Below are 50,981 nucleotides of genomic sequence, written 5' to 3' on the forward strand. Positions count from 1 at the left end.
GCGGTTCTAAGGAGTACGGTTACGCCGCGTCTCGATGATGTTGGGCAACTGCGAAATCCGCCCGAGCAGACGCCCGAGGGCATCCAGACCGGGGATTTCGATGGTCAGCGACATCAAGGCGGTGTTGTCTTCCTTGTTCGAGCGGGTGTTGACCGCCAGCACGTTGATCTTCTCGTTGAGCAGCACCTGCGACACATCACGCAGCAGGCCTGGGCGGTCGTAGGCGCGGATGATGATGTCGACCGGGTAGGTCAGCACCGGCACCGGGCCCCAACTGACCTGGATGATCCGCTCCGGCTCACGCCCGCTCAGTTGCAGCACCGAGGCGCAGTCCTGGCGGTGAATGGTCACGCCGCGGCCCTGGGTGATATAGCCCACGATCGCCTCGCCGGGCAGCGGCTGGCAGCAGCCGGCCATCTGCGTCAACAGGTTGCCGACACCCTGGATCTGGATATCGGCACGCTTGCCGTTACGCACGCCAGACGGCTTGCGCGGGGTCAGCTCGATCTGCTCGATCCGTTCCGGCTCAAGCAACTGCTGGGCTGCGTTGACCAGATGCGCCAGGCGCAAGTCGCCGGCACCCAGGGCAGCAAACAGGTCTTCGGCGGTTTTCACGTTGGCTTTTTCGGCCAACCGATCGAAATCGACCTGAGGCAGGCCAAGCCTGCTCAGTTCGCGCTCGATCAGGGTCTTGCCGGCGGCGACGTTCTGATCGCGCGCCTGCAGCTTGAACCAATGGACAATCTTCGCCCGTGCACGCGAGGTGGTGACGTAGCCAAGGTTCGAGTTCAGCCAGTCGCGGCTTGGGCTGCCGTGCTTGCTGGTGATGATCTCGACCTGCTCACCGGTCTGCAGGCTGTAGTTGAGCGGCACGATGCGGCCGTTGATCTTGGCGCCACGGCAGTTGTGGCCGATCTCGGTGTGCACGCGGTAGGCGAAGTCAAGCGGTGTCGAGCCCTTGGGCAGGTCGATAGCGTGGCCGTCGGGGGTAAAGATATACACCCGGTCAGGCTCGATATCGACACGCAGCTGCTCGGCCAGGCCGCCGATGTCGCCCAGCTCTTCGTGCCACTCCAGCACCTGGCGCAGCCAAGAGATCTTTTCTTCGTAGTGGTTGGAACTGGCCTTGACGTCGGTGCCCTTGTAACGCCAATGCGCGCAGACGCCGAGCTCGGCTTCTTCGTGCATGCCGTGGGTGCGGATCTGCACCTCGAGCACCTTGCCCTCCGGGCCGATCACTGCGGTGTGCAGGGAGCGGTAGCCGTTTTCCTTGGGGTTGGCGATGTAGTCGTCGAATTCCTTGGGAATGTGCCGCCAGAGGGTGTGGACGATGCCCAGGGCGGTGTAGCAGTCGCGGATCTCCGGGACCAGCACGCGCACGGCGCGCACGTCGTAGATCTGGCTGAACTCCAGGCCTTTGCGCTGCATCTTGCGCCAGATCGAATAGATATGTTTCGCCCGGCCACTGATATCGGCGTTGACGCCGGTGGCCAGCAACTCGTTCTGCAGCTGGTTCATCACATCGTTGATGAAGCGCTCGCGGTCCAGCCGGCGTTCGTGCAGGAGCTTGGCGATCTGTTTGTACTGGTCAGGCTCAAGATAGCGGAAGGACAGGTCCTCCAGCTCCCACTTGATATGCCCGATACCCAGCCGGTGCGCCAGTGGCGCATAGATGTCGAACACCTCGCGGGCCACGCGCAGGCGTTTTTCTTCATCGGCGGCTTTCACCGCACGAATCGCGCAGGTGCGCTCGGCCAGTTTGATCAGGGCGACGCGCACGTCGTCGACCATGGCCACGAGCATCTTGCGAAGGTTTTCGACCTGCGCCTGCGAGCCGAGCACCAGCGACTGGCGCGGGCTCAGGCTGGCACTGATGGCGGCCATGCGCAGCACGCCGTCGATCAGCTTCGACACTACCGGGCCAAAGCGTTGACCGACCTCGGCCAAGGTGACCTTACCTTCACGTACTGCGCGGTAGATCACCGCCGCGACCAGCGAATCCTGGTCGAGTTTGAGATCGGCAAGGATCTCGGCGATCTCCAGGCCGGCCTGGAAACTGGACGTCCCGTCCGCCCAAGAATGCTTGGCCGGGTTGCCCTTCTTCTCGACTTCCTGGGCGAACTCGCAGGCTTCTTTCAGGTTCACCCGATCCAGCGCCGAATCGACGCTCACCACATGATCCAGCCACGCTTCGAGATTGATACTGCCGTCGCTGTTGACCGGCTGGTGCACTCTCACCTGTACCATCTTTGCTTTACCTTTCCATACAGCGCAGCCCGCGGCCGCACTGACAATCACCGTGCGCCTACCATTCCCTGGAAGCCGCACCAAGAGGGCCAGCGTTGGCTAGCCCACTTCGAATAACGCCATGGCTTCGACATGCGCCGTCTGAGGAAACATGTCGAGAATCCCGGCCCTTGATAACCGGTACCCTTGGGCGACCAGCACCTGCGCGTCACGCGCCAGCGTCGCCGGGTTACACGAGACATACACCAGCCGCTTGGCCTTGAGGCGGGCGATGCCTTGCACCACCTCGTAAGCACCGTCGCGCGGTGGGTCCAAGAGTACCGCAGAAAAACCCTCGGCGGCCCATTCGGCACCTGCCAGAGGTTGAGATAAATCGGCCTGAAAAAACGCCGCGTTATGCACATTGTTATCACGGGCATTGGCTGCCGCCCGCTCGACCATCACCTGCACGCCTTCCACTGCCACCACTTCGCGGGCCTGCCTGGCCAACGGCAGGGCAAAGTTGCCCAGGCCGCAGAACAGGTCCAGCACACGCTCGTCAGGCTGCGGTGCGAGCCAGGCCAGGGCCTGCTCAATCATGGCCGTATTGACCTGGGCGTTGACCTGAACAAAATCGCCCGGGCGCCACGCTAGCTGCATCTGCCACGGCTGCAAAGTGAAACCGAGGGTCTGCCCGGCCTCGACCGGCGCAGGCTCGCCCTCCCCTTGCAACCATAGCTGGGCGCCCGCCTCTTTGCAGAAGGCCTGCAGCCGTGCCAGGTCGTCCTCTGGCAACGGCGCCACGTGGCGCAGCAGGACGGCCTCGGCGCTGCCGCTGAACAACTCAACATGGCCCAGCGCCTGCGGTTTGTTCAGGCTGCGCAACACCGTCGGCAAATGCCGCAGGATCGTTTGCAAGGGCTGTACCAGCACCGGGCATTCGTCGATGGCGATGATCGCCTGGCTGGCCTCGGCACGGAAACCGACTTCCAGCTGACGGTTCTTGACGTCCCAGCGCACGGCAATCCGCGCGCGTCGGCGGTAGCCGAATTCAGGCCCGGACAACGGCGCTGCCCATTGCTCTGGCTGGATCCCGGCCACCCGCTGCAATTGCTCGGCGAGCATGCGCTGCTTGAGCGCCAGCTGCTCGGCGTGCGGCAGGTGCTGCAGGTTGCAACCGCCACACCGATCATAGTGCCGGCACGGCGCCGGGCGCCGCTCGGGGCTGGCCTGCAGGACCCGCTCAAGGCGCGCATCGACGATCTTGCCACGGGCACCAAGCACCCGCGCTTCCACCGCTTCGCCGGCCAGGGCGCCGCTGACGAACCAGGTTCGCCCTTCATGAAAACTGATGCCGCGGCCATCACCGGCCAGGCGCTCGATGTCCAGGCGCTGCTTCTTGCCTACGGGAACTTGCGCAGCACGATCGCCGCCGGCCGGCTGGAAACGCAGGCCGCCTTTACTTTTCTTGGTCATCAGGTCGCGTCGAACAGGCCAGTGGAAAGATAGCGATCACCGCGGTCGCAGACGATCGCAACCATCACGGCGTTTTCCACCTGCTGCGACAGGCGCAACATGCCGGCCACCGCACCACCAGAGGACACACCGCAGAAAATGCCCTCTTCCCGGGCAAGGCGGCGGGTGACGTGTTCAGCTTCAGCCTGGGACATGTCGATCACCTGATCAACTCGAGTGGCGTCGAATATCTTTGGCAGATATTCCTCAGGCCAGCGCCGGATGCCGGGAATCGACGAGCCGTCCATGGGCTGCAGACCAACGATCTGCACCGCCGGGTTCTGCTCCTTGAGGTACTGCGAGCAGCCCATGATGGTGCCGGTAGTGCCCATCGAACTGATGAAATGGGTGACGCTGCCCTGGGTCTGCTGCCAGATCTCCGGGCCGGTGCTGGTGTAGTGGGCCAACGGGTTGTCGCCGTTGGCGAACTGATCGAGGATCAACCCGCGGCCTTCGGCCTGAAGCTTTTCGGCCAGATCGCGGGCACCCTCCATGCCCTCTTCCTTGCTCACCAGGATCAACTCGGCGCCATAGGCGGTCATCGCTGCCTTGCGTTCGGCAGTGGAGTTGTCGGGCATGATCAGGATCATCTTGTAGCCCTTGATCGCCGCAGCCATGGCCAGGGCGATGCCGGTGTTACCGGAGGTCGCTTCGATCAGGGTGTCGCCGGGCTTGATCTGGTTGCGCAGTTCGGCGCGGGTGATCATCGACAGTGCCGGGCGGTCCTTGACCGAGCCGGCCGGGTTGTTGCCTTCGAGCTTGAGCAACAAGGTATTGCTGGTCGCACCTGCGAGGCGCTGCAGGCGAACCAGAGGCGTATTGCCGACGCAATCGGCGATGGTTGGGTACTGCAGGGTCATGGTGTCTTTCGCAATCAAAACGACAGGGGCGCCTATCATACCGGCATTCCCTTGCCGGCCATATCACGCAATCTGTGGTCGATATAGCTGTCAGCTATATAGCAGCTGTGCCGGCGCCGATTCGCTCGCTTCGACGTGCGCTGGCAGGCGCATGCACAGGCGCAGGCCGCGTTTGCCGTTCTCGGCCCAAAGCGTCCCGCCCTGGCGTTGAATGGCGCCGCGGGCGATGCTCAGGCCGAGGCCAAAGCCGCCGTCGCCGGGGCGCGAACCGTCCAGCCGCGAAAACGGCGCGAAGATACGCTCCAGATCGTCCTCAGCCACACCGCCGCCCTGGTCTTCCAGCCAGATCCGCCAGTAACTACCCTCACGCCGACCGCCGAGGGTGATCACGCCGTCGCCAGGCGAATGACGAATGGCATTACGCAACAGGTTTTCCACGGCCTGGGCCAAATGGTTGAGGTTGCCCTGCACCCAGCAGGTGGCCGGCAATTCACAGCGCAGACGTGCAGGCTGCCAGGCGCTTTCGTAGCAGGCGTCCTCGGCGAGCATGTCCCACAGCGCCTGCAGCTGGATCGGTTCGAGGTTCATCGGCGCCCGTTCGGCGTCCTGCCAGGCCAGTTGCAGGGTGTCTTCGACCAATTGCTGCATGCAATCGACCTCCCGCGTGACGCGCTCGCGCAGGCGCCCAAGGTCAGCCTCGCCATCGCCGGCCACCCGCAGGCGGCTCAGCGGCGTGCGCATTTCGTGGGACAGGTCGCGCAGCAGTTGTTGCTGCAAGGCCACGGTGCCTTGAAGGCGCTCGGCCATCTGGTCGAAGGCACGCGCCAGCTCACCCAGTTCGTCATGCCGGCCCATGGTGGTCGCGTCCAGCCGCGCCGAGAGCTGATCGGCGCGCCAGGCATTGGCCTGCTCGCGCAGCTGGTTCAACGGCACAATCAGCATGCGGTACAGACCCACGCACAGCAGCAAGGTGAACAGGCCGGGAATCACCCCGTTGATCAGGATCCGCCACAGCCACAGGTACTGGCCCGGATTGAGCCGCGTGGGCAATTCGATGACCAGCATGGCCTGCGCGGCGGGGTCGGCGAACGGCAAGCGCAGCCACGGTTGATCGACACTGCGTCGGCTCATCGGCCAGTCGACCTGGCGCAGGCGGGTCAGGCGTTGGGTCTGCTCGGCCGTCAGCGGGGTACTGCTCAAGCTGTGCAGGTGGCTGTTGATGACGCCGACAAAGCCCTGCTCACGCGCCCGCATGCCTTGCAACCATTGATCGATGCCGGCCTGGCCGCCCTCGTGCCAGGCCTGCTCAGCCTCGACCGCGTAGGCCTGCAGCAGTTGCCGGGCGGGCTTGGAGAGAAATGCATTCTGGGTTTCCATGTAGCGACCCCAGCTGTAGCTCAGGCCGATCATCAACAGGCAAAAGCCCACCAGCAAAATCGCCAGGCGCCAGAACAACGAGTGTCGATCGAGCATGGTTCAGCCCTCGCCGGCGCTGAGCACATAACCTTTGCCCCAAACGGTGACGATCTGCCGCTCGTGGTAACCGACCGCCTTGAGCTTGCGGCGGATCTGGCTGACGTGCATGTCCAGGCTGCGATCGTGGCGGGAGTAACCCCGCTGCAACACTTGCTGATACAGCAGGGGCTTGCTCAGCACCTCGTCCGGACTGCGGTAGAGGGTGTCCAGCAGGCGATATTCGCTGGGGGTCAGGCCGGCCCAGTTGGAGCCGAGGCAAACATCGCTGATAGCGTCATCAAAGCGCAGCTCGCCTGGCTCGACAGGTTGCGGTGCCTGGCGCCGGCGCTCCAGCTCAACCCGGCGCAGGATCGCCTCGATGCGCACCTGCAACTCGGCCATGCTGAAGGGCTTGGGCAGATAGTCATCGGCGCCGCGCTGAAAGCCGGTGATACGGTCCGCTTCAGCGCCCAGGGCCGACATCAGGATCACTGGCGTGGCGCTTTTGCGCCGCAGCTGCGCGAGTGCATCGAGGCCGTTCAGCCCCGGCAGGAGGATATCCATCAGGACCACATCGAACACCTGCCGGCCTGCTGTTTCCAGACCGTCAAGGCCGTTGCGGCACCAGGTCACCTGAAACCCACCGCGCTGCAATTCTTCGTGCAGGTAAGCGCCGAGGACCGGGTCGTCTTCGATGGCGAGAATGTTCGAGTGGTGAATGGCTACGGGATTCATTGGCTTCTGGCATTGATTCTCAATTGCGCGATTATTGGCCAGTAACTCAAGGCTAGGCAACTGGATTACGACCAAACCATTAGCGCCTCCGGCTGCAAGCGCAGCCTGCCAGCCCGCCTGGGGCGCTGAAATGATCGCTTTACGCCCGCAGCCGGAGTAACGTTCGGCAACTATTCCGTCCCGCTCGGCGACGGCCATCAGGCACATCACAGGAGGCGAGTGTGCTCGATCGTTTGGGAATCAGAAGCCGGGTCATGCTGCTGGCGCTGCTGCCGGCTACCTTGATGGCACTGGTGCTGGGCATCTATTTCACCTGGCTGCAACAAAACGAGCTGCGTACCCAGTTGCTCCAGCGCGGCAAGATGATTGCCGAACAACTGGCGCCGCTGGCGGCGCCCGCCCTCGCCCGCCATGCCACTGACCAGCTGGAAAGGATTGCCGGCCAGGCGCTGGAGCAAAGCGACGTGCGCGCGGTGGTGTTCCTGACCCCACAGCGCACCCAGCTGGCCCATGCCGGGCCGAGCATGCTCAACCAGCCGCCCAGCGGCGGCAGCGGCACGCAATTGCTGCAACGCACTGGCAATGACGCCACCCGCTACCTGATGCCGGTGTTCGGCCATCACCGCGACCTGGCCGCTGACGCAGTGCCGGCCGAAGCCGAGCGCCTGCTCGGCTGGGTGGAAATCGAGCTGTCGCATGATGGCACCCTGCTGCGCGGTTACCGCAACCTGTTCACCAGCGTGCTGCTGATTCTCGCCTGCCTGAGCGTGACCGCACTGGTCGCCCTGCGCATGAGCCGCACGATCAACGACCCGATCAGGCGGATCAAGGAGGCGGTCACTCAGCTCAAGGACGGCAACCTCGAAGCGCGCCTGCCGGCCATGGGCAGCCATGAGCTGGACGAGCTGGCGGCCGGCATCAACCGCATGGCCGAGACCCTGCACAGCGCCCATGAAGAACTGCAGCACAGCATCGACCAGGCCACCGAAGACGTGCGCCAGAATCTGGAAACCATCGAAATCCAGAACATCGAGCTGGACATGGCACGCAAGGAAGCCCTCGAGGCCAGCCGGATCAAGTCCGAGTTCCTCGCCAACATGAGCCACGAGATCCGCACCCCGCTCAACGGCATACTCGGCTTTACCCATCTGCTGCAGAAGAGCGAACTGGCGCCGCGTCAGCTGGATTATCTCGGCACCATCGAACAGTCTGCCGACAACCTGCTGGGGATCATCAACGAGATCCTCGATTTCTCCAAGATCGAGGCCGGCAAGCTGGTGCTCGACAGCATCCCGTTCAACCTGCGCGACCTGATCCAGGACACCTTGACCATTCTCGCCCCAGCCGCCCACGCCAAACAGCTCGAGCTGCTCAGCCTGGTCTACCGGGATACGCCGCTGTCGCTGGTCGGTGACCCGCTGCGCTTGAAGCAGATCCTCACCAACCTGGTCAGCAACGCGATCAAGTTCACCCGCGAAGGCACGATCGTCGTGCGGGCGATGCTCGAAGACGAACAGGGTGACCATGTGCAGCTGCGCATCAGCGTGCAGGACAGCGGTATCGGCCTTACCCCGCAGGACGTGCGCACGCTGTTCCAGGCTTTCAGCCAGGCCGACAACTCCTTGTCGCGCCAGCCCGGCGGTACCGGCCTTGGGCTAGTCATCTCCAAGCGCCTGATCGAGCAGATGGGCGGCGAAATCGGCGTCGACAGCGCGCCCGGCGAGGGCTCGCAGTTCTGGATCAGTCTAAATCTGCCCAGGGCCCACGACGATGGCTCGGAACTGCCGCTACAAGCGCTGCTGGGTCGCCGTGCGGCCATCGTCGACGGCCATGAGCTGGCCCGCCAGGCGCTGGAGCACCAGCTGCAGGACTGCGGCTTGAGCGTCAGCGTGTTCGCCTCGTTCGAGCAACTGGTGCAAGGCGTGCAAGCCGCCCATCAGGCCGGGCAACTGTTCGAATTTGCTGTATTCGGCGCCAACCTGAACAACCTCTCACCCGATCTGCTCGGCCAGTACAACCAGCAGCTGGAACGCCTGCAGTGCCTGTGCGTGGTGCTCTGCCCGACCACCGAGCAGGGCTTGTATCATCCCAGCTTGCCCAACCCGCACGGCCAGTTGCTGTCCAAGCCCACCTGCACGCGCAAGCTGCGCCGGCTGCTGCTTGAGCTGATCCAGCCGCGCCGGCAACTGAGCGAAGTGCGTATGCCGGGCAGCCAGCGCATGCCGAAGATCCTCTGCGTCGACGACAACCCAGCCAACCTGCTGCTGGTACAGACCCTGCTCGAGGGCCTCGGCGCAGAAGTGCTGGCGGTCGACAACGGCTATGCGGCGGTCGAGGCGGTGCAGGATGAAGCGTTCGATCTGGTGCTGATGGACGTGCAGATGCCGGGCATGGACGGCCGCGCTTGCACCGAGCAGATCCGCCAGTGGGAAAGCGGCCAGACCTGCAACCCGCTGCCCATCGTCGCCCTTACCGCGCATGCCATGGCCAACGAAAAACGTGCCCTGCTGCACAGCGGCATGGATGACTACCTGACCAAGCCGATCAGCGAGCGCCAGCTGGCCCAGGTGGTGATGAAATGGACCGGCCTCAACCTGGCCCCACCGCAGCAGGAGCAGCCGCTGGAGCGGTTGCCGGAAAGCAGCGAGCTGAAGGTGCTCGACCCCGAAGAAGGCTTGCGCCTGGCAGCCGGCAAGGCTGATCTGGCAGCAGACATGCTGCGCATGTTGCTCGATTCGCTGGAGGCAGATCGCGTAGCCATTCAGGTGGCGCGGGTGGCGGGTGATCGCGAGGCGATGATCGAGCGGGTGCACCGCCTCAATGGCGCCTCGCGCTACTGCGGCGTGCCGCAGTTGCGTGCGGCCTGCCAGCGCAGTGAAACCCTGCTCAAGCAGGACAGCCCGCAGGCCATGCAGGCGCTGGATGAACTCGACCAGGCTATCGAACGGTTAGCCGAGCAGGCTCAGCTGAGCGTGTGACCCGCGCCAGCTACGCTGGCCTGGGTCAATACGCCCCACGCCAGGCTGGCTACACTGCCCTGCTCAGCCGCAAAGGACCTCTGCCATGCGCATTCTCTTGTTCAGCAGCCAGCACTACGACCAGGAAAGCTTCAGCCAGGTATGCCGCGACAGCGACCTGGACCTGGACCTGGACCTGCACTATCAGTCTGCCCGGCTGACCGTCGACACCGCGCCGCTGGCCGATGGCTACGAGGTGGTCTGCGCGTTCATCAACGACGAGCTGCACAGCGACGTGCTGGAGCGCCTGGCAGCCGGCGGCACGCGCCTGATCGCGCTGCGTTCGGCCGGCTACAACCATGTCGACCTGGCCGCAGCCGCGCGCCTGGGCCTGGCTGTGGTGCGGGTCCCGGCTTACTCACCGCACGCGGTGGCCGAGCACGCCGTAGCGCTGATCATGGCCCTCAACCGGCGCCTGCACCGGGCCTACAACCGCACCCGCGAAGGCGACTTCACCCTGCATGGCCTGACCGGCTTCGACCTGCACGGCAAGACCGTCGGGGTGATCGGCACCGGCCAGATCGGCCTGGCCTTCGCCCGGATCATGGCCGGCTTCGGCTGCCAGTTGCTGGCGTATGACCCCTACCCCAACCCGGACATGCTCGCCCTTGGCGCGCGTTATCTGGAGTTGCCCGAGCTGCTGGCCCAGGCGCGCATCGTCAGCCTGCACTGCCCGCTGACCGAGCACACCCGGCACCTGATCAATGCCCAGAGCCTGGCGGCGCTGCACCCAGGCGCCATGCTGATCAATACCGGCCGCGGCGCGCTGGTCGACACTCCGGCCCTGATCGATGCGCTCAAGAGTGGCCAGCTGGGTTATCTGGGCCTGGACGTCTACGAAGAAGAAGCCCAGCTGTTTTTCGAGGACCGCTCCGACCAGCCGCTGCAGGATGACGTACTGGCGCGGCTGCTGACCTTCCCCAATGTGATCATCACCGCCCACCAGGCTTTCCTCACCCATGAGGCGCTGCAGGCGATCGCTAGCACCACCCTGGACAACATCATCTGCTGGGCGGCAGGCAAGCCGCAGAATCTGCTCGCAAGTTGATGCTAGGATACGCGGCATTTCTGGAGGACCCATGGTCGAGCACGATTTCCGCTACACCCTATTCAACCCGCAACACACCCTGATCGAATGCCGCGCGCTGGTGCCGGGGCGCTACCAGGTGACCGGTAACGGTGGTTCGATCCAGAAGGACGATGTCCTGCTGGTGACGCTCAAGGGCAGCAAAGACCTGAGCATGCGCCTGACCGTCGAAAGCGTGCGCCACCTGATCAACCCGAGCGGCCAGTGGGTTGCCGTGGCCAGCGGCCCGGCGTTCAAGGAGCTGGCGATTCTCAACTGGCAGATCAAGTGCGACAGCTGTGAAGCCGTGCTCGACTTCGAATTCGCCGTGGACGCCAAGCTCGGCAGCAAAGGCCACAAGCCAGCCGCCAGCGAGCGCGTAGCGGCATTGGGCTGGGCCAGCAAGGGCGACAAGCATGTGTGCCCACGCTGCCAGGAGAGCGGCCAGTGAAAAACCTGCTGAGCGCGCTGTTGATCGCCGGCAGCTTGCTGGGCTGCGCCTCGCAGCCGTCAGCGCTGCGCCAGGACCAAGGCTATGTGCTGGAGTGGATCGGTGAGCGCCCGCTGATGGATTACAGCAACCTGACCCTGACCTTGGGTGAAGACGGCCGCGCCTATGGCAATGCCGGCTGCAACCACTGGTTTGCGCCGTACACCCTCAAGGGTGACGAGCTCAGCTTCGGCAAGGTCGGCAAGACCCGCAAGCTCTGCGCGCCCGCGCTGATGGAACAGGAGCAGCGCTTCCTGCAGGCGCTGGAGACGGTGCAGCGCTGGGATGTGTCGGCAATCGAGCAGATCCGTTTCTGGCCGGCTGAAGGCAAGCCGCTGCGCTTCTGGCCTGAAGAAAGCTGAGTGTGCTGGCTTGGGCGGGACCGCGCTGGCGGTCCCGCCTGATCGTCAGGCGCCGCCTTTGAGTGCCTTGATCTTGGCCTGCAGCCCATCCAGGGTCTGCTCGCCGAGCAGCTGTTCACGCACCTTGCCCTTGTCGTCGATGATGTAGGTCACCGGCAAGGCTTCGCTGCGCGGCAGCTCGTAGCGCTCGGCCGGGTCCTGGGCGAGCACGGTGAAGTCGATGCCCAGGGTTTGCGAGGCTTGCTTGAGATCGTCGCCCTGCAACCCGTCGTAATTGACCCCGATCACTTTGATGCCATCAGCCTGCCACTGCTTGGCGGCGGCATTCAGTTCGGGGATTTCGGTACGGCATGGGCCACACCACTCTGCCCAGTAATTGAGCACCAGCCACTGCCCCTCGATCTGCTCGGCCTTTACCGTATTGCCGTGCTGGTCCACGCCATAATCGGCACCGCAACCGCCGAGCAACAGGCTTGCAGTGATGGCCAGTGCCGCCGCCAAACGCTTTGCCATGGGTCAATCCTTCTCGAAGTATTTCAAACCTGTAATTCAGCCGCAGCGGTTAGAATAGCCGCCACACCCAGCTGGATGCGACCCGTCATGACTGATCTGACTCTCTATCATAACCCGCGCTGCTCGAAATCCCGCGGCGCCCTCGAGCTGCTCGAAGCACGCGGCCTTGCTCCACACATCGTGCGCTACCTGGAGACGCCACCGGATGCCGCTACCCTGACGGCGCTGCTGGGCAAGCTCGGCATCAGCGCGCGGCAACTGCTGCGCAGCGGTGAAGACGAATACAAAGCCCTTGAGCTGGCCAATCCGGCATTGACCGAAGCACAGCTGATCGCGGCAATGGTTGCCCATCCCAAACTGATCGAACGGCCGATTCTTGTGGCCGGTGACAAGGCTGTGATTGGCCGCCCACCGGAAAAAGTGCTGGAGATCCTGCCGTGAGCGAGCCCTATATCCTGGTGCTGTATTACAGCCGGCACGGCTCCACCAGCGAGATGGCCCGGCACATTGCCCGCGGCGTCGAGATGGCTGGCCTGGAAGCGCGCCTGCGGACCGTGCCGGCGATTTCCACCGAGTGCGAAGCAGTCGCCCCCGATATCCCTGCCAGCGGTGCGCTGTACGCCAGCCTGGATGACCTGCGCCACTGCGCCGGAATTGCCCTCGGCAGCCCGACCCGCTTCGGCAACATGGCGGCGCCGCTGAAGTACTTCCTCGACGGCACCAGCAGCCTGTGGCTGGGTGGTGAACTGGTCGGCAAGCCGGCTGGAGTGTTCACTTCCACCGCCAGCCTGCACGGCGGTCAGGAAACTACCCTGCTGTCGATGATGCTGCCGCTGCTGCACCACGGCATGCTCATCACCGGCCTGCCCTACAGTGAGTCGGCGCTGCTGGAAACCCGCGGTGGTGGTACCCCGTACGGCGCCAGTCATCATGCCGGCGCCGACGGCAAGCGCGAGCTGGACAGCCACGAAATAGCCCTGTGCCGAGCACTCGGGCAACGCCTGGCGAGCACGGCCAAGGCTTTGGGTGGCGCGCGTGGCTAAGCGTGCCAAGCCACTGCCAGCGCTGGCCTGGCTGGCACCGCGGCTGCGCCTTACCCGCGCGCTCAGCCTGGCTTGCCTGGTCGGCCTGATCGCCCTGCTTCTGGTCAATAACCTGTGGTTTGCCAACCTGCATGGGGCGCGGGTCGAGGTGATCCTTGCGGTCGAAGTGATCCCGCTGCTGCTGGTGCTGCCAGGCATGCTGATGGGCAGCGCACGGGCCCATGCGTGGACCTGCTTCGTGGTCAATATCTACTTCATCAAAGGCGTGCTAGCGGCGTTCGACCCAGCGCGGGCGCTATTTGGTTGGATGGAGACCCTGGTGAGCCTGGGCCTGTTCGTCAGCGCACTGCTATACGTGCGCTGGAAGTTTCAGCACGAACGGCGCCTTGTCGGCGAATGCTGATCCGTTTTTTGTAGGAGCGGCCTTGCCGGGGCGCCGGACCGGTCGCGAAAGGCGTGCGCAGCGCGCCCGGCGATTTTGCGGTGCTGCACAAATCCCGGGGCCGCTACGCAGCCCTTTCGCGACCGGTCCGGCGCCCCGGCAAGGCCGCTCCTACAGGGACCGTGTAACGACTGGCTCAATGGTTGACGGTGTGCGCCAGCATCACCGAGAGCTGACAAAGTGGCCGGCCGCTTTCGACATGCCACTGATTGAACACCTCCTGCACCAGCGCACGATCACGCTGGCTGGTCGGCGCCTTGTCGATCACGCCTTGGGCGATCAGCGCGGCTGACATGTCGTCGGTGGGGATAAAGGTATCCTTGCCGACCATGCGCAGAAAGCGCGGTGCCGACAGCCCGCCGAGCTGATTGCCATGCTTGGCCAGGTACTTCCACAGGCCGACGATATCGGTCACCGGCCAGTCGGCGATAAAGCTGGCAAAGCTGCCGTGCTGTTTTTCGATGTCGAGGATCATCTGTGCGTTGCGTGGCACGCTTTTGAGCTTGCCCAAGTGGCGGATGATGCGCGTGTCCTGCATCAGCCGCTCAAGGTGCTCGGCGCCCATCAGCACCACCTTTTCCGGCTCGAAGCCAAAGAACACCTGCTCGAAAGCCGGCCACTTGGCATCTACCAGGCTGTGCTTGAGGCCTGCGCGAAATACCCGCAGCGCCAGGGTCGACAGGTAGCGGTCGTCGCTGATGTCACGCAACTGCGCCGGGGTGCGCGGTTGCGGCAGGAACGCTTCGAGGGCCTTGGCCGAGCCGAAGCGATTCAGGCAGAACTCATGCAGCCACTGATAATCGCGCATGGGTCAGATGTTCACCACATCGAGGAAGCGCGGCGCCGCGGTTTCATCGATTTTCAGGCTGGTGAAATCGAACAGGTTGCGGTCGGCCAGTTGTGACGGCGCCACGTTCTGCATCGCGCGGAAGATGCTCTCGGTGCGGCCTGGGTGCTTGCGCTCCCAGTCGATGAGCATTTCCTTGACCACCTGACGTTGCAGGTTTTCCTGCGAGCCACACAGGTTGCACGGGATGATCGGGAATTCGCGCATGTCCGAGTAGGCCTGGATGTCCTTCTCGCTGCAGTAGGCCAGCGGCCGGATCACTACGTTGCGGCCATCATCGGCACGCAACTTGGGCGGCATGCCCTTGAGCGAGCCGTTGAAAAACATGTTCAGGAAGAAGGTTTCGACCATGTCGTCGCGGTGGTGACCAAGAGCCATCTTGGTCGCGCCGATTTCATCGGCAAAGGTGTACAGCGTGCCGCGGCGCAGGCGCGAGCACAGCGAGCAGGTGGTCTTGCCTTCCGGGATCAGTTCCTTGACCACCGAATAGGTGTCTTTCTCGACGATGTGGTACTCGACGCCCAGGGTCTTCAGGTAGGCCGGCAGAACATGCTCGGGGAAGCCTGGCTGCTTCTGGTCCATGTTCACCGCGACGATCTCGAACTGGATCGGCGCCACCTTCTGCAGGTGCAGCAGAACATCGAGCATGGTGTAGCTGTCCTTGCCGCCGGACAGGCAGACCATGACCTTGTCGCCATCTTCGATCATGTTGTAGTCGGTGATGGCTTCGCCGGCGAGACGACGCAGGCGTTTTTGCAGTTTGTTCTGGTTGACCGAGAGGGTGCCCATAGCGCTTGGAATCCGCGAGGTGTGACAAAAGCCGAACATTTTACGCATAAAGCCGGCGCGGGCGAAGGCTTTCGCGACAATTAACCGCGCCAGGCCGACCAAAGACTGCAACGGAATCAACAACTGCGGCGACAGCGCGATTTGCTCTAAAAAGCGCCTATTGCGCAGGGATGTGCTTCCTATACTGCGACTTAAGGCCATATTACCGCTTGCTTCGGTGCCTGGCCGCGGGCCGCATGTGCTCCATCTGGGGTGCGTCAGGCAACGACCATAGGAGTGACCGGTATGATCCATCACGTTCTTGGGCTGTTTACCCATCCCGACCAAGAGTGGCAGGAGATTCGTGGCGAGGAAGAATCGATCAGCCACATGTACTTGACCCATACCCTGATTCTGGCGGCCATCCCCGTCGTTTCAGCGTTTATCGGCACCACCCAGGTCGGCTGGGTAATCGGTGACCGACCGGCGGTCATGCTGACCGTTGAAAGCGCGTTCTGGATGAGCGTGATGTCATACCTGGCGATGCTGATCGGGGTCGCGGTAATGGGCGCTTTCATCCACTGGATGGCGCGTACCTATGACGCCACGCCATCGATGGCACGCTGCATCGCGTTTGCCACCTACACCGCTACACCATTGTTCGTCGCCGGGCTGGCGGCGCTTTACCCACACCTGTGGCTGGGCATGGTGATCGGCACGGCGGCCATCAGTTACACGGTGTTCCTGCTGTATGTGGGCTTGCCGACGTTCATGAACATTCCGGCGGATGAAGGCTTTCTGTTCTCAAGCTCCGTGCTGGCGGTAGGCCTGGTGGTGCTGGTGGCGATCATGGCGGCCACGGTGGTCATCTGGGGCCTGGGCGTGGGGCCTGTGTATACCAACTAGATCCAAACCAACACTGGGGCATCAAGTCACCGGCCGCCGCAAGGCGGCCTTTGACTGTGTGCTGACCGATGGCTCGGCAGCCTCTGGGGGGTTGCGGCATAATGCGCGGCTGAGGAGAACCTAGATCGCCATGCCCGAGTTGCTCGAATCCCGCGTTGAAGCCTGCTATCAGCAAGCCGAAGCGTTCTTCAAACGGAGCTTCATCCGCCCACAGGTGAGCTTCAAGCTGCGCGGCCAGAAGGCCGGCGTTGCCCATCTGCATGAAAACCTGCTGCGCTTCAATCTGCAGTTGTACCGGGAAAACCACGAGGATTTTCTGCGCCAGACTGTGGCCCATGAAGTGGCGCATCTGGTCGCGCATCAGTTGTTCGGCGACAGTATCCAGGCCCATGGCGAAGAGTGGCAGTTGATCATGCGCGGGGTCTACGAGCTGCCGCCCAATCGCTGCCACAACTATGCGGTGCAACGGCGTACGGCGACGCGCTATATCTATCAGTGCCCGTGCCCGGAGAGTGACTTTGCCTTTACGGCGGTGCGGCACAAGCTGGTGCGCCAAGGGCGGCGGTATCTGTGCAAGCGCTGTCGGCAGGTGCTGGCGTATAGCGGGCAGACGCGGGTGGAGTGAAGCCGGAAGGGTTTTGCGGAGATTGGACGAACTTGGGGCCGCTTTGCAGCCCTTTCGCGACACAAGGCCGCTCCTACAGTTGACCACGCAAGCCAGTCATGCGCAGTCGTCTGTAGGAGCGGCCTTGTGTCGCGAAAGGGCCGCAGAGCGGCCCCAGGTTATTGCCTGATGACTTAAGAGCGCGCTGGGCCTTCAGCTACACCGAGGTCGTCGGTTGGACGAGTGTCGGTCAGCGGCGAGCCGCCCGAAGCCAGTTCAGCGTGCAGCTTGTCTTCGTCCAGCTCCTTGACCCACTTGGCAACCACGATGGTCGCTACGCCGTTACCAATCAGGTTGGTCAGGGCGCGGGCTTCGGACATGAAGCGGTCGATACCAAGGATCAGCGCCAGGCCGGCGACCGGCAGGTGGCCGACAGCAGACAAGGTCGCGGCGAGGACGATGAAGCCCGAACCGGTGACGCCAGCAGCACCTTTGGAGGCAACCAGCAGCACCAGCAGCAAGGTGATCTGGTGGCTGATGTCCATCTGCGTGTCAGTCGCCTGGGCGATGAACACGGCAGCCATGGTCAGGTAGATCGAAGTACCGTCAAGGTTGAACGAGTAGCCAGTCGGGATTACCAGACCTACTACCGACTTCTTCGCGCCCAGACGCTCCATCTTGGCCAGCATGCGTGGCAGGGCCGATTCCGACGACGAGGTGCCAAGTACGATCATCAGCTCTTCACGGATGTAGCGGATCAGCTTGAGTACGCTGAAGCCATGCGCGCGGCAGATACCACCGAGGACGATCAGGATGAACGCCAGGCAGGTGATGTAGAAGCAGGCCATCAGGTAGCCCAGCTGCACCAGCGAGCCGACGCCGTACTGGCCGATGGTGAAGGCCATGGCACCGAAGGCACCGATCGGAGCCAGCTTCATGATCATGTTGATGATGTTGAACATGACGTGAGCGAAGCGATCGATCATGTCCAGCAATGGCCGGCCGTAGCTACCCAGACGGTGCAAGGCGAAGCCGAAGATCACCGAGAACATCAGCACCTGGAGGATATCGCCGTTGGCGAAGGCACCGACCACGGTGTTCGGGATGATGTTGAGCAGGAAGCCGATAGTGGTCTGCTGCGCGCCGGCGGCGGCATAGGCAGCGACACTGCTGGCGTTCAAGGTGTTGACGTCAATGTGCATGCCAGCGCCTGGCTTGACCACGTTGACGACAACCAGGCCGATGATCAGCGCGATGGTCGAGACAATTTCAAAGTACAACAGCGCGTAGCCGCCGGTCTTGCCGACCGATTTCATGCTCTGCATGCCAGCGATACCGCTGACGACTGTACAGAAGATGATCGGGGCGATGACCATTTTGATCAGTTTGACGAAGCCGTCACCCAGGGGTTTGAGCGCAACGCCGGTTTCAGGGTAGAAGTGACCGAGCAGAATACCGATGGTGATGGCAACCAACACCTGGATATACAGCGATTTGTACAGCGGCTGACGAGTCGTCATGGCTTATTTCCTCGAGTGTGCCGGTTTCCACCCTTCCCAGGGCGGGGGCACCTAAAGCGCTAACCCTCCTGCACCCGGAGGGATTTGTCGTTGTGTTCGAGCTGCCTTTGCAGGCCTCTGCCAAAGTGAATAGCAAGGGCGATGCCAAAGTGCTCGAATGAGGTGCAAAGCCTGAACTAGACGGGGTGGCATGCCCAAGGACAGGGCAACCAGGTGGGCCTGAGCTGGCGGATTTCCGCCCGTTGGCGGGAAATGAACGGGCGGCTTGGCGGGAATCCGCCCGGGCGCGGGGTCAGCCGCGCGTGAACACAATCCTGAAGGCAGCACCGCCCAGCGGCGAATCGTCCAGGCTCAGCTGGGCGTCGTAGCTGTCGATGATGTCCTTGACCACGGCCAGGCCGATGCCCTGCCCCGGGTGCTGGCGGTCCAGCCGCTCGCCGCGCTGGAGGATGCGCTCGCGCTGATCGGTCGGCACGCCCGGGCCATCGTCTTCGATGCACAGGAGCAGGCTGTCCGGGGTTTCGCTCAAGCTCACCCGCACCTGGCCCAAACATAGCCGGTAGGCGTTCTCCAGCAGGTTGCCCAGTAGCTCCAGCGCGGCGCCCTGCTCCATGGGTATTTCCGCCTGCGCAGGGACGACCAGGGTGATCGCCACGTGCTTGTCGCGGTAGACCTTGGCCAAGGTATTGCACAGGCTGTCGAGCAGCGGCGCGAGCTGGACACGGTCGCGAACCAGTCCGCTCTTGCGCAGGCTGGCGCGCTGCAACTGGTAGTCGATCTGCTGGCTCATGCGCTCGATCTGGCTCTGCAGCACTCGCGCCTGCTCGCGCTCGCCACTGCCGTGGCCCATGCTTTCGCCCACGCCCTGGAGCACCGCCAGCGGCGTTTTCAGGCTGTGCGCTAGATCGTCCAGCGAGTCACGATAGCGCTGACGCTGTTCGCGCTCACTGTGCAGCAGGCGGTTGAGCGAGCCGGTCAGGCGCAACAACTCGCGGGGATGTTCGCCGCTCAAGCCCTGGCGAGCACCGCTCTCGACCTGGTCCAGCTCCACACTCAGCCGACGCAGCGAGCGCAGCCCCCAGGTCAAGCCGGCCCAAAGCAGCACCAGCAAGGCCAGCAAGGCAGCGCCGAAGCCCAGGTAGAGTTTTTCCTGCAGGCCCTCGAGGGTGTCCTGATACTCGCGTACCGGTTGCAGAGCAACGATGCTGTAGGCGGCGCTCTTGCCGCCGAGCAGTTTTACTTCCACGTCGTAGACGAAGAACTCTTCACCGTTGTCCTGGCGAATGCGGGCAAACTCGTTGCCGCGGCCGTCATAACGCGGCTGGTAGTTGATGTCGCGGTCGGCGGTAGCCCGCGAACGCCAGACCAGCTTGCCGTCGCGGTCGAAGATGTAGCCGATCAACCCGGTGTAAGGCAGGTTGTAGCGCTCATCCGGGAGCTGATCAGGCATCTGCAGGCGGCCCTGCTCGATACGCGCGGCGGAGATCAGCGTGGTCGCATCGGACGCCAGACGCTGTTCGATCGACTCCTGCAGGGCCAGGCTGAAAGCCTTCTGCAGGGCCGGTAGCAGCGCCAGCATGAACAACAGCGCCAGCAGCGCCGCCGCCAGCATCAGGCGCACGCGCAGCGAACGGATCATCGGCAGCGCTCGGTGAACAGGTAGCCCAGGCCGCGCACGGTATCGATCGGTTTGAAGCCGTGCTCGCCCTCGAGCTTGCGGCGCAGCCGGCCGACCAGCACTTCGATGACATTAGGGTCGCGCTCTTCATCGCCTGGGTACAGCTGCTCCATCAGGCGGTCTTTCGCCACCACCTGCTGGTGATGACGCATCAGATATTCAAGGATGCGGTATTCATACGCGGTCAGCGCCAGCGGCTGATCGTCGAGGCTGGCTTGCTTGCGATTGAGGTCGAGCACCAGTGGCCCGGCCGCAATGGTCGACTGGGTGAAGCCGCTGGAACGGCGCAGCAAGGCATTCAGGCGCGCTTCAAGCTCCTCGAACTGGAACGGCTTGACCACATAATCGTCGGCGCCGGCCGCCAGGCCCTCGACCTTGTCCTGCCAGTTGCCCCGTGCGGTGAGAATCAGGATCGGGAAGCTCTTGCCCTGGCTGCGCAGCTGGCGGATCAAGTCCAGGCCGCTCATGCCCGGCAGGCCGAGGTCAATGATGGCGAGGTCAAAGGCGAACTCCTCTGCCTGGTACAGGGCTTCTTCGCCGTTGCCGACCGCCTGGACCACATGGCCGGTTTCGCTCAGGCGTGTGTGCAGATGATGGCGCAGCAGCGCCTCGTCCTCGACCACCAGCAGTTTCATGCCTTTCTCCTTATAACCATCACGCCGCTGTCTTGCCTCTCTGGCGCAGGCACGGCGCAAGGCCGCTGGCGAGCCAGCAGCCTTGTGCGTTGCAAACGCCGATACAGAGTACCAGCACGCCTTAGAACTTGTAGTTTGCCGAGAGGTAGGTCTGGGCGCTGCTGGTCAGGCTCATGCTGCCGATTTTCGGCCCGCCGTGTTCGACCAGTTCGGTGCTGGCGTTGGTGCGCAGGTAGCGGTAGCCCAGTTCGACCGAGGCGTTGTCGGTGACTTCCTGGATAACGCCGGCTTGCAGGCCTGCAGCGTAGCCGTAATTGGTGTCGCGGCTGTAACCGGAGGATTCCTGGGTCAGCTTGGTCACGCCCAGGCTGGCGCCGCCAAATAGTTTGGTGGTGTCTCCCACAGGCAGGAACAGGTCGTAGCTACCGAGCAGGTTTTCCTGGCGCAGCTTGAGCCCGCTGTGGTCACCGGAGACGTTGTCGTAGGTCATGTAGTAGCGACCTTCGTTGTTCATCTTGCCCAGACGCACACCCCAGGTGCCGTCCTTGGCGATCACGCCGTCGGTGTTGAGGTTGTCGGTGCTGCGCGAGAGCAGCCCGGACTTGCGTACTTTGTCGCTGGTCTGGCCGTAGGTCAGGCTGGCGAAGGTGTCGTCGGCGTTGGCCTGAACGCTGAAGCCGGCGGCACATACGGCCATTGCTGCAAGCAGGGTATTGACTGTTTTCATGGGTTCTTACTCCAGTTGGATGCGCTGTTTCGGTCTGGAAGCTAGAGTAAGCAAGGCGCCCTGAACCGCGGCTGAACCCTGCCTGAACCGCCGCTGAACAGCCTGCGCTTCCCTCGCCTAAAGGAGTTGCGACCATGCGTTATCTGTTTGCCCTGGCTTTGTTGAGCTGCGCCAGCCTTACTCAAGCGGCGGTACAGACCCGCCAGATCGATTATCAGGATGACGACGGCAAGCGCCTGGTTGGCTATTACGCCTATGACGATGCTATCGACGGCAAACGGCCGGGCGTCGTGGTAGTGCACGAGTGGTGGGGGCTCAATGACTATGCCAAGCGCCGCGCCCGCGACCTGGCGGGGCTGGGTTACAGCGCGCTGGCGATCGACATGTATGGCGATGGCAAGCACACCGAGCATCCGGCCGATGCGATGGCGTTCATGAAGGCGGCGCTGGAGAACCCGGAAGCAGCTGCCAAGCGCTTCGATGCGGGCCTTGAGCTGCTAAAGATTCAACCAAAAACCGATCCCGACAAGCTCGCTGCGATTGGCTACTGCTTTGGCGGCAAGGTCGTGCTCGACGCGGCCCGGCGTGGCGAGGAGCTGGCCGGTGTGGTGAGTTTCCACGGCGCCTTGGTCACGCAGACTCCGGCCAGCCCCGGCAGCGTCAAGGCCAAGGTGCTGGTCGAGCACGGCGCGGCAGACAGCATGGTCACCCCGGAGCAGGTCGCGGCCTTCAAGGAAGAGATGGACAAGGCCAACGCCGACTATCAGTTTGTCAGCATCGCCGGCGCCAAGCATGGTTTCAGCAACCCCGATGCCGACCGTCTCAGTCATGGCGAGCATGGCGGGCCTGATATCGGCTATGACCAAGCGGCCGACAAAAGCTCATGGGCAGACATGCAGGCGTTTCTGGACAAGCTGTTCAAGTGACCGCTGCGCTGGCAATGGCCAGCTCTGGCACAATAGCGCCATGAACCGACTGCCGACCTGCTGCGCCCCCTTGCAACACCACTGGCCACTACCGCGCCCGATCCCTGGCGCGGTGCTGGTCAGTTGTGCGTTCGACCCGTCCAGGCTTGCTGCCGACGACTTCCAGCGCGCGGGCATCGAGCCCAGCGCCAGCCTCCAGCGCTCCGTAGCCAAGCGCCAGGCCGAGTACCTGGCCGGCCGAGTCTGCGCGCGCGCCGCTCTGCAGCAACTGGACGGTCGTGACTATGTGCCCGCGACCCATGCCGACCGCTCACCGATCTGGCCGGCAGGTATCCGCGGCTCGATCACCCACGGCAAAGGCTGGGCCGCCGCCGTGGTGGCCGATGCTGCCAGCTGCCGAGGCATCGGCCTGGATCAGGAAACACTGCTGGATGAAGCCCGCGCCGAACGCCTCGCCGGAGAGATCCTCACCCCGGCCGAGCTGCAACGGCTCGACCGCAGCCAGCTGGCACTTAGCGTGACGCTGACCTTTTCGCTCAAGGAAAGCCTGTTCAAGACGCTCTATCCACTGACCCTGCAGCGCTTTTACTTCGAGCATGCAGAGCTGCTGGGGTGGTCTGCAGACGGCCTGGCGCGGCTGCGCTTGCTGACTGACCTGTCGTCTGAATGGCGCCACGGCGCCGAGCTGAATGGCCAATTCTGCGTCAACCAAGGGCAGCTGTTGAGCCTGGTCAGCGTCTAGTCTTCAGCTTCCTGCTGGCGCGGCCAGCTCAGGCTGAAGCACGCCCCACCCAAGCCTTCACTGCGCGCAACCACCGCCCGCCCGCCGTGCCAATAGATGATTCGACGCACGATCGACAAGCCCAGGCCGTGCCCACCCGAGGCCCGGGTGCGGCTGTCGTCCAGCCGGGTGAATGGGGTAAAGATGCGCTCCCAGACGCTTTCCGGCACGCCCGGGCCGTCATCCTCGACATCGATGCGGCAGCGCTGCTGACCAAGGTGATAGCTAACGCGCACTTCGCCCTCGGCGTGGCGCATGGCGTTGGCGACCAGGTTCTGCAGCGCACGGTGCAGATAGCGCGGCTCGGCTTCGACCCAGGCGCCGTCCTCATCGGCGCCCTGGCACAGGCCACGCAGCACATTTATCTGCGGGCGCAGCGGCGCCAGCTCGGTGATGACCCGCGCCAGCAAGGCATCCAGGTCGACGGCCTGAAACTGCAAGGCCGGCGCGCCTTGCTCGAGACGCGCGTAGGTGAGCATTTCGTCGACCAGCTTGTCGAGGTCCTGGATATCGCCGTCCATCCCCGCCAGGTGCTTGGCCCGCGCCTGATCGGTGCTGGCGGTTTCGAGCATCTCCAGGCCAAAGCGCAGCCGTGCCACTGGCGTGCGCAGCTCGTGCGACACCGCCCGGACCAGCTCGCGCTGCATGTTCAGCGAGCGCTGCAGGTGCTCGGCCATACCATTGAATGCCGCCGCCAGACGCCCCACCGAATCAGCGCCGCCGGCCGGCACGCGGGTATCGAGGCTGCCCTGGGCAATCTGCGTGGCGGCCGCTTCCAGGCCGGACACGCGCCGCTCCAGCTGACGTACCAGCAGGTACACCACCAGGCCGATCAGGCACAAACCGAGAAACGCGATCAGAATCAGCAATTGCGGCGGGTAGGGATTGAGCTGGTACAGCGGGCCGATTTCCAGTACCCAGGGTGAGCCGGGCACGCCGGAGAACACCCGCACCGAATCACCGTCCTTGCCCAGCGCCATCACCGTATCGCCCTCCTCGACCCGGTGGCGCTGGTCGTCATCCAGTGCCGCCCGCTCCAACCGTTGCAGGCCGATATCGAAACCGAAGCCTTTGCTCTGGCGCAGTTGCGCCAGGCGCTGCGGTTGTTCGCTGACCGGATAACGCACCAGCTCATCAGCCAGCAGGTACACCGTGGCCCGCGCCAGCTGTTCGCTGATCTGCTTGACCTCGGCCACCAGCAGCTGGTCTTCGCGGCCGATCCGGCGCAATACCCGTGCGGCATGCGGGCCGGTCTTGTCGACCACCACCAGGTCGCGGTACAGCCGCGCGCGCTGGCCGCCGTCGAGGGTCAGCGCGGCCATTGGCCGGACATCCAGCGGCACGCCGAGCAGGCGCTCCCACATCAACAGCGAGCGCTGGCGCTCGACCGGGTTCTGCGGCGCGAGGTTGTCGGCCATCAGGCTGAACGTGCCTTGCGCCAGGCGCTCGCGGTGCTGCTCGGCGCGCACCAGGTTGACCAGGTGCAGGCTGACCACGCCGAGCACCGCCACCAGCACCAATACCGCCAGCATGCCGCCATAAATACGCAGGAAAATCGACTTCATCAGGCCGGCGCCGCCTCAGCCACGAACAGATAGCCCTTGCTGCGCAAGGTCTTGATCAGCCGCGGATGAATGGGATCGTCACCGATCTTGGGGCGAATCCTGGAGATACGCACATCAATCGAACGGTCCTGGCCGTCGTAGCCGACGCCGCGCAGGGCGGTAAATATCTGCTCGCGCGACAGCACCCGGCCGGCATGGCTGGCCAGCAGCCAGAGCAGGTCGAATTCGGCGCCGGTGAGGTCGATCGGCTGCTCATCGAGCCAGGCCTCGCGCAAGCTGTTGTTGATCTGCAGCGGGCCAAAGCGCAGCGCCTGCACTTTGCTGTCGGGGCTGTCGCTGCGCCGCAGCAAGGCATTGATACGCGCCAGCAGCAGCCGCGGCCGCACCGGCTTGCAGACATAGTCGTCGGCGCCCAGGTCAAGGCCCTGAACCTGATCGAGCTCATCGCTGCGCGCAGTCAGCATGAGAATCACGCCTTGGTACTGGCCACGTACCCGCCGACAGATGCTCAGGCCGTCTTCACCGGGCAGCATCAGGTCCAGCACCACCAGGTCCGGCTGGCTGTCGAGAATGCGCCGCACCGCGCGCGCGCCGTCTGCCTCGACCGCAACCTCGAAGCCATTGGCCTGCAGGTACTCGGCGGTCAGTTCGGCGAGACGCTGATCGTCCTCGACGATGAGGATGCGGTTGCTGGGTTGGTCCATGCCTGGCCTCTGTTGTTATGGATGGGCTGCCGCTGGTCACCTGAATGTAGCCTTGTTCGCGGATACTACGTCGCACATCTGCGCCTGCCAATCGGCTCTGTCGGCACCGCTGGTCCGAGACAGGCCAGGACGAATTAGCGTGATGCGCCGCACAGCAGTAACATTCTGCAACGGGTCATTACGGTGCGGAAAAAAAGTGAAAAGCCGTGAGGACAAGGCCTACAGCCGATACCCACGAATCACACACAATCTGTACACACGTTATCCACAGGCGGTCGCCTTGCAAACACCCTCAGACCGCATTATCTTGTATCCCCATCGCGGCGAACCACTAGATGTTGGGGTTGGGCCGAAATCGAGAACACAAGTCAGCGGCGAAATTCAAGCGTTTTTTCGACCTGAACTTATGGCAATACAAGCAGCCAAAGCGCTCCTGCGCAGGCAGACCGAGGCAAGCCTTGCACAGGGCTTGTTCGGGTACGGGTGTTGCAGGCACAGCCTGGCGACCCCGACAGCAACAGATTTTGCGTTGTAACGCAGAACCTTTGACTTCGGCCAGGGAGCGGCAAGCTATTGCCCCTTATTCCTGAGTCTGTCCCGAAGTCGGCACGCCCGAGCTGGCGGATCCACGTGCGCGTGGGCTCCCCGCTCGGGCAAGCCAACTGGCGGATGGAACGGTGGGCGTGGATGACACGCCCGAACACTATTGAAACTGTGGAGACACCCACCGATGCAAACCGACACAACTCGCGAGAACCCGCAGGCCCAAGCGCCGCAGGCCGCTGATTCGAACCAGGATCTGGCTGCCACTGCGCCTGGCCAACTGCGTGTGATCAAGCGTAACGGCACTGTCGTCGCCTACACCGACGACAAGATCACCGTGGCCATCACCAAGGCGTTCCTTGCAGTTGAGGGCGGCACTGCCGCCGCTTCGTCGCGCATCCACGACACCGTTGCGCGCCTGACCGAGCAGGTCACCGCAACCTTCAAGCGTCGCATGCCGTCGGGTGGCACCATCCACATCGAAGAAATCCAGGACCAGGTCGAACTGGCCCTGATGCGCGCCGGCGAGCAAAAAGTGGCTCGTGACTACGTGATCTACCGCGACCAGCGCGCCAAAGAGCGTGCTACCCGCGCCAACAACGATGCCGTGGTCGAGCCGCACCCGTCGATCCGCATCAGCCTGGCCGACGGCAGCAAGGCGCCGCTGGACATGGCCCGCCTCAACACCATCATCAGCGAAGCCTGCGAAGGCCTGGCTGAAGTCGACGGCGAGCTGATCCAGCGCGAAACCCTGAAGAACCTGTACGACGGCGTTGCCCTGAAGGACGTCAACACCGCCCTGGTGATGACCGCCCGTACTCTGGTCGAGCGTGAGCCGAACTACTCGTTCGTCACCGCCCGCCTGCTGATGGACACCCTGCGTGCCGAAGGCCTGAGCTTCCTCAACGTAGCCGACAGCGCCACCCACCACGAGATGGCCGAGCTGTACGCCAAGGCCCTGCCTGCCTACGTTGCCAAAGGCATCGAGTTCGAGCTGCTGAACCCGGCCCTGGCCGACTTCGACCTCGAGCGTCTGGGCCAGGCGATCAACCACGAGCGCGACCAGCAGTTCACCTACCTCGGCCTGCAGACCCTGTACGACCGCTACTTCATTCACAAGGATGGCGTGCGCTTCGAGCTGCCGCAGGTGTTCTTCATGCGCGTGGCCATGGGCCTGGCGCTGGAAGAGAAAGACAAGGAAGCCCGTGCGATCGAGTTCTACAACCTGTTGTCGTCGTTCGACTACATGGCCTCGACCCCGACTCTGTTCAACGCCGGTACCCTGCGTCCACAGCTGTCGAGCTGCTACCTGACCACCGTGCCGGATGACCTCTCGGGCATCTACCACGCGATCCACGACAACGCCATGCTGTCGAAATTTGCCGGCGGCCTGGGCAACGACTGGACGCCAGTGCGCGCGCTGGGCTCGTACATCAAGGGCACCAACGGCAAATCCCAGGGCGTCGTGCCGTTCCTCAAAGTGGTCAACGACACCGCCGTTGCGGTCAACCAGGGCGGCAAGCGCAAGGGCGCGGTCTGCGCCTACCTGGAAACCTGGCACCTGGACATCGAAGAATTCATCGAACTGCGCAAGAACACCGGTGATGATCGTCGTCGTACCCACGACATGAACACCGCCAACTGGATCCCTGACCTGTTCATGAAGCGTGTCTTCGATGACGGCCAGTGGACTCTGTTCTCGCCGAACGAAGTACCTGATCTGCACGATTTGACCGGCAAGGCCTTCGAAGAGCGTTACGAGTACTACGAAGCCATGACCGAGTACAACAAGATCAAGGTATTCAAGACCATTCAGGCCAAAGACCTGTGGCGCAAGATGCTGTCGATGCTGTTCGAGACCGGCCACCCATGGTTGACCTTCAAGGACCCATGCAACCTGCGCTCGCCGCAGCAACACGTCGGCGTGGTGCACAGCTCGAACCTGTGCACCGAGATCACCTTGAACACCAACAAGGACGAGATCGCAGTCTGCAACCTGGGCTCGATCAACCTGCCGAACCACATCGTTGACGGCAAGCTCGATACCGCCAAGCTGCAACGCACCGTCAACACTGCCGTGCGCATGCTCGATAACGTGATCGACATCAACTACTACTCGGTACCGCAGGCACGTAACTCGAACCTCAAGCACCGTCCAGTCGGCCTGGGCATCATGGGCTTCCAGGACGCACTGTACCTGCAGCACATCGCCTACGGCTCCGACGCTGCCGTCGAGTTCGCCGACAAGTCGATGGAGGCGGTCAGCTACTTCGCCATCCAGGCCTCGTGTGACCTGGCTGACGAGCGCGGCGCCTACGAGACCTTCCAGGGTTCGCTGTGGTCCAAAGGCATCCTGCCACTGGACTCGCAACAGATCCTGATCGAAGCCCGTGGCCAGAAGTACATCGACGTCGACCTCAACGAGAGCCTCGACTGGGCACCGGTACGTGCTCGGGTACAGAAAGGTATTCGTAACTCGAACATCATGGCCATCGCGCCAACCGCGACCATCGCCAACATCACTGGCGTATCGCAGTCGATCGAGCCGACCTACCAGAACCTGTACGTGAAATCGAACCTGTCCGGCGAGTTCACCGTGATCAACCCGTACCTGGTGCGCGACCTCAAGGCCCGCGGCCTGTGGGACTCGGTCATGATCAACGACCTGAAGTACTACGATGGTTCGGTGCAGCAGATCGAGCGTATCCCGCAAGAGCTGAAAGACCTCTACGCCACCGCGTTCGAAGTCGACACCAAGTGGATCGTCGATGCCGCCAGCCGTCGCCAGAAGTGGATCGACCAGGCGCAGTCGCTGAACCTGTACATCGCCGGCGCTTCGGGCAAAAAGCTCGACGTGACTTACCGCATGGCTTGGTACCGTGGCCTGAAAACCACCTACTACCTCCGTGCCCTGGCCGCGACCAGCACCGAGAAGTCGACCATCAACACCGGCAAGCTCAACGCCGTTTCCAGCGGCGGCGACAGCGCCCCGGTCCAAGCCGCAGGTCCAGCACCTGTGCCGAAGGCCTGCGCGATCGACGAGCCGGATTGCGAAGCTTGCCAATAAGGCCGGCGCAGCGCTGAGCTGACACCACCGCAGCCATTACCCCCCCGGTAATGGCTGCGGTTTTTTTTGCCTGCGCGGCAGCGCTTGAGTCAGGCTTGGCGAGGCCCTTGCGACACCCGCTCGCGCCCTGTCGTCAGGCGCTTACAGGCAATCCTTCTGTTTGACCCTGATCAAGATAAAACACCATATGCAGTGTGCGGCAAAATAAAGCAGCACAAGATGTAGGAACAAATCGTATTTAGCGCTAGACTCACATCCCGTAACAAGCAGCTGGAATCGAGTGAACACAGGCGTGCTCTGCGGGTCAAAAAATTACCATCCGTAGCGGCCGAGGGGCCCCCGATCCAGCCTCGTTTCCGGTATACTTCGCGCCCCCCGAAAGGGCGAGCTGACGACAAGATTTCCAGCGCCCTGGCCCCTCGTTCGAGGACAGGCCAGGCGCTGAGCCAGACACCTTTAAATGTGACGAGAGCACGCTCTCAGCGCCCGCCGTAACGCCTTGTGGGCATTGCGCTGTACAGGCATCACTTGAAAATCCAACCGGTTGCCGCGCGCAACCCTCTAGCAGGAGCCATGACATGCTGAGCTGGGACGAATTCGACAAAGAAGACGACGAACTTGCCGTAAAAAACAGCACCCCGGCGCAGGCCAAAGCCGCCGCCACCCTCGACAAGCTCGACAGCGCCGGTGGCGCCGCCGCCCTTGAAGCGCGTGCTGCCACGGCTGCCGACTCGGACGCGGTCAAGCGTGCCAAGGCTGCCCTGGACGACCTCGACATCGCCGAAGGCCTGGCTGAACTGGAAGGCTCCGCGGCCCGCGTTGCGGTCGACGAGAAGCGCATGATCAACTGCCGTGCCGACCTCAACCAGCTGGTACCGTTCAAGTACGACTGGGCCTGGCAGAAGTACCTCGACGGCTGCGCCAACCACTGGATGCCGCAAGAGGTCAACATGACCGCCGACATCGCCCTGTGGAAAGACCAGGACGGCCTGACCGAAGACGAACGCCGTATCGTCATGCGCAACCTCGGCTTCTTCTCCACTGCCGACTCGCTGGTTGCCAACAACCTGGCCCTGGCCGTGTACCGCCTGATCACCAACCCCGAGTGCCGCCAGTACATCCTGCGCCAGGCCTTCGAAGAGGCGATCCACACCCACGCCTACCAGTACTGCATCGAGTCGCTGGGCATGGATGAAGGCGAGATCTTCAACATGTACCACGAGATCCCGTCGGTCGCGAAGAAGGCTGCCTGGGGCTTGAAGTACACTCGCGCCATCTCCGACCCGGAATTCAACACCGGCACCCCAGAAACCGACAAAGAACTGCTGCGCAACCTGATCGCCTACTACTGCGTTCTGGAAGGCATCTTCTTCTACTGCGGCTTCACCCAGATCCTGTCGATGGGCCGTCGCAACAAGATGACCGGTGTTGCCGAGCAGTTCCAGTACATCCTGCGTGACGAGTCGATGCACCTGAACTTCGGTATCGACGTGATCAACCAGATCAAGATCGAGAACCCGCACCTGTGGGATGCGGCGATGAAGGAAGAAGCCACCCAGATGATCCTGCAAGGGACCCAGCTGGAGATCGAATACGCTCGCGACACCATGCCGCGCGGCGTGCTGGGCATGAACGCAGCGATGATGGAGGACTACCTCAAGTTCATCGCCAACCGTCGTTTGACTCAGATCGGCTTGAAGGAAGAGTACCCAGGCACCACCAACCCGTTCCCGTGGATGAGCGAGATCATGGACTTGAAGAAAGAGAAGAACTTCTTTGAGACGCGGGTGATCGAGTATCAGACTGGTGGGGCGTTGAGCTGGGATTGATCTTGGTGAAGCCCTGAAACGGGCTGTCAGCTGGATTATTGGGGCCGCTTTGCGGCCCCTTTGCTTAATCTGTCGTACGATGTCTGTCGCAACTCCAAACACCCCGCACCAGAGCCCTCGGGCGCGTATCATCCCCTACCCCGCCGCTGAATCCCGCCTAACACCCCATTGACAAGCTTTTTCCCCGCCGTTAATAATCCGCAAAGTCGTACGACAACACACAACAAAAACAACAATTCAGTGAAGCCCCTATGACGATCTCAGCCCTCCTCCACGCTGTTCGCCTTCGCCGTCCTCTTCAGCCCAGCACTGCCCGCGGCAGCTAGCCTTCGCGCGCAGGCTCGAAACCGTTTGGCCTGACCGGCCTCGCCTACCCCCGCCACTGCCGCTGGCCGCTTGCACGCGCCTGGCATACGGAAAGCTTTACCCTCAGGGAGCACAACAATAATGAAAATCCGCCAACATCTTCCCCTCGCGCTGTTCAGCGCAACCGCCCTCGGTGCATTGCCGCAGGTGAGCTTTGCCGCAGGTTTCATGGAGGACGCCAAGGCCACGCTGGGCCTGCGCAACTTCTACATCAACCGCAACTTCGTCGACCCGGCCAACCCGCAGAGCAAGGCCGAGGAATGGACCCAGAGCTTTATCCTCGATGCGCGCTCGGGCTTCACTGAGGGGCCGATAGGCTTTGGTGTGGATGTGCTGGGGATGTGGTCGGTCAAGCTCGATGGCGGTGGCGGTACCTACGGCACCGGGCTGCTGCCGCGGCATGATGATGGCCGGCCGGCAGATGACTATGGCCGCCTTGCAGTGGCGGGCAAGGCGCGGATCTCCAAGACTGAGTTGAAGATCGGCGAGTGGATGCCGGTGCTGCCGATCCTGCGCTCGGACGACGGTCGTTCGCTGCCGCAGACGTTCCGCGGCGGTCAGGTGACGTCCAACGAGATCGCCGGGCTGACCCTGTACGGCGGTCAGTTCCGGGGCAACAGCCCGCGTAACGACGCGAGCATGGACGACATGATCTACGGCGGCGCTGCCTCGGACCGCTTCAACTTCGTTGGTGGTGAGTACAAGTTCAACCAGGACCGCACCTTGTTCGGGCTGTGGAACGCGGTACTCAAGGACGTCTATCAGCAGCAATACCTGCAGGTCAGCCACAGCCAGCCGGTCGGCAGCTGGACTCTGGGCGCCAACCTCGGTTACTTCCAGGGTGAAGACGACGGCGCCAAGCGCGCGGGCGAGCTGGACAACAAGACCTACTCAGGGATGTTCTCGGCCAAGGTCGGCGGCAACACCTTCTATGTCGGCCTGCAGAAGGTCAGCGGCGATACCTGGATGCGGGTCAACGGCACCAGTGGCGGCACCCTGGCCAACGACAGCTACAACGCCAGCTTCGATAACGCCAACGAGCGTTCGTGGCAGGCGCGGCATGACTTCAACTTCACCACTGTCGGCGTCCCTGGGCTGACCCTGATGAACCGCTACATCAGTGGCCGCGAGGTGCACAGTGGAGCGGTTACCGATGGCAAGGAGTGGGTGCGTGAGTCGGAGCTGGCCTATGTGATCCAGAGCGGTACGTTCAAGGACTTGAGCATCAAGTGGCGCAACTCGACCATTCGCCGCGACTTCAGCAGCAACGAGTTCGACGAGAACCGTTTGATCTTCAACTATCCGTTGTCTCTGCTGTAACAGCGGTTTATGGGGTGTCAGTGCTGGCCTCTTCGCGGGTGAACCCGCTCCCACAGGGGTCGCTGGGAGCCTGTGGCAGTGACAAAAACAGACACGGCAAGCATTGACAACCTTGCGAATCACTACCGATAATCCAGCACAGTCATACGACAACCTACAACAACTCAAAACAAACGAGCTTGCCATGACTATCACACCGTTCAAGCGCCTGCTGCTCACCGGAGCCGCAGGCGGCCTCGGCCAAGTGCTTCGCGAGCGCCTCAAGGGCTACGCCGAAGTACTGCGCCTCTCCGACATTGCAGCAATGGCGCCCGCCACCAGTGCTCAGGAAGAAATCGTCGAATGCGACCTGGCCGATAAGGCCGCCGTGCACCAGTTGGTCGAAGGCGTCGATGCCATCTGCCACTTTGGCGGTGTTTCGGTCGAGCGGCCTTTCGAAGAAATCCTCGGCCCAAATATCTGCGGCGTGTTCCACCTCTACGAGGCGGCGCGCAAGCATGGGGTCAAGCGGATCATCTTCGCCAGCTCTAACCACACCATTGGCTTCTACCAGCAGGACCAGCAGATCGACGCTCGTGCGCTGCGGCGCCCGGACGGCTACTACGGGTTGTCCAAGTGCTACGGCGAGGACGTTGCCAGCTTCTATTTCGATCGCTACGGCATCGAGACCGTCAGCATCCGCATCGGCTCGTCGTTCCCCGAGCCGCAGAACCGGCGGATGCTCAGCACCTGGCTGAGCTATGACGACCTGACCCAACTGATCGAGCGCGGCCTGTTCACCGAGAAAGTCGGCCACACCGTGGTCTACGGCGCCTCGGCCAACCGTGACGTGTGGTGGGACAACCGCCATGCCGCGCACCTGGGCTACCAGCCGAAGGACTCCTCCGAGGTGTTCCGCGCCAAGGTCGAAGCGCAACCAGCGCCAGCCGCCGATGACCCGGCGATGGTGTATCAAGGTGGCGCGTTTGTCGCTGCCGGGCCATTCGACTGATTCACCACGCGCAAGGAGGCTGTCTACCGTGAACTACGAACTGATCGTGGATGCGCGCAATGCCACTGGCGAAAGCCCGGTGTGGGATGTTGCCGAGCAGGCGCTGTACTGGGTCGATATCCCTGCCGGCCAGCTGCACCGCTGGACGGCCGCAGATGGCGCTCATCAAAGCTGGCAAGCGCCGCAGATGCTCGCCTGCATCGCCCGCTCGGCCAACGGCAGCTGGATTGCCGGGATGGAGGATGGCGTTTATGCGCTGACTGCCAATGCCCAGGGCAAGCTCGACAGCCGCCTGCTGAGCGCGGTTGAACATGGCGCCAAGGGCATGCGCTTCAATGATGGCCGCTGCGACCGCCAGGGTCGCTTCTGGGCCGGCAGCATGCTGATGAACATGCAGCAGGCGGCGCCGCTGGGTGCCCTGTATCGGTACGACGGCGAGGGCCGGCCGCTGCACCTGCAGCTGGACCAGATGATCGTGCCCAACGGCCTGGCGTTCAGCCCGGACGGCACGCGCATGTACCTGTCCGACTCCCACCCCGACGTGCAGCGCATCTGGCAGTTCGACTACGACATCGACACCGGCACCCCGCACAACCAGCGCCTGTTCGTTGATATGCGCGGCTTCCCGGGACGGCCTGACGGCGCTGCCGTGGATGCCGACGGCTGCTACTGGATCTGCGGCAACGATGCAGGCCAGGTGCACCGCTTCACTCCCGATGGACGACTGGACCGCTCACTCAATGTGCCGGTGAAAAAGCCGGCGATGTGCGCCTTTGGCGGGCGCAACCTGGACACCTTGTTCGTGACCTCGATCCGCCCCGGCGGCGACCTGCACGATCAGCCGCTAGCCGGTGGCGTGTTCGCCCTGGACGCGGGCGTGCAGGGCCTGCCAGAAACAGCCTGGCGCGGCTGAACCGAATCCCGCTGCACCCGTGCGATACCCAAATAATAACAACACTGGAGCGTCACCATGGTCTTCAAACGCAAGTTGCTTCTGGCCGTATTCCCGTTGGCGATCTGCCTCTCCGGCACCGCCTCGGCGCTGGATATCAAGTTCGCCGAGATCCATCCGGCCGGCTACCCGACCGTAGTTGCCGAGCAGAACATGGGTAAAAAACTCGAAGCCGCCAGCAATGGCGAGATCACCTTCAAGATGTTCGCCGGTGGCGTGCTCGGCTCGGAGAAGGAAGTCATCGAACAGGCGCAGATCGGCGCGGTGCAGATGACCCGGGTCAGCCTCGGTATCGTCGGCCCGGTGGTGCCGGATGTAAACGTGTTCAACATGCCGTTCGTGTTCCGCGATCACGAGCACATGCGCAAGATCATCGATGGCGAGATCGGCCAGGAGATCCTCGACAAGATCACCAATTCCGAATTCAACCTGGTCGCCCTGGCCTGGATGGATGGCGGCACGCGCAGCATCTACACGAAAAAACCAGTGCGCAAGATCGAAGACCTCAAGGGCATGAAAATCCGTGTGCAGGGTAACCCGCTGTTCATCGACATGATGAACGCGATGGGCGGCAACGGCATTGCCATGGACACCGGCGAGATCTTCAGCGCCTTGCAGACCGGGGTGATCGACGGCGCGGAAAACAACCCGCCGACCCTGCTCGAGCACAACCACTACCAGAGCGCCAAGTACTTCACCCTGACCGGCCACCTGATCCTGCCTGAGCCGGTGGTGATGTCCAAGACCACCTGGGAAAAGCTTACGCCTGAGCAGCAGACCCTGGTGAAGAAAGTCGCCCGTGAAGCGCAGATGGAAGAGCGTGCGTTGTGGGACGCCAAATCGGCCGCCAGTGAAGAGAAGCTCAAGGCTGCCGGGGTGGAGTTCATCGTGGTCGACAAGAAGCCGTTCTTCGACGCCACTGCGCCAGTGCGGGAAAAGTACGGCGCGCAATACGCCGATCTGATGAAGCGTATCGCCGAAGTCCAGTGACCTGCGGCTCCCTCCCCAGCTAGATGCGGCTGCACGGCTACGTGCAGCCTCGGTGGTGCTTTATGAAAACACTTGTGTTGCGTGTCAACGATACCTTGTACAGCGGTTGCATCTGGGTGGCGGGGCTGTCGATCCTGACCATGACGCTGATCATTCCCTGGGGCATTTTCGCCCGTTACGTGCTCGGCAGCGGCTCGAGCTGGCCGGAGCCGGTGGCGATCCTGCTGATGGTGGTGTTCGCCTTCATCGGCGCGGCCGCCAGCTATCGGGCCGGTGCGCACATGGCGGTGACCACGGTTACCGACCGCCTGCCACCGGCACGCCGCAAGGCTGCAGCACTGCTGGTGCAGGTGTTGATGCTGCTGGTCTGCGCGTTCATGACCTTCTATGGCATCAAGCTGTGCGTGACTACCTGGAACCAGTTTCTCGCCACCCTGCCGTCGATTCGTGTGGGCATGACCTACGCGCCGATCCCGGTCGGCGGGGCGATCACCCTGCTGTTCGTGCTGGAAAAACTCTTCTATGGCGATCAGAGCCATCGCCAGGTGATGCGCTTCGATGTCGTCGAAGAAAGCGAAGGAGCTGCATAAATGGATGCGTTCATTTTGTTGGGCAGCTTCATCGCCCTGATCCTGCTGGGCATGCCGGTGGCGTATGCGTTGGGCCTGGCCGCTCTGGTCGGGGCCTGGTGGATAGATATTCCACTGCAGGCAATGATGATTCAGGTTGCCAGCGGGGTTAACAAGTTCTCGCTGCTGGCGATTCCGTTCTTCGTGCTGGCCGGCGCAATCATGGCCGAGGGTGGCATGTCGCGGCGGCTGGTGGCGTTTGCCGGGGTGCTGGTGGGGTTTGTCCGTGGCGGCCTGTCGCTGGTCAATATCACCGCCTCGACCTTCTTTGGCGCGATCTCCGGTTCGTCGGTGGCCGACACCGCATCGGTCGGTTCGGTGCTGATCCCGGAGATGGAGCGCAAGGGCTATCCGCGTGAGTTTTCCACGGCGGTGACCATCAGTGGCTCGGTGCAGGCACTGCTGACTCCGCCCAGTCACAACTCGGTGCTGTACTCGCTGGCGGCCGGCGGCACGGTATCGATTGCCTCGCTGTTCATGGCCGGGGTCATGCCAGGGCTGTTGATGAGCGCGGTGTTGATGGGCCTGTGCCTGATCTTCGCCAAGCGCCGCAACTACCCCAAGGGTGAGGTGATCCCGCTGCGCCAGGCGCTGAAAATCGCCGGTGAAGCGCTGTGGGGCCTGATGGCGATGGTGATCATCCTAGGCGGCATTCTGTCCGGGGTGTTCACCGCGACCGAGTCGGCGGCGATTGCCGTGGTCTGGTCGTTCTTCGTGACCATGTTCATCTACCGCGATTACAAGTGGCGCGACCTGCCGAAGTTGATGCACCGCACGGTGCGGACCATCTCGATCGTGATGATCCTGATCGGCTTTGCCGCAAGCTTTGGCTACGTGATGACGCTGATGCAGATCCCGTCGAAGATCACCACGCTGTTCCTGACCCTGTCGGACAACCGTTACGTGATCCTCATGTGCATCAACTTCATGCTGCTGCTGTTGGGCACGGTGATGGACATGGCGCCGTTGATTCTGATCCTGACGCCGATCTTGCTGCCGGTGATCACTGGCATCGGCGTCGACCCGGTGCATTTCGGCATGATCATGCTGGTCAATCTGGGCATTGGTTTGATCACGCCGCCGGTGGGCGCGGTGCTGTTCGTTGGCTCGGCCATCGGCAAGGTCAGCATCGAGGCGACGGTCAAGGCACTGCTGCCGTTCTATGTGGCACTGTTCCTGGTGTTGATGGCAGTGACCTACATCCCGGCTATCTCGCTGTGGCTGCCGAGCGTGGTGCTGTAACTGTGACAGGCGGGCCTGCGGGCCCGCCCTCCCCCTGCAAATGGATTTGTGCACATGGCTGTCGCCTCCTCTTCGAATACCTCACTCTTCCCGCGCAAGCTGGCGGTGGCGCTGTTAGCGCTGCTGGCTTGTGCCTTTGCCGGCAACCACATCGCCGCGCGGATCGCCTTTGATAACGACACCGGCGTGCTGCTGGCGATTCTGTGTCGCTCGGGCATCACCCTGCTGGCGTTGGCGGCGCTGGTGCTGTGGCAGCGCCAGTCGCTAGGCCTGCCCGCAGGTTCGCGACGCTGGCAACTGCTGCTGGGCCTGCTGATTGCCACCCAGAGCCTGTGCCTGTACTCGGCGGTGGCGCGGATCCCGGTGGCGCTGGCGCTGCTGGTCGGCAACACCTTCCCGATTCTGTTGGCGCTGCTCAGCTGGGCCCTCGGCGGGCCGCGACCGACGCGGCGCACCGTGCTGCTGATGGGGCTGATTCTGCTCGGTCTGGTGCTGGCGCTGGATGTGCCGTCACGCCTGGCCGACAGCGCTGAGGCCAACCCGGACTGGACCCTCGGCGTGAGCCTCGCCTTCTGCGCTGCCTGTGTGTTTGCCTGTGCGTTGTGGATCACCGATCACAAGCTGGCCGGCGTACGCGGGCCGGTGCGTAGCTTGCTGACCCTGATGATCGTGTTCGCCAGCATGCTGGTGGCCGGGGTCGGCGGCTGGGTGCCGGCGGGCTTGTCGCTGCCCAGCAGCAGCGCCGGCTGGATCGCTCTGGCCAGCCTGGTGGTGCTGTATGGCGTGGCGTTTACTCTGCTGTTCGTCTGCGTGCCGCGGCTGAACATGGCGCAGAACGCGCCGGTAATGAATATCGAGCCGATTGCCACGCTGTTGCTGGCCTGGGCCTTGCTCGATCAACGCCTGAGCGGCATGCAGTTGATCGGTGGCGCGGTGGTGGTCTGCGGGATTGTACTGCTGACCTATCGGCGCTCGGCCTGATCACCGTGTTTGCACCTGGAGCTTGCTGAATGGCTTTATTCGAACTGCATCTTGAAGACCGTCTGACACGCCTGAGCCTGGCCCCGGAGCTGGGCGCCAGCCTGGTCAACTGGCAGGTCAAGGACAGTGGCCAGGCGTTGCTGCGCCATAGCGATCAAGCGGCGCTGGACAGCGCTACGCCAAGGCGCCTGGGTTGTTATCCGCTGGTGCCGTGGTCCAATCGCATCGACAGCGGTGGCTTTGCCCGGCCTGATAGCTGGCTGGCATTGGCCGCCAACACCGAGCACTCGCCCTACGCGATCCATGGCAGTGCCTGGCAGCAACCTTGGGTGGTGACTCATCAAGGCACTGATCATGCTTGCCTGACGCTGGACAGCGAGCTGCCTTTTGCCTATCGGGCGGTAATGCATGTCAGCCTCGACGAGGGCTGCCTGAGCCTGGATCTGCAGGTTACGCATCTGGATGAATTGCCCTGCTGGCATGGGCTTGGGCTACACCCGTACTTGCCTCGCCATGCTGATACCTTGCTGCTGGCACCGGCGCGTCAGGTATGGGTAGGCGATGAGGGTTGCTTGCCATCGCGTCAGGTTGAAATCCCGCCCGAATGGCGCTTCGGGCAGTTGAGTGAGCTGCCAACGACAGTTGTCGATCACGCCTTCAGCGGCTGGCAGGGCGAGTGCACGATTGTCCAGCCGGCAGCCGGCTATCAATTACGCTGCAGCGCCAGCGGAGCCGACCATTACCTGTTGTTCTGTCCGCAGGACCAGCCGTTCTTCTGCTTCGAGCCGGTCAGCCATCCGATCAATGCGCACCATTTGCCTGGGCGCCCAGGCTTGCGCCTCCTGCACAAAGGCGAGCACGTCAGCCTGGGTTTCAGAATGCAGTATCAAGCGCTCAATTGAGGTAGTGGTGCGCGCGAAGGTTACTCGCCAGCCGGTCGATGAACGCCCGCACCTTGGTCGAGCCGTATTTGCTTTCGCGGTGCAGCACATGGATCGGCCACGGCACTTGCTCGTAATCCTCGAGCACCACCTGCAAGCGCCCCGCCGCCAGCTCCGCTGCCACTTGATACGACAGCAGCCGCGCGATGCCCAGACCTGCCGTGGCGGCGACGATTGCCGCGTCGTTGCTGGTCACCGTCAGCCGGGGCTTGATCCGCACCTGCACAGGCGCCTGCTCAGGGCCAAACGTCCAGTCCAATCGCGGTGACACGCCGCTGGCTGCGATCATCGTATGCTCGGCCAGCTCGGCGGGATGCTGCGGTTTGCCGTGGCGCTGTAGATACTCAGGCGAAGCGCACAACAACCTGCGCACCTGGCCGACGCGCACAGCCTTCAGCCCCGAATCGGGTAATGGCCCGATGCGCACGGCAACGTCCATGCCCTCCTCCACCAGATTGACCACCCGATCGAGAAAGTAGGCAGACACGTCCACCTCAGGGTAAGCCTGCAAGTAGTCAACGATGCACGGCATGACAAAGGCTTTACCGAACAGCAGTGGCGCGGTCACCGACAGATTGCCTTTGGGTGCGGCGTTGATCCCGGCCGCCGCCTCGTTGGCCTCGTGGATACTGGCGAGGATATTGCGACTGTCTTCCAGGTAGCGGCTGCCGGCCTCGGTCAGGCGCACATTGCGCGTGGTGCGCTGCAGCAGCTTGACCCCGAGCGCCTCTTCCAGGGCACTGACCGCCCGCGTCACTGCCGCCGGCGACAGGCCGAGCTTGCGCGCCGCTGCGGCAAAGCTTTCCAGCTCACCCACCGCAATCAGCACCTTCATCAGATGGATCTGATCCATGCCCCGCCCCCGTATCAATCCTGCTGCGATTATTCCCGGGGCGGGCGGCTGATCACAAGGGCGCATCGATCAAAGATCCAGCACCAGCGGCTGGCCGCCGTCATCTGCCGGTACAGCGCAGCAGATCAGCACGCTGCCGCTCTCGGGCAGCTCGGCGGGCGGCTGCGGGTAATGCACCTGGCCGCTGACAATGCGCGTCTTGCAGGTGCCGCAGGAACCGCCACGGCAGCTGAACTCAGGCGTCAGCCCGCGGCGCTCGGCCAGTTCCAACAGGCTGCCGGAGCCAGGCGTCCAGCGCGCCTCCTTGGCCGAGCCGGCAAAATGCACCGGTACCGGCTGACTGGCTGCAGGTGGCTGCTGCAGCGCAGGCTGAGCACCGTCGCCGTGACGAGTCAGCGTCGACGGGCCAAAGGCCTCGGCATGGATGCGCGCGTCCGTCACGCTCAACCGGCGCAGGCCGTCATAGATATCCTGGGTGAAGCTGGCCGGGCCGCAAACGTAGAAGTCGTAGTCATCCAGCGCCAGGCGCGCTTTGATCTGCTCGATGCCCAGCCGACCGGCCATCTCGAAGTCCTGGCCAAGTACCGCTTGAGCTTCGGGCTGGCTGAGCGCTCGGCACAGGTGCAGGCGATCGCCGGCCTGCTGTTGCAATGCACTCAGTTCCTGGCCAAATGGCAGCTCGGCCAGGCTACGGGCGCCCTGGAACAGATAGATCGACCGCCTTGCACTGAGCGCCAGCTGCTCGCGCAGCATCGCCAGCAGCGGTGTAATGCCGACCCCTGCTGCGATCAGCACCAATGGTCGCTCGCTACTGCTGTCGAGCTTGAAGCTGCCCATCGGTTGGCGCACGTGCAGCACATCGCCGACGCCCACCTGCTCATGTAGGTAGCGCGAAGCTGCGCCCTGCTGCTTGACGCTGATGCGCAGGTAGCCGTCCGAGGGCGCGCTGGACAGGCTGTAGGTGCGGATCACGGTGGATTGCGCATCAAGCGGCAAGCGCAGTGGGATGTGCTGCCCAGGCGCGAAGGTTATTGCTGAGCCGTCTGCGGGTTGCAAATAGAACGAGCGGATATCACGACTCTCCTGCTCGACCCTGCTCACCCGCCAGCCGAGCCAGTCCTGCTGGCGCTGAGCCTGTTGCAGGCGTTGCTGCGCTTCAGCCCAGGTGCCAGTGGCCAGGCTGGTTGGCGCATAGGCCTCGAAGTCCCAGCGCAGCGACACTGCCGCGGGGCGTCGTACTACCTGCTCGACCTCCAGTACCCACAGCCGCTCGGCGCCTTCGAATGCCTCGGTCAGCGGGCTGTCCAGCAGCAACTCGGTGCGCCCTGACAGCTGCAGCACGTCGCCACTGACATAATCCACGAACAGCAAGCCGGCGCGTGGATTGACCAGTAGATTGCCCAGGGTATTGAAGTGCAGGTTGCCAGCGTAGTCCGGGATGGTCAGGCGATTGCCCTCGACCTTGACGAAGCCGGCCCGCCCGCCACGGTGGGAAACATCCACCGAACGCTGACCGTCGGCATGCTCGACATAGCTGGCGACGAACAAGGTGTCGGCGGCTTCGATCAGTGCTGTGGCACATGCGTCCAGCGAGGTCGCGTCCTCGCGGGGCTGCGCGCCCCCTTCGACACGCCGATAGTTGCGCAGCTGGATATATTGTGGGCAATTGCCGAAGGCGTGCTCGACCTGCACGTCAATTTGACCAGCTAGCGCCGTTTGAATCACGCCATTGATACGGTTGCGCCGACGCGTGTGCAGCTCGATGCCGAGCATGCCAATCGCCTGCCCGGCGGCCAGCCCAGCGGCGGCTGGATCATCCTTGGCAAGCTTGGCGGCCAGGCGCAGCTGACGCGGATCAGGCGAACTGACAAAGCCGTCCGCTCCTTCGATCAAGGTCGCCCAGGGCCGGCCCTGAGGGTCAACGCTGGCGGCAATCATGAACGGCAGTTGCTGGTAGAACTGGCGGTGCTGGTCGGGCATGTAGTCACGAATGACCTTCTGCCCGAACACTGCCATCCGCTCGGCGACGCCGGCCTTTTCTTGCAGGGCTCTCTCGCCGGCGTGCCAGGGCGAGCTCGGCTTGGATTGCGTGTGCATGACGGCGTCCCTCGAAGGCGCGGGCCAGATCAGTCGGCGCTGTGCAGGCCAGCGGCAGTGCGCGGCATGGCGACAAAGCCGGGCAGCGCTTCGATGCGGGCCAGCCAGGCGCGGACGTTGCCGTACGGCTCCAGCGACACATTGCCCTCGGGGGCGTGGGCGATGTAGGAATAGTTGGCGACGTCGGCGATGGTCGGGCTGGTGCCGGTCAGGAAGGGTTGGGTGGCCAACTCCTGGTCGATCACGGCGAGCAGGTTGTGCGCGCGGCCGATCACTTCCTCCGCATTGAAGGAAGCGCCGAAGACGGTAATCAACCGCGCCGCAGCGGGGCCAAAGGCCAAGGGGCCGGCGGCAACCGACAGCCAGCGCTGCACCTTCGCCGCGGCCAGAGGTTGCTCAGGCAGCCAGTTACCCTGATCGTAGGTCTTGGCCAGGTACACGAGGATGGCGTTGGAGTCGGCGATGACCGTACCGTTATCGTCGATCACCGGGACCTGGCCGAACGGGTTGATGGCGAGAAACGCGGGCTGCTTGTGCTCGCCCTTGGCCAGGTCGACGAAGATCAGTTCAGTCGGCAGGCCGAGCAACGACAGCATCAGCTCGATGCGGTGGGCATGGCCGGACTTGGGGAAGTTGTAGAGCTTGATAGGGGCTGGCATTGTCCTGACTCCGTGGTGGGTGGATGACGCAGACAATCCTGCGCCCATCCGCCAGCCAATAGAATCAGTGCCCGTGACAATCCATAATTTCGCCAGGCGAAATAATCGTTCAGTTGCTCACGGGCCTGCCGCACACCTTGGGCATTAGTGGCGATGTTGCTTCTGGTAGCGATACAAGCCACGCGCGGCGTCGATCACCAGTGGCACGCAGGCCTGAAGTTCATCGAAACTCATCGAGTCGAGCAGTTCGAAGTTGTCTTCCAGGCCATGCAAGGAAATGGCCTTGAGCAAGGCGTCCTGCTCTGGGGGCAGCTCGCCCCACTGCGCGACTTGCGTGCCGCGCATGTAGCCGAAGCACCACTCTTCCAGAATGATCGCTACGCCCTCTTCGCCTTCACTCTCTTCGAACAACGGCTCGAAATCATCCAGCTGTTCGGCCAACTCCGCGGCCACGTCGTTGCAATAGCGCAACATCAGCGCGGTGTAGGCTTCTTCATGGGCTGGACGCTTGAACTTCGGCACCTTGCCGCCGCTAACTGCCGGCAACCACTGCTCAGGGTTGACCTTGACCGGGGAACTGGCCAGTGCGGTGAAAAAGCCATTGAGCTCGGCCAGGTTCAGCACCGAGAAATCGTTGCCGTAGGTGATCAGCAAATCTTCGAGGCGGGCGAGTTCTTTTTCTTCAAGACGGGGCAGCATGGTTCGGTGGATTCCTGCACTACGGGATATGCAGGCACCCTAGCATAGCTAGCCGGCTTTGGTGGCAGGTTGCAGTGTGTGCCGCCACAGCCGGCGTCGCTCAGTACTGACCCAGATGCTCCTCGAGGGCTTGTTCAAGACCACAGCCGAGGAGCAGCCAGAGCAGAATCCGGCATTTGCGCGGGCACAAGCGCCCGGCCATCAGCATCCGTTTGCTGCGCAGGTCAATCTCGCCGCCGACAAAACCATAGGTGGCAGTGGCCGTCGGCCCGCTGCCGGTGCGCGTGGCGATCACCACCGGTATCTGTTCGGCGATCCTTTGCAGTGCCTCGGCCCAGCTTGCCGATACGTGGCCGGCACCGAAGCCGGCTACCACCAACCCTGCATAGCCGAGCTTGGGCAGCGCCTCCAACAGACCGGTGTCGGCATCCAGGCTCGCTTCCAACAGCGCGACGGTATGGCCACGATTGGTGGGTAATGGCAAGACACTACGGGCAGCACCAGGCTGGCGATATACCGGCTTGCCCTCCAGCAGATAACCGTCACAACCATCACCCGGCGAGGCAAAGGCCGCCATCGCCAGGCTAGCGACCTTGCGCACTTTGGCAGCGCTGTGGATTTCATCATTGATGACCACCAGCACACCGCGCCCGCGACTGCTTGCTGCCAACCCGACCTGAGCTGCGGCGAGCAGATTGGCTGGCCCATCGGCGCCCGGCTGGCTGGCCGAGCGCATCGCGCCGGTCAGCACCAGCGGGGTTGGCGATGACCACAGCAAGTGGAGGAAATAAGCCGTCTCCTCAAGCGTATCGGTGCCCTGGGTAATGACCACGGCCTGGGCGCCCTGCTCTACCTCAGCTTGCGCCCAGGCGAGTACTTCGAACAGTTGCGCAAAGCCCAGTGACGCGCTTGGCAGCAAGCACAGGGTGGCCGTTCGCAGCTCGGCCAGCTCCGCCAATTGCGGGACTACCGCCAACAGGCCCAGACAGTCGAGCGTAGGGGTGACGCCTTGCCCTGGTGCCGCCGCCTGCATGCTTACGGTGCCCCCCAGGCTGCCAACCGAGAGTACTGCTCGCTTGCTGATGTGAGTCATCCTGCTTCTCCTGCAATCAAACTGAGCAACGGCACTATCGCCAATGTGCAGATCGCCATCGACAGCACGTTACCGATATAGCCGTGCATATAGCTCGGCAGCCGGGAACTGATCGCGACCGCCAGCGGCGGCGCGAAAAGGGCGCCGAGGCTGGCGCTGAGGAGCATGACCTGCCAGCTACCGCCCAGAGTCAGCAGCGCGGCTGGCACCACCGAAACGATAGGAATGTAAGTTGGATACCAGCCGCGTGCAATCCACTGTCGCCGCCACAGCAATACGCCCAGCAACGAAGCCAGCGCCTGGGCTGCGACCATTTCCAATACCAGCATTGAGCCATACGCCGCGGCTGCAGGCGCCAGTACATGAGCCAGCAGAACCCCAAGCAGGAGGCCAAGGCTGGCCCACTCATTGCCGAAGAACGGTGCTTCGCTGAAATCAGCCAGCACCCGGCGCAGCGTCCAGAGCACGCCATGGTCAGGTTTGGCGTTGATGGCCGGAGTATCGTTCAGAGCAGAATTGCGGCGCTCTCCCAACAGCCCCGGGAAGCGTTTGTACAGAATAAACGCCACTGCGCTGGCCAGCGCCATGCCCAGCACATTGCCAACCACTACCGGCAGCTGCAGCGGGTAACACACATAGTTGACCAGCAGCAGGCTGGCAGGCGTGACCAATACCGCGCCCAGCAGTGCGCCACTGAGCGCTACCCGCCAACCACCTCCAAACAGCAGCACCATCGCCGCCGGCAATGAGACGAAAGCGACGAAGGTGGGTTGCCAGTCGCCGCTGGCCAGCGTCCACCCCCACAGCACATGGCTTAGCAGCAACCCCAGCAGCGAGCTGAGCAACAGCCATGGCCATAAACCGGTGCCGTAGCAGATCGCGAAACCCTGCCAGCGGCGCCCGTTTCGATGTGCCCAGTGGCCAATCCCGGCGCCCAGTAACAGGCCAAGCGCTAGCAACTCGTGCTTGTAGAAAGCGACTTCACTGATGTCGCCGACAATCCAGCGCAGGTAACTGATGGGCTGCTCTAGCGTCGACGCAACCTGCGCGTAAGCGGGCCAGTCGGCGATCAGCACCAGCGCCACCAGCACGCCGGCCAGCCCGATCAGGAGCAGTTCCAAGGCACCGCTGGGCGATGCCGATCGAGTACGGTTCATCACCCCTCCTCAGCGCGGCAGCGCTGGATGCAGGCGATAACCGAGGGTCTCATCGTAGAGATCGGTGCGGCGGTCGCGAGGCAAGTCATTGAGGCTGTTCCAGATCGGCGCACTACGCGCAGCACTCAGGTCGACGTCGGCATAGACGATGCACTCAGCCTCGGCCTCGGCAACCTGGCCGATGGGCCAGCCGTTGGTACCGGCAATCAACGAACAACCGAGAAAGCGTCCGCCACGCTCTTTGCCGATGCGGTTGGCCGCGGCGATATAGACATTGTTGACGTGGGCTGCGGTCATGGTCAGGTAAGACGCCATGCAGCGCCCGGCATCATCGAACAGCGGCGGCGGCGTCCACACCCAGTTGTTCAGGCTGCAGATGATATCCGCTCCCTGCTGCGCCATCAGCCTGGGTACTTCGGGGAACCAGATATCCCAGCAGATCAACAGGCCGATACGCCCGATGGGGGTCTCAAACACCGGAAAGCCGAGGTCCCCCGGTGTGAACCAGAGCTTCTCCTGATTCCACAGGTGCGCCTTGCGATAGTGCCCGAGCAGGCCATCGGGGCCGAACAGCACGGCACTGTCATATAGCTTGAGGCCATCACGCTCGGCGAAGCCAGAAGCCAGATAGACCTGATGCTTGCGGGCGAAGTTGCTCCACGCCTCAAGGCTGCGACCGCCGTGCAGAGGCTCGGCATGGGCATAGGCCTCGGCGCGGGTATGGAAGGTGTAGCCGGTATTGGCCAGCTCGGGCAGCACAATCAGCGTGGCACCTTCGCGCACGGCCCGGCGAGCCAAGGCCAGGCCTTTGCTCAGGTTGCCGTCACAGTGTTCGAGACCCACTTGCGGGTCGTACTGGATGACAGCAATGCGTACCGGGCTAACGGCATTGGGGGTATGGGGCATGGTGGCTTCCTTGTTGTGGTTATGGGAAGGAGGCCAGTAAAGCGGGGATGGCAAAGTTTCCGACAGCCAGGCGGCTCCGGCAAAATCGTAGGAAAAATCTACGGCGTAGGCAGGAAGCAGACAGGGTCCCTGCCCCGCTCCGGCTCAGCTTTGCAGTTGGTAATGCGGATAATCAGCCAGGGTGAAGCCGCCGTTGAATACTGCACCGCTGCGCTCGCAGATATTGATCACCGCGTCGATGGCAGTGCGCAGGCATGGTTCGGTCCAGCCGGCATCGACTGAAAACGATTCCCCGACGAGATACAGCCCGGAACCAGCTCCGAGATCGCGATTGTATTTCATCAAGCTGACGGCGTCGTAATAGGTCCCGGCTCGGTATAGTTTGGCGCAGCCCAGCGCATTACTATCTGTTACCCAGTGTTGAATCTGGATGTTGCTGGCATCGACGTAGGGCGATATCGGCTGCTGGATATTGGTGCAGCGCATTAGGATCCTGTCGAGCTCGGCCAGGCACTTGTGCCCAAGCTCAACATCTGTGAAAGCCGCCAGTTTGGTCGCATCGTCCTCCCAGGTGTAGCTCAGCAGAATGCAGTCTTGGGCATAGTGAGCGTTGTAGCGATATGCGTAGACATCGTGGACGAAACTGTCGGTGACCAGGATCTGCGGGATCTTGCAGCCCTCGTCGAAGAAGCGCTTGCTCAGTGGCGCGTAGACCTTGCAACTGGTCTCCCAGTGAGCAGTCTTCCAGGCCTTGATGATGCGCTGGGGTAACTCTGCAGAGCTGAACCCCTGGAGTTTGATATTGGTCTCGATCAACCATGACGGAAGGGTAACGATCACGGCGTCATAGTCACCGCTTCGTAATTGCTCGTTGTGGGGGCTACTGTGGTGCCAGCGGTAATCGACCCTGATACGGCCATCAGCCAACTTGCGTAGCCCACAGACGGCGCTGTCGGTAAGCAGACCATCTTCACGCGCAGCGAGATGGGCATACAAGGATTTATCGGACTGCTCGATGGGCATGAACAACAGACATTCATCCAGCGCCGCCAACCCGAGATAGCGCGGCCCCTGAAACATCAGCTCGCTGCTGTCAGGCAGCGCGGGCCGGCCCAACCAAGGCGCAGCAAGAGGTACACCCCGTTCATCTACCCGACCGTGAACCAATTGCAGGTGACTACTAAAGCCAAAGATGGCTGTACGTAGCGGGTACAGGCAGCAGACGTCATAAAACGCGCCCCAGCTGCCGTCGCCGATGCCGATGGAATAGAAGATGGCCGACTCATCGGCATCCATGCCCAGCCCGCCGAAGTCCCCTGGATTATCTTCACGCCATAGCTCTAGAGCTGGCAGGCGAACCAGATCCCTGAAGGACAGTTGATAGTAGCGAGCGACAATTGCAGCCCAGAATTTTTCCCAGGCGACGGTCCCGTAGACCCCGGCAACGCGCTCGGCGAGTTGCTCGGCAAAACGCTTCCACTTGCCCTGAACAGTTTGCAGGCGAGCTGTAGGGGGCGGCGATTCGCCGGTTGGGTTTCGCCAGACCAACAGCGTTGGCTCAGCGCTGTCGTCAAATTGCCCTTCTTCCAGGTAAATACCTGTACTCGTTACCCAGGGAGTGCCCGGATTTGGAAAGTCCGAGAGATGCAGATCGAACAGGCTGGTGTAGTACGCAATTAGCGAACGGCCGTCTCTGGGCGACTCACCGGTGCGGTTGAAAAATGGCATGCGCATGGCACCCATTTCGAATGGGGTCGAGGGTTGCGGGTGTGGCTGAGTCGCACTAGGTATGGTCAGGTGTCTGCCACCGACGCGCTGGGCCTGTTCGATCAGGGTGATATTGCTGAAGCCGCAGCGCAGCAGCTCTCTGGCCGCGGTAAGCCCGGTGACGCCTGCACCGACAATACAAATGCGCTGATCCTTCTGAGTTGCCTGAGCGACACCGCCTTGCTGTTCAACCAATCGGCGATAGTCAAAACACAGGTCTGGTGGATTGGGAAAGCGTGCAGCCCAAGGTTGAGCCGGAAGCGCTGGCTCTACGGCGAGATCTGCGGGATGGTTGTGGGTAGATCCAATGGTCATTGCCTCAGTCCTTCGAAGTAATCGAAGGGCAAGCTTGAGGCTACAGCAGCTTTACTTGGCGGGATGTAATTACCACGCGGTCAGCATTTTAATAGGGCCTGGCGTGCGATATCAGCTGCAAGGCCATTTCAGCACAAAGCCGCTCCTGCACGGAAATACAGCTGTTGAGGCTGCACTTATCCAGCAGAAGCGGCTTTGTACATATAGGCCCTGATTGACCTAAGCGTTACACCGCCAGCGCGCGCTCACGCAGCTCGCTGTTGAGGATGCGGTCGTTCTCGCTGTAGTCGACCGGGCAGTCGATCACGTGCACGCCTGGGGTCTTGATGCAGTGCTCGAGCAGCGGCAGGAAGCCTTCGGCGCTTTCTACGCGGTGGCCATTGGCACCATAGGCTTCGGCGTATTTGACGAAGTCGGGATTGCCGTAGTCCAGGCCGTAGTCGGTGAAGCCCATGTTGGCCTGCTTCCAGCGGATCATGCCGTAGCCGTCGTCACGCAGGATCACCACGGTGATGTGCATGCCCAGGCGTACCGCGGTTTCCAGTTCCTGGCTGTTCATCATGAAGCCGCCGTCGCCGCACACGGAAATCACCGGGCGGTCCGGGTAGACCAGGTGCGAGGCCATCGCCGATGGCAGGCCGGCACCCATGGTTGCCAGGGCATTGTCGAGCAAGACGGTGTTGGGCTTATGCGCCTTGTAGTTGCGGGCAAACCAGATCTTGTAGATGCCGTTGTCGAGGGCAACGATGCCTTCGGACGGCAGCGCGCGGCGGATGTCGGCGACCAGGCGCTGCGGGTATACCGGGAAGCGGTCGTCGTCGGCGCCTTCGGCGATCTGTGCTTCGTTGGCCTCGCGAATGGTCAGCAGACGGGTGAAGTCCCAGTGGCTGGTATCGGTCAAGGCTTCGCCGATCTGCCAGACGGCGTTGGCGATGTCACCGATCACTTCGATCTGCGGGAAGTACACCGCATCGACTTCGGCAGAGCGGAAGTTGATGTGGATGACCTCGGTGCCGCCACGGACCATGAAGAACGGTGGCTTCTCAATGACGTCGTGGCCGATGTTGATGATCAGGTCGGCAGCTTCGACGGCGCGATGGACAAAGTCTCCCGACGACAGCGCGGCGTTGCCGAGGAAGCGAGGGTGGCGCTCGTCGACCACGCCTTTGCCCATCTGAGTGGTGATGAAAGGAATGCCGGTCTTGTCGATCAGTTGCTTGAGGACCTTGGCGGTCATCTTGCGGTTGGCACCGGCGCCGATCACCAGGATCGGGCTGCGCGCGTTCTGCAGCTTCTCGACAGCGGCTTCGACGGCCTTGTGCTCGGCCAGCGGACGGCGGCTCAGGCTTGGCGGGATCGGCATGCTGTCGGTTTGCTCGGCAGCGATGTCTTCAGGCAGCTCGAGGTGCACAGCGCCGGGCTTTTCTTCTTCCGCCAGGCGGAAGGCTTCGCGCATGCGTGCTGGGATGTTGTCGGCCGAGGCGAACTGGTGGGTGTACTTGGTGATGGGTGCCATCATGCCGCACACATCGATGATCTGGAAGCGGCCCTGCTTGGACTTCTTGATCGGCTTTTGGCCGGTGATCATCATCATCGGCATACCGCCCAGGTAGGCGTAGGCACTGGCGGTCACCAGGTTGGTCGCGCCAGGGCCGAGGGTCGACAGGCTGACGCCGGTCTTGCCGGTCAGACGGCCATAGGTGGCGGCCATGAAGCCTGCGGATTGCTCGTGGCGAGTCAGTACCAGCTTGATCTTCGACTTGCGCAGGGATTCGAGCAGGTCGAGGTTTTCCTCGCCAGGGATGCCGAATACATACTCGACACCTTCGTTTTCCAGGCATTGCACAACGACATCGGCGGCCTTAGCCATCTTGCTTGTTACCTCAAGTAATTGGACGCCGGGGACGTCCAGGACGGTCAGCACAGGGGTGCTGAAAGAGTCTTTGCACAGGCGCAAGGTGCCCGTGGGTTAAGTCTTGACGTTGAGGGTGCAGGAGAAAGTCACGTCATCAAAGTGCAATATTGTCGCACCTTCGAGGTGGGATATGTCGAGGCGTTTGGCAGGGAGGTAGATTTGGGTGCCAGATGCAGCCGCAGTTTTCCGAATCGCGGAAAAGACAAAACCCCTACCTGCTCGCGCAGATAGGGGTTTTGCGAAATGAATCTTGACGATGACCTACTCTCACATGGGGAGACCCC

At 62.7% G+C, this 50,981-nt stretch carries 44 protein-coding genes; 21 read left to right on the top strand and 23 right to left on the bottom strand.

Features of this window, described 5'->3' with window-relative positions:
• Window positions 1-6: 6 nt before the first annotated feature.
• The 5 genes from relA to IDM28_RS17190 all read right to left on the bottom strand — a co-directional run bounded on the left by relA (window position 7) and on the right by IDM28_RS17190 (window position 6,791).
• On the bottom strand, window positions 7-2,247 hold the full coding sequence (relA, locus tag IDM28_RS17170; protein WP_101321749.1) for a GTP diphosphokinase: 2,241 nt from the start codon (window positions 2,245-2,247) through the stop codon (window positions 7-9).
• A gap of 99 nt (window positions 2,248-2,346) precedes the next feature.
• Window positions 2,347-3,702, bottom strand: coding sequence for a 23S rRNA (uracil(1939)-C(5))-methyltransferase RlmD (gene rlmD, locus IDM28_RS17175; RefSeq protein WP_188036541.1), 1,356 nt, complete (start codon window positions 3,700-3,702; stop codon window positions 2,347-2,349).
• Window positions 3,702-4,601 carry a cysteine synthase CysM gene (cysM, locus tag IDM28_RS17180; protein ID WP_150573746.1) on the bottom strand — a complete coding sequence of 300 codons (900 nt, stop codon included), beginning with the start codon at window positions 4,599-4,601 and terminating at the stop codon, window positions 3,702-3,704. The genes rlmD and cysM overlap by 1 nt, the downstream gene beginning before the upstream one ends.
• A 90-nt stretch (window positions 4,602-4,691) precedes the next feature.
• On the bottom strand, window positions 4,692-6,074 hold the full coding sequence (locus IDM28_RS17185) for a sensor histidine kinase (RefSeq protein WP_101321751.1): 1,383 nt from the start codon (window positions 6,072-6,074) through the stop codon (window positions 4,692-4,694).
• Window positions 6,075-6,077: 3 nt separating this feature from the next.
• Entirely contained in the window at window positions 6,078-6,791 is a 714-nt protein-coding gene (locus tag IDM28_RS17190) for a response regulator transcription factor (protein WP_101321752.1), read from the bottom strand.
• A gap of 221 nt (window positions 6,792-7,012) precedes the next feature.
• On the opposite strand from IDM28_RS17190, the gene IDM28_RS17195 reads away from it, so the two are divergent.
• The 4 genes from IDM28_RS17195 (at window position 7,013) to IDM28_RS17210 (ending at window position 11,726) form a co-directional block, all read left to right on the top strand.
• Window positions 7,013-9,769, top strand: a complete 2,757-nt coding sequence (locus tag IDM28_RS17195; RefSeq protein WP_188036542.1) for a response regulator — start codon at window positions 7,013-7,015, stop codon at window positions 9,767-9,769.
• Window positions 9,770-9,854: 85 nt separating this feature from the next.
• Window positions 9,855-10,856, top strand: coding sequence for a 2-hydroxyacid dehydrogenase (locus IDM28_RS17200; RefSeq protein ID WP_188036543.1), 1,002 nt, complete (start codon window positions 9,855-9,857; stop codon window positions 10,854-10,856).
• 31 nt (window positions 10,857-10,887) lie between these two features.
• The gene (locus IDM28_RS17205) at window positions 10,888-11,325 is read left to right on the top strand and encodes a hypothetical protein (RefSeq protein WP_188036544.1); all 438 of its coding nucleotides are present in this window, start codon (window positions 10,888-10,890) and stop codon (window positions 11,323-11,325) included.
• Window positions 11,322-11,726, top strand: coding sequence for an META domain-containing protein (locus tag IDM28_RS17210; protein WP_101321756.1), 405 nt, complete (start codon window positions 11,322-11,324; stop codon window positions 11,724-11,726). The genes IDM28_RS17205 and IDM28_RS17210 overlap by 4 nt, the downstream gene beginning before the upstream one ends.
• 45 nt (window positions 11,727-11,771) lie before the next feature.
• Here the strand turns inward: IDM28_RS17210 and IDM28_RS17215 are convergent, their stop codons facing one another.
• Complete coding sequence (locus IDM28_RS17215) at window positions 11,772-12,239, bottom strand: TlpA disulfide reductase family protein (protein ID WP_101321757.1); 468 nt, start codon at window positions 12,237-12,239, stop codon at window positions 11,772-11,774.
• Window positions 12,240-12,326: 87 nt separating this feature from the next.
• On the opposite strand from IDM28_RS17215, the gene arsC reads away from it, so the two are divergent.
• From arsC to IDM28_RS17230, 3 genes are read left to right on the top strand one after another with little or no spacing between them, the layout of a single operon-like run.
• The gene (gene arsC / locus IDM28_RS17220) at window positions 12,327-12,680 is read left to right on the top strand and encodes an arsenate reductase (glutaredoxin) (RefSeq protein ID WP_101321758.1); all 354 of its coding nucleotides are present in this window, start codon (window positions 12,327-12,329) and stop codon (window positions 12,678-12,680) included.
• Complete coding sequence (gene wrbA / locus IDM28_RS17225) at window positions 12,677-13,282, top strand: NAD(P)H:quinone oxidoreductase (protein ID WP_101321759.1); 606 nt, start codon at window positions 12,677-12,679, stop codon at window positions 13,280-13,282. Before arsC ends, wrbA begins: the two co-directional genes overlap by 4 nt.
• Window positions 13,275-13,685 carry a DUF2069 domain-containing protein gene (locus IDM28_RS17230; protein ID WP_150573741.1) on the top strand — a complete coding sequence of 137 codons (411 nt, stop codon included), beginning with the start codon at window positions 13,275-13,277 and terminating at the stop codon, window positions 13,683-13,685. The genes wrbA and IDM28_RS17230 overlap by 8 nt, the downstream gene beginning before the upstream one ends.
• Window positions 13,686-13,860: 175 nt before the next feature.
• Here the strand turns inward: IDM28_RS17230 and IDM28_RS17235 are convergent, their stop codons facing one another.
• Together IDM28_RS17235 and ttcA are read right to left on the bottom strand one after the other, a co-directional pair.
• The gene (locus IDM28_RS17235) at window positions 13,861-14,532 is read right to left on the bottom strand and encodes a DNA-3-methyladenine glycosylase I (protein ID WP_188036545.1); all 672 of its coding nucleotides are present in this window, start codon (window positions 14,530-14,532) and stop codon (window positions 13,861-13,863) included.
• A 3-nt stretch (window positions 14,533-14,535) separates the two neighbouring features.
• The gene (gene ttcA, locus IDM28_RS17240) at window positions 14,536-15,360 is read right to left on the bottom strand and encodes a tRNA 2-thiocytidine(32) synthetase TtcA (RefSeq protein WP_101321761.1); all 825 of its coding nucleotides are present in this window, start codon (window positions 15,358-15,360) and stop codon (window positions 14,536-14,538) included.
• Window positions 15,361-15,645: 285 nt separating this feature from the next.
• Here ttcA and IDM28_RS17245 point away from each other — a divergent pair, with 285 nt between their 5' ends.
• Both IDM28_RS17245 and IDM28_RS17250 read left to right on the top strand, forming a co-directional pair.
• Window positions 15,646-16,245 carry a Yip1 family protein gene (locus IDM28_RS17245; RefSeq protein ID WP_101321762.1) on the top strand — a complete coding sequence of 200 codons (600 nt, stop codon included), beginning with the start codon at window positions 15,646-15,648 and terminating at the stop codon, window positions 16,243-16,245.
• A gap of 130 nt (window positions 16,246-16,375) precedes the next feature.
• Complete coding sequence (locus IDM28_RS17250; RefSeq protein ID WP_150570945.1) at window positions 16,376-16,870, top strand: SprT family zinc-dependent metalloprotease; 495 nt, start codon at window positions 16,376-16,378, stop codon at window positions 16,868-16,870.
• 173 nt (window positions 16,871-17,043) lie between these two features.
• Here IDM28_RS17250 and IDM28_RS17255 read toward each other — a convergent pair whose 3' ends face one another.
• The 4 genes from IDM28_RS17255 to IDM28_RS17270 form a co-directional block, all read right to left on the bottom strand.
• Window positions 17,044-18,369, bottom strand: a complete 1,326-nt coding sequence (locus IDM28_RS17255; protein WP_101321764.1) for a dicarboxylate/amino acid:cation symporter — start codon at window positions 18,367-18,369, stop codon at window positions 17,044-17,046.
• A 292-nt stretch (window positions 18,370-18,661) separates the two neighbouring features.
• Entirely contained in the window at window positions 18,662-20,008 is a 1,347-nt protein-coding gene (locus IDM28_RS17260; RefSeq protein ID WP_101321765.1) for an ATP-binding protein, read from the bottom strand.
• Window positions 20,005-20,682, bottom strand: coding sequence for a response regulator (locus tag IDM28_RS17265; RefSeq protein ID WP_101321766.1), 678 nt, complete (start codon window positions 20,680-20,682; stop codon window positions 20,005-20,007). The genes IDM28_RS17260 and IDM28_RS17265 overlap by 4 nt, the downstream gene beginning before the upstream one ends.
• Window positions 20,683-20,803: 121 nt before the next feature.
• Complete coding sequence (locus tag IDM28_RS17270; RefSeq protein WP_101321767.1) at window positions 20,804-21,409, bottom strand: outer membrane protein; 606 nt, start codon at window positions 21,407-21,409, stop codon at window positions 20,804-20,806.
• A 134-nt stretch (window positions 21,410-21,543) separates the two neighbouring features.
• Between IDM28_RS17270 and IDM28_RS17275 the strand changes: the two genes are divergently transcribed.
• Both IDM28_RS17275 and IDM28_RS17280 read left to right on the top strand, forming a co-directional pair.
• On the top strand, window positions 21,544-22,335 hold the full coding sequence (locus IDM28_RS17275; protein ID WP_188036546.1) for a dienelactone hydrolase family protein: 792 nt from the start codon (window positions 21,544-21,546) through the stop codon (window positions 22,333-22,335).
• Between the two features lie 40 nt (window positions 22,336-22,375).
• Window positions 22,376-23,077, top strand: a complete 702-nt coding sequence (locus IDM28_RS17280) for a 4'-phosphopantetheinyl transferase (protein ID WP_188036547.1) — start codon at window positions 22,376-22,378, stop codon at window positions 23,075-23,077.
• Here IDM28_RS17280 and IDM28_RS17285 read toward each other — a convergent pair.
• Together IDM28_RS17285 and IDM28_RS17290 are read right to left on the bottom strand one after the other, a co-directional pair.
• Window positions 23,074-24,684, bottom strand: coding sequence for an ATP-binding protein (locus tag IDM28_RS17285; protein ID WP_181089960.1), 1,611 nt, complete (start codon window positions 24,682-24,684; stop codon window positions 23,074-23,076). The two genes, IDM28_RS17280 and IDM28_RS17285, sit on opposite strands and share 4 nt — an antisense overlap.
• Window positions 24,681-25,385, bottom strand: a complete 705-nt coding sequence (locus IDM28_RS17290; RefSeq protein WP_101321771.1) for a response regulator transcription factor — start codon at window positions 25,383-25,385, stop codon at window positions 24,681-24,683. Before IDM28_RS17290 ends, IDM28_RS17285 begins: the two co-directional genes overlap by 4 nt.
• A gap of 730 nt (window positions 25,386-26,115) precedes the next feature.
• Between IDM28_RS17290 and IDM28_RS17295 the strand changes: the two genes are divergently transcribed.
• The 10 genes from IDM28_RS17295 to IDM28_RS17340 all read left to right on the top strand — a co-directional run bounded on the left by IDM28_RS17295 (window position 26,116) and on the right by IDM28_RS17340 (window position 39,197).
• The gene (locus IDM28_RS17295) at window positions 26,116-28,995 is read left to right on the top strand and encodes a ribonucleoside-diphosphate reductase subunit alpha (protein WP_101321772.1); all 2,880 of its coding nucleotides are present in this window, start codon (window positions 26,116-26,118) and stop codon (window positions 28,993-28,995) included.
• 578 nt (window positions 28,996-29,573) lie between these two features.
• Window positions 29,574-30,824, top strand: coding sequence for a ribonucleotide-diphosphate reductase subunit beta (locus IDM28_RS17300; protein ID WP_181108957.1), 1,251 nt, complete (start codon window positions 29,574-29,576; stop codon window positions 30,822-30,824).
• Window positions 30,825-31,271: 447 nt separating this feature from the next.
• Window positions 31,272-32,510 carry an OprD family porin gene (locus tag IDM28_RS17305; protein WP_186701624.1) on the top strand — a complete coding sequence of 413 codons (1,239 nt, stop codon included), beginning with the start codon at window positions 31,272-31,274 and terminating at the stop codon, window positions 32,508-32,510.
• A gap of 184 nt (window positions 32,511-32,694) precedes the next feature.
• Window positions 32,695-33,501 (top strand): NAD-dependent epimerase/dehydratase family protein, encoded by an 807-nt coding sequence (locus IDM28_RS17310; RefSeq protein WP_188036548.1) that lies wholly within the window; start codon window positions 32,695-32,697, stop codon window positions 33,499-33,501.
• 28 nt (window positions 33,502-33,529) lie between these two features.
• Window positions 33,530-34,414: a glucurono-1,5-lactonase gene (locus IDM28_RS17315; protein ID WP_181108946.1), complete on the top strand. Its 885-nt coding sequence runs from the start codon at window positions 33,530-33,532 to the stop codon at window positions 34,412-34,414.
• Window positions 34,415-34,471: 57 nt separating this feature from the next.
• Window positions 34,472-35,443 (top strand): TRAP transporter substrate-binding protein, encoded by a 972-nt coding sequence (locus IDM28_RS17320; protein ID WP_188036549.1) that lies wholly within the window; start codon window positions 34,472-34,474, stop codon window positions 35,441-35,443.
• A 62-nt stretch (window positions 35,444-35,505) separates the two neighbouring features.
• Entirely contained in the window at window positions 35,506-36,033 is a 528-nt protein-coding gene (locus tag IDM28_RS17325) for a TRAP transporter small permease (protein ID WP_101321778.1), read from the top strand.
• The gene (locus IDM28_RS17330; protein WP_101321779.1) at window positions 36,034-37,314 is read left to right on the top strand and encodes a TRAP transporter large permease; all 1,281 of its coding nucleotides are present in this window, start codon (window positions 36,034-36,036) and stop codon (window positions 37,312-37,314) included.
• A 54-nt stretch (window positions 37,315-37,368) separates the two neighbouring features.
• A complete protein-coding gene (locus tag IDM28_RS17335) occupies window positions 37,369-38,295 on the top strand; it encodes an EamA family transporter (RefSeq protein WP_101321780.1) in 927 nt (308 codons plus the stop codon).
• A 29-nt stretch (window positions 38,296-38,324) separates the two neighbouring features.
• Window positions 38,325-39,197, top strand: a complete 873-nt coding sequence (locus tag IDM28_RS17340; protein WP_150573419.1) for an aldose 1-epimerase — start codon at window positions 38,325-38,327, stop codon at window positions 39,195-39,197.
• Here IDM28_RS17340 and IDM28_RS17345 read toward each other — a convergent pair.
• The 9 genes from IDM28_RS17345 to IDM28_RS17385 all read right to left on the bottom strand — a co-directional run bounded on the left by IDM28_RS17345 (window position 39,190) and on the right by IDM28_RS17385 (window position 50,652).
• A complete protein-coding gene (locus tag IDM28_RS17345) occupies window positions 39,190-40,089 on the bottom strand; it encodes a LysR family transcriptional regulator (RefSeq protein WP_150570954.1) in 900 nt (299 codons plus the stop codon). The two genes, IDM28_RS17340 and IDM28_RS17345, sit on opposite strands and share 8 nt — an antisense overlap.
• A gap of 69 nt (window positions 40,090-40,158) precedes the next feature.
• Entirely contained in the window at window positions 40,159-42,186 is a 2,028-nt protein-coding gene (locus IDM28_RS17350) for a pyridoxamine 5'-phosphate oxidase family protein (RefSeq protein ID WP_188036550.1), read from the bottom strand.
• A 29-nt stretch (window positions 42,187-42,215) separates the two neighbouring features.
• The gene (locus tag IDM28_RS17355) at window positions 42,216-42,845 is read right to left on the bottom strand and encodes a glutathione S-transferase family protein (protein WP_150570956.1); all 630 of its coding nucleotides are present in this window, start codon (window positions 42,843-42,845) and stop codon (window positions 42,216-42,218) included.
• 144 nt (window positions 42,846-42,989) lie between these two features.
• Window positions 42,990-43,544 carry a UPF0149 family protein gene (locus IDM28_RS17360; protein WP_150570957.1) on the bottom strand — a complete coding sequence of 185 codons (555 nt, stop codon included), beginning with the start codon at window positions 43,542-43,544 and terminating at the stop codon, window positions 42,990-42,992.
• A 100-nt stretch (window positions 43,545-43,644) separates the two neighbouring features.
• On the bottom strand, window positions 43,645-44,637 hold the full coding sequence (locus IDM28_RS17365) for an asparaginase (RefSeq protein WP_150570958.1): 993 nt from the start codon (window positions 44,635-44,637) through the stop codon (window positions 43,645-43,647).
• Entirely contained in the window at window positions 44,634-45,794 is a 1,161-nt protein-coding gene (locus tag IDM28_RS17370) for a hypothetical protein (protein WP_188036551.1), read from the bottom strand. The genes IDM28_RS17365 and IDM28_RS17370 overlap by 4 nt, the downstream gene beginning before the upstream one ends.
• A gap of 9 nt (window positions 45,795-45,803) precedes the next feature.
• Entirely contained in the window at window positions 45,804-46,700 is an 897-nt protein-coding gene (locus IDM28_RS17375) for a nitrilase family protein (protein WP_150570960.1), read from the bottom strand.
• A 144-nt stretch (window positions 46,701-46,844) separates the two neighbouring features.
• A complete protein-coding gene (locus IDM28_RS17380; RefSeq protein ID WP_150570961.1) occupies window positions 46,845-48,782 on the bottom strand; it encodes an FAD-dependent oxidoreductase in 1,938 nt (645 codons plus the stop codon).
• Between the two features lie 226 nt (window positions 48,783-49,008).
• Entirely contained in the window at window positions 49,009-50,652 is a 1,644-nt protein-coding gene (locus IDM28_RS17385; RefSeq protein WP_101321786.1) for an acetolactate synthase large subunit, read from the bottom strand.
• Window positions 50,653-50,981: the final 329 nt, after the last annotated feature.

Source organism: Pseudomonas sp. EZ-C24, assembly GCF_014525325.1.
GTDB classification, from domain to species: Bacteria; Pseudomonadota; Gammaproteobacteria; order Pseudomonadales; family Pseudomonadaceae; genus Aquipseudomonas; species Aquipseudomonas shirazensis.

Bases quoted from the DNA above. Each gene is read 5' to 3' on its own strand.
- IDM28_RS17380 (WP_150570961.1), bottom strand. From the start codon at position 48,782: ATGACCATTGGATCTACCCACAACCATCCCGCAGATCTCGCCGTAGAG.
- IDM28_RS17280 (WP_188036547.1), top strand. From the start codon at position 22,376: ATGAACCGACTGCCGACCTGCTGCGCCCCCTTGCAACACCACTGGCCA.
- IDM28_RS17370 (WP_188036551.1), bottom strand. From the start codon at position 45,794: ATGAACCGTACTCGATCGGCATCGCCCAGCGGTGCCTTGGAACTGCTC.
- IDM28_RS17265 (WP_101321766.1), bottom strand. From the start codon at position 20,682: ATGAAACTGCTGGTGGTCGAGGACGAGGCGCTGCTGCGCCATCATCTG.
- IDM28_RS17255 (WP_101321764.1), bottom strand. From the start codon at position 18,369: ATGACGACTCGTCAGCCGCTGTACAAATCGCTGTATATCCAGGTGTTG.
- IDM28_RS17345 (WP_150570954.1), bottom strand. From the start codon at position 40,089: ATGGATCAGATCCATCTGATGAAGGTGCTGATTGCGGTGGGTGAGCTG.
- IDM28_RS17355 (WP_150570956.1), bottom strand. From the start codon at position 42,845: ATGCCAGCCCCTATCAAGCTCTACAACTTCCCCAAGTCCGGCCATGCC.
- IDM28_RS17235 (WP_188036545.1), bottom strand. From the start codon at position 14,532: ATGCGCGATTATCAGTGGCTGCATGAGTTCTGCCTGAATCGCTTCGGC.
- relA (WP_101321749.1), bottom strand. From the start codon at position 2,247: ATGGTACAGGTGAGAGTGCACCAGCCGGTCAACAGCGACGGCAGTATC.
- ttcA (WP_101321761.1), bottom strand. From the start codon at position 15,360: ATGGGCACCCTCTCGGTCAACCAGAACAAACTGCAAAAACGCCTGCGT.
- IDM28_RS17215 (WP_101321757.1), bottom strand. From the start codon at position 12,239: ATGGCAAAGCGTTTGGCGGCGGCACTGGCCATCACTGCAAGCCTGTTG.
- arsC (WP_101321758.1), top strand. From the start codon at position 12,327: ATGACTGATCTGACTCTCTATCATAACCCGCGCTGCTCGAAATCCCGC.
- IDM28_RS17365 (WP_150570958.1), bottom strand. From the start codon at position 44,637: ATGACTCACATCAGCAAGCGAGCAGTACTCTCGGTTGGCAGCCTGGGG.
- IDM28_RS17270 (WP_101321767.1), bottom strand. From the start codon at position 21,409: ATGAAAACAGTCAATACCCTGCTTGCAGCAATGGCCGTATGTGCCGCC.
- IDM28_RS17245 (WP_101321762.1), top strand. From the start codon at position 15,646: ATGATCCATCACGTTCTTGGGCTGTTTACCCATCCCGACCAAGAGTGG.
- IDM28_RS17320 (WP_188036549.1), top strand. From the start codon at position 34,472: ATGGTCTTCAAACGCAAGTTGCTTCTGGCCGTATTCCCGTTGGCGATC.
- IDM28_RS17260 (WP_101321765.1), bottom strand. From the start codon at position 20,008: ATGATCCGTTCGCTGCGCGTGCGCCTGATGCTGGCGGCGGCGCTGCTG.
- IDM28_RS17250 (WP_150570945.1), top strand. From the start codon at position 16,376: ATGCCCGAGTTGCTCGAATCCCGCGTTGAAGCCTGCTATCAGCAAGCC.
- IDM28_RS17335 (WP_101321780.1), top strand. From the start codon at position 37,369: ATGGCTGTCGCCTCCTCTTCGAATACCTCACTCTTCCCGCGCAAGCTG.
- IDM28_RS17305 (WP_186701624.1), top strand. From the start codon at position 31,272: ATGAAAATCCGCCAACATCTTCCCCTCGCGCTGTTCAGCGCAACCGCC.
- IDM28_RS17190 (WP_101321752.1), bottom strand. From the start codon at position 6,791: ATGAATCCCGTAGCCATTCACCACTCGAACATTCTCGCCATCGAAGAC.
- IDM28_RS17300 (WP_181108957.1), top strand. From the start codon at position 29,574: ATGCTGAGCTGGGACGAATTCGACAAAGAAGACGACGAACTTGCCGTA.
- IDM28_RS17325 (WP_101321778.1), top strand. From the start codon at position 35,506: ATGAAAACACTTGTGTTGCGTGTCAACGATACCTTGTACAGCGGTTGC.
- IDM28_RS17385 (WP_101321786.1), bottom strand. From the start codon at position 50,652: ATGGCTAAGGCCGCCGATGTCGTTGTGCAATGCCTGGAAAACGAAGGT.
- IDM28_RS17310 (WP_188036548.1), top strand. From the start codon at position 32,695: ATGACTATCACACCGTTCAAGCGCCTGCTGCTCACCGGAGCCGCAGGC.
- IDM28_RS17200 (WP_188036543.1), top strand. From the start codon at position 9,855: ATGCGCATTCTCTTGTTCAGCAGCCAGCACTACGACCAGGAAAGCTTC.
- IDM28_RS17275 (WP_188036546.1), top strand. From the start codon at position 21,544: ATGCGTTATCTGTTTGCCCTGGCTTTGTTGAGCTGCGCCAGCCTTACT.
- IDM28_RS17295 (WP_101321772.1), top strand. From the start codon at position 26,116: ATGCAAACCGACACAACTCGCGAGAACCCGCAGGCCCAAGCGCCGCAG.
- IDM28_RS17330 (WP_101321779.1), top strand. From the start codon at position 36,034: ATGGATGCGTTCATTTTGTTGGGCAGCTTCATCGCCCTGATCCTGCTG.
- IDM28_RS17350 (WP_188036550.1), bottom strand. From the start codon at position 42,186: ATGCACACGCAATCCAAGCCGAGCTCGCCCTGGCACGCCGGCGAGAGA.
- IDM28_RS17185 (WP_101321751.1), bottom strand. From the start codon at position 6,074: ATGCTCGATCGACACTCGTTGTTCTGGCGCCTGGCGATTTTGCTGGTG.
- cysM (WP_150573746.1), bottom strand. From the start codon at position 4,601: ATGACCCTGCAGTACCCAACCATCGCCGATTGCGTCGGCAATACGCCT.
- rlmD (WP_188036541.1), bottom strand. From the start codon at position 3,702: ATGACCAAGAAAAGTAAAGGCGGCCTGCGTTTCCAGCCGGCCGGCGGC.
- IDM28_RS17290 (WP_101321771.1), bottom strand. From the start codon at position 25,385: ATGGACCAACCCAGCAACCGCATCCTCATCGTCGAGGACGATCAGCGT.
- IDM28_RS17340 (WP_150573419.1), top strand. From the start codon at position 38,325: ATGGCTTTATTCGAACTGCATCTTGAAGACCGTCTGACACGCCTGAGC.
- IDM28_RS17205 (WP_188036544.1), top strand. From the start codon at position 10,888: ATGGTCGAGCACGATTTCCGCTACACCCTATTCAACCCGCAACACACC.
- IDM28_RS17375 (WP_150570960.1), bottom strand. From the start codon at position 46,700: ATGCCCCATACCCCCAATGCCGTTAGCCCGGTACGCATTGCTGTCATC.
- IDM28_RS17360 (WP_150570957.1), bottom strand. From the start codon at position 43,544: ATGCTGCCCCGTCTTGAAGAAAAAGAACTCGCCCGCCTCGAAGATTTG.